This window comes from Nostoc sp., assembly GCF_036917235.1.
Classification (GTDB): Bacteria; Cyanobacteriota; Cyanobacteriia; order Cyanobacteriales; family Nostocaceae; genus Nostoc.
Window position 1 is genome coordinate 1 of the sequence record NZ_JBALDU010000021.1, and the last position, 57,671, is coordinate 57,671.

Genomic DNA, 57,671 nt, shown 5'->3' on the forward strand with positions numbered 1-57,671 from the left:
CGTCGAAATGGTCATCCTTCCATCACAATTGCTCAAAGATTTCTCTCTAATGATATTGACAAACTTCTTGCCCTTGTGGAATGAATCAGCCCTGCTTTAAAAAGGGGGGCAAAAGCTCTTCAAAGTCCCCCTTTTTAAGGGGAGCCACTGCGGTCTTGGGGTCTCCCCAAGTGGAGCAAGTGGCGTGGATTTAGGGGGATCTTCAACGATTTTGGTTTTATACAAAGATGTGTATACACCGTAGCTTTCTTGACAAGAGGCAGAGCCTCTCGGAACTTCGTTCCCAGCCTGGAGGCTGGGAACGAGGATACAATAAGTCTTTGGGCTTTTCTTAGTGCCATTCGACTCAGAACTCGACTCTTTTACCTCTTACTTTATGCCCCATAACAATTTAGGAAAAGTTATCCTGCATAAGGATTACCGATTCTATCCACAGAGACGTTAGAAGAGAATGGCAAACGACCTGGATTTAAGCGTGGTTCGGCTGCATAGCCAACAGGAACTAAAACTGCGATCGCTAAATCTGGATTATCTCCTGCACCAATCACTTCTTTTACCTGATTCTCAATCCAACCATTCATAAAACAAGTGGATAAACCCAGACTTTCAGCTGCTAATACTAAATGGGTAGCAGCGATAATTGCATCTTTGATCGCATACTCCCGTTGTTTGTCTCCGAGTGTCTCTTGAAATTGCGGAATAGCAGTTTTAAAATAATTAGCTGTGCTTTCATTCCATGCCCCAGTTGCAAGAGCCTGTTCAATTATCGGGTTCAAGTTTTTTTCAGATGCACTAGCATCGGCAGCAAACACAAAAGTAACTGGTGCTTGAACAATTTGCTGTTGATTAAAAGATGCTGCTGACAACGCTGCCTTTTGCGCTTCATCTTGCACAAGAATAATTTGCCAGTCCTGGATATTATAGCTGCTGGGTGCAGCCACGGTTAACTCTACTAGTTGCTTAAGCAGTTCCGGGGTGATGGGGTCTGTTTTAAAAGTTTTGATAGAACGACGTTGAGCGATCGCACTGGGTACATCTAAAGGTTGGGTTTGGATGATGGAACTCATGAGATTCTCCTGATAGTTGGATTATGACCAAATAATTCGTAACTAGCATACAAGCGAATTTATTTATTCATGAAACAAAAACAAAAATTATTCGCAAGGGAAAATTACGAATTACGTTAGCGTAGCGGTAGCGAGTCCGCGTTCGCTTTTAGCGTCTGTCTTCGACACGCTGCGCGAACGTAGAGAGCGTCATTACGCATTAACTACTGCTTCACTAGCAGGCGACCAAAATGGATAGTCTGTATATCCCTTTTCATCACCGCCGTAAAAGCTTCCTTGATTTGGTTCATTTAGTGGTGCATTCAAAGCCAAGCGTCGGGGTAAATCGGGATTTGATATAAATAATGTGCCAAAGGCAACTAAATCTGCTGCTTTATTTGCCAGTACTGCATCGCCTTTTTCACGGGTATAACCACCATTGACGATCAGTGTACCTGTAAAGCGATCGCGTATATGGCTAGTGGGTACTATTATCCCGCCATGTCTAATATCTGCCTCTGTTGCCTCATAAATATGCAGATATGCCAAATTAAACTGGTTCAACGCTTGAGCTGCATAACCGAATGTCTCCAGAGGATTGGAGTCACCTATATCGTTAAAAGTCCCACTGGGAGAAAAACGTACCCCAACTCGGTTAGAATCCCACACACTAGTTACCGCCTCTGTCACCTCCAACAGGAATCGGGCGCGATTCTCAATGGAACCCCCATATTTATCTGTACGTTGATTGGTGCGATCGCGCAGAAATTGATCTATTAAATAACCATTAGCCGCGTGAATTTCCACGCCATCAAACCCAGCCGCTAGGGCATTTGCCGCTCCCTGACGGTACTGTTCGACTATCTGTGGTATTTCCGAAGTTTCTAAAGCACGGGGAGTAACAAAGGGTTTTGGCCCCTCATAAGTTGAGGCATCACCTTTAGGAGTAATGGCAGAAGGTGCCACAGGTAAAACTCCATTCGGTTGTAAATCAGGGTGAGAAATCCTGCCTACGTGCCATAGTTGCAGAAAAATTCTACCTCCGTGCTGATGTACGGCATCGGTTACTAACTTCCATCCTTCCACCTGTTCTGGCGAATGAATTCCTGGTGTCGCGGGATAGCCCTGTCCTTCAGGAGTTACCTGTGTTGCTTCAGAAATAATTAGTCCTGCGGAAGCGCGTTGGACGTAGTAGGTAGCATTCAGTTGGTGTGGCACGTTTCCCTCACCTGCCCGGTTTCGGGTTAAGGGTGCCATCACTATCCGGTTAGGTAGTTCCAGATTTCCTAATTGGTAAGGAGAAAATAAGTTGATATCAGTAGTCATGTCGTTTTACTCAAATTCAAAATGACGTTCTCTACGTTCGCGCAGCGTGTCGAAGACAGGCGCTAAAAGCGTAGCTTGCAACTCTTACAGAGTACGCGGACTCGCTTGCCGCTGGCGCTAACAAAATTTGGAACCCTGCATCTGCGAAATCGGGAGAATAAGGAAAGAGTTTTCCCCATACCCAATTTTGCGTGCAGCGCATTACAGCTATTTCAAGTAAATAGACTATGCGGTTGTGGTTCAAATACTAAACAATCGACCGAATAACGCCACCATCTACCCGCAAAGCTGCACCATTAGTTGCCGATGCTACGGGACTAGAAAGATAAACTACGATCGCTGCTACTTCTTCATTACTTGCAAAGCGTTTGATTAGGGAACTTGGACGCACATTTTCAAAAAACTCCGCCTCAACTCGATCGGGACTAATACCACGTTCCTGTGCCAAGTTGGTGATAAACTCTTCAACTCCTTCGGAACGAGTTGGCCCTGGGAGAACGGAGTTTACTGTAACTCCAGTCCCCACAGTCATTTCTGCTAGACCTCTGGCAATAGCTAGCTGCGCCGTCTTAGTTGTGCCATAGTGAATCATTTCCACTGGGATCTGAATAGCAGATTCGCTGGAGATAAAAATTATCCGCCCCCAGTTTTGCTCTAGCTGCTTTTGCAGATATTGCCGACTCAAACGGACTCCACTGAGGACGTTAACCTCAAATATCTTTAACCAGTCTTCATCAGTAATATCAAAAAAGGTTTTTGGCTCATAAATACCCACATTGTTTATGAGTATATCAACGTGAGGAACCTCTTGAATGAGTTTCTTTAACCCTGATGCAGTGCCAGCGTCAGCAACAACACCAGAAACTTTCGCGTCGGGTGTAGAATCCTTAATTTTAGCGATCGCTTGAGCTACTCTTTCTTCAGACCTACCGTTGACAATCACTGATGCACCCTCTTGAGCTAGCCCAAGAGCAACGGCCAAACCAATACCTGCGGTTGAGCCACTCACTAGTGCGGATTTACCATGCAATTTCAAGTCCATTTCGCTCTTTCCCCATTAGTTGAAACAGAATTCAGAATTCAGAATTCAGGAGTCAAGAGTCAGGAGTCTTATGTATTTTGACTCCTGGCTCCCTCTAGAGAAGACTGCAAACTAAATGCATCTCACAATAGTACCTAGATTAAAGGGCGTTGCTGAATTAAGGGATGATTCTTGTAGGGTGGGCATCCTGCCCGCCCGGAAATACAAGGGACGCTCATGTTGCCCATCCCACAAAAATAGTAAAATCATCCCGCAAATATGCAACCCCGATTAAAGATGCTGTGCTAAGGTCTTATTCAAGGTAGTTTTTGGAACCGCTCCTACGACAGTATCGACCTGGCGACCTCCTTTAAAAACCATCAATGTCGGAATGCTGCGAATTCCATAGTGGCTAGCGACAGTAGGATTTTGATCTGTGTTCAACTTCACAAATTTCACCTGTCCTTCGTATTCAGCAGCAACTTCATCGACGACTGGCCCGACCATCCGGCAAGGGCCGCACCACGGGGCCCAAAAGTCCACTAATACCGGAATTTCACTTTCCAAGACTTCTTGCTTGAATGTGGCTTCTGTGACGTTTGTAATGGATGACATAAATTGCCTTCCTAATTAATTCTATAATTCGATAATATCGAATAACAAAAATATATGCCACCTGATGAGATAATGCAACTATGAAATTCCTTTATCATCCAGATAGAAAAAATATTTCTTTACCGGGCGTGTTGTATGCATTGGGCGATCCGGTGCGGCTAGAGATTGTGCGGCTGTTGGCGACTGAAGGGGAACAATGCTGTGCGAGGTTTGATTTTGCGATCGCTAAGTCTACGATGTCCAATCATTTTAAGATTTTGCGGGAGTCGGGGATAGTCTTTACACGCAAAGAAGGCACACACCATATTAATATCCTGCGGCGTGAAGATTTAGAGATGCTGTTTCCAGGGTTGTTGGATGCGGTATTGAAAGCTGCTCAACCATTGCCTGTTGACCCCGCCAGTACTAAACAAACAGCTTCAAGGATTTAGGGGTATTGGGCATGACCTGTTTAAGAATCTTCTCGTTTTTTAATTTGTGTTTCTAAATCAGCAAAGACATCATGTTGTTCTCGAAAAGTCCTTGGAGTGTAAGATAAACCTAAATCCATAGAGAGTAAATCAAAACCGTCAATAATTTTAGGTATCTGAGCTTGATCAACTTGCAGACCCAGAAAGCATTTCTCCCTGTAATCTGGTCTTCCTTGAAAGAGTGCGATCGCTCTTTTCAAAGGGCGCATAACCTCATAGGCTTTCTCAGCCTTTTCAATTGATGGTTGAGGGATTGGAGATTGCAGCCTGAGAATTGCTAAATCAATTAAATCTCTTGCCTCAACGCTGTCATCTGCGTAACGGTCAGAATTTGACAGCAGTTTAGAGGTAAAACAGTCATTGAGGCTTAAGCAAGGAACGAGTGACCAGTTTAGATATCTTGGTGGGTCTAGTTGAAAACGAGTTTCGGCAATAATTTCCGTTTTAATCGGCACATCATCTACAAAAACTATCATCCGAATTCCATATTGGTCAGTTATGCTACGTCCAACTTGGATTTTACTTAAATCGCGAAATAATGCTTCATGCCCACCCTCAAATACCACTGTCCGCAGATATTTGTAACCTTCTGTACCAACAGAAGCGATAAAATCAACGTCCTTACTCCAGCAATATTCTTCAAACTCAAATGCAAGAAGGGTTCCGCCACCGAAGTAAGCAGAACCCTTGCTAAGTATTTCAGAATCTAAGGATTCAAGAACTGTGAGAATTTGATTATGGTGTTCTAACCGAAAGGTCATAAAGAAACTTGTAACCAGGATTTATAGCGTCTGGCAAGTTCCTTAAGGAAATTGAGTTCTTCACCCTCAAGATTATTGAATAGGTCGTGATATTGCCAGCCACGTTCGTAGCGACTCAGCATTTGTTCTGAAGTAAAGCGATATACATCGGCAGTTTGCCAACAAATTGACTCCAGAAAAGGCAGCTTTTTGGGTACAGTAACAGGATTAATTGTTGGTGTTGCGGTTGTCATAACTCTTTTAATCAACCACTTTAGACTTACTTTAATTTTAGATTAGCACTACCGATTTTGAAATTCAATTTTATTCTAACTATAAATTATCTGGGTTGGGATAAACTCTTCCTTTCCAAGCGCCGCCGCGCCCTTGCCAGTGTCGTAGTGCTGAGTCTAAAGTCATTAAAGTATAGAGAAAAGCGATCGCAGGTAAGCTCAATGCGAACCAGGGAGAACATTTATAAAAGCGGATCGTCGGGTAGTAAGCGAAAGTCATCAATAGCCATCCTAATATACCTGTAAGTGCGATCGCCCAATTGCTCCAAACTGCACCCAGAATCACACACACCGGTGGAACTAGATAAATCACAGGCATTCCTACCAAAGTTCCCAATAGTAGTAATGGCGAATAATTCAATTGGGTATAAGCACTACGAGCAACCATATCCCAAATCGTCGCCAGCGAGTCATAAGGGCGCAAACTTCGAGTTAAGCTACTCAATCCTAGCCAGATACGCCCTTGCCTGGGCATTCGGGATGAGGCGTGGTTATTTTCCTTGTATCCCTTGCTCCTCTGCTCCTCTGCTCCTCTGCTCCTCTGCTCCCCTGCTCCCCTGCTCTTCTTAACCGCCATCGCCAAGGCGCAATCGTCAATTAAAGCTTGGCGAATGACTTGAATACCCCCGATTCGTTCTAAAGCTTCTCGGCTAATCAGAATAGATCCCCCAGCTGCGGCGGCTGTGGGATTGTTGGGATTATTCACCCAGCGGAAGGGATAGAGTTTTTGGAAGAAAAAGACGAAAGCTGGAATCAAAAATTTTTCCCAAAAGCTTTCACATCTGAGTCGCACCATTACCGAAACCATATCTAAATCTTCCTGCACAGCTTTCGCAACGAGTCGGCGAAGATTACCAGGATCGTGTTCGATATCTGCGTCAGTCAGCAAAAAATAATCGGGTGCAAATTTACTAGCGCTGTTTATACCTTGCTCAACTGCCCAAAGTTTACCAGACCAACCAGGAGGTAGTGAAACGCCAGAGATAATATGCAATTGTTGGGGTTTACCGACAGCGTGTGCAACCCCTTCAGCAAAATTTGCTGTCCGATCTGTGCTGCGATCGTCTACCAAAAACACGTTGAAAGAACCAGGATAATCTTGGAGTAGGAGCGATCGCAAACTAGTTGGTATTAACTCAGCTTCGTTACGCGCTGGAACGACCGCACAAACCACAGGTAAAGATTCTAGCTGAGTTTCTGTAACCTCTAATTGCTCGTCTGTCCGCCAAAACTGTCCCCAAAAGCACAGTAATCCTAACCAAATTGTCAAGGATAAGAGCATCAATCCTAATACAATTACATCCATGACCTATTGCAAATTTTCAGTGACTCAGACACAATACTATGTCTACTGAATAGAGGAAAAAAAATTTTCACTGTAGTGCCGCGTTCATAACTAGGTTGGGTGTTGAGGTTAAATAGTATTTGATGCAAACACAAGACAGGGTAAAAGTCAATCAAGTCGCAACAGCGATCGCAGCTAGCCAAGAATATCTGCTTTCAATTCAAAACCCAGCAGGTTATTGGTGGGCAGAGTTAGAATCTAATGTCACCATCACTGCTGAAGTTGTTCTCCTGCATAAAATTTTGGGAACAGACCAAACCAGTTTACACAAAGTTGAAGCATATTTGCGTCAAGAGCAACGGCAGCATGGCGGCTGGGAACTTTTCCACGGTGATGGCGGAGAAATTAGCACTTCAGTTGAAGCCTACATGGCTCTAAGATTGCTAGGCGTACCAGCAACCGATCCAGCAATGATTCGGGCGCAAGCTTTTATTCTCCAACGAGGTGGTATCAGCAAAACTCGGATTTTTACCAAGTTGCACTTAGCTTTGATTGGCTGCTACAACTGGCGCGGTATTCCCTCGCTACCACCTTGGATAATGCTGTTGCCAAAAGCTTTCCCTGTCAATATCTACGAGATGTCTAGCTGGGCACGTTCCAGTACAGTGCCGTTGCTGATTGTATGCGATCGCAAACCTGTTTTTCTCACCGACTCAGCTATCAACCTAGATGAGCTATACGCTGAAGGTATCGATCGAGTCCAGTGGGAATTACCCGAAAGTGGCGATTGGACAGATTTATTCCTCACCCTTGATCGCGGTTTCAAGTTGGCAGAAAGCCTAAATTTAGTCCCTTTCCGTGAAGAAGGCATCAAAGTCGCCGAAAAATGGATTTTAGAGCGCCAAGAAGCTACAGGCGACTGGGGCGGCATTATTCCGGCGATGTTAAATTCAATGCTAGCTTTGCGCTGTCTGGATTATGACCGAAACGATCCCATTGTGGAACGAGGTTTGCAAGCAATTAATAACTTTGCCATTGAAACCGAGGATAGCTACCGGATACAGCCTTGTATTTCACCCGTTTGGGATACAGCTTGGGCGATGCGTGCGTTAGTAGAATCTGGCTTTGCACCAGATCGTCCAGCTGTAGTCAAGGCTGGAGAATGGTTGCTGCAAAAACAAATTTTAGATTACGGTGATTGGGCTGTCAAAAATCGCCAGGGAAAACCAGGGGCTTGGGCGTTTGAGTTTGAGAATTGCTTTTATCCCGATGTAGACGATTCGGCGGTGGTGGTGATGGCGCTACATTTGGCGAAACTCCCGAATGAAAAAATTAAGCAAGCTGCGATCGCTCGTGCGTTAAACTGGATTGCATCTATGCAATGTAAACCCGGCGGATGGGCTGCTTTTGATTTAGATAACGATCAAGATTGGCTTAACTCAATTCCCTATGGCGACTTGAAAGCCATGATCGATCCAAACACCGCAGATGTTACGGCTAGAGTACTAGAAATGCTGGGTGCTTGCGATTTGTCAATTGATAGTGATAATTTGGAGCGATCGCTTACTTATCTTTTGCGCGAACAAGAAACCGAAGGCTGTTGGTTTGGTCGTTGGGGTGTAAATTATATCTACGGCACCAGTGGCGTTTTATCAGCCTTGGCGTTAATCGATCCTCAAAGACATAAAAAAAGTATAGAAAGGGGAGCAGCTTGGTTAGTTGGATGCCAAAATCCAGATGGTGGTTGGGGCGAGACTTGCCGCAGCTACGACGATCCTAGTCTCAAAGGCAAAGGAAATAGTACTGCATCTCAAACTGCTTGGGCTTTAATTGGGTTGATAGCAGCAGGTGAAGCAACAGGTAAATTAGTTCTTGGTGCGATTGAGCGGGGAATTGACTATTTGGTGGCAACTCAACAGCCCGATGGTACTTGGTTTGAGGCGGACTTTACAGGTACTGGCTTCCCTTGCCATTTTTATCTCAAGTATCATCTGTATCAACAATACTTTCCTTTAATTGCGCTAGGTCGCTATCAAGCAGCGATTAAAGAAGGTTAATATTAATTTTCAGTAAGGTAGCACACCTATGCTACCTTATCGTGTATTCCATTTATACGAAAACAGCTATTACATAAGCGATCGCATCAATTATATATACTCAAGTAAAGAAAGTTTATTCTCTTAATATTTAACGTCCTGAATAAACGTATTTCTATTCTCTAGCAATGACAATATCGTTAGATTTAATAACTGCATAAGCTTCTTTCCCCTCAGATAATTCCAACTCTTCTGCGGAAGCTCTGGTGATAATCGAAGTTAATTCTACTTTGTGAATAATTTCCAAAGTAACCTCACTATTAACTGCTCCATAAACAACTCGTTTAACCACACCTTTAAGAATATTACGAGAGCTAACTTTTAGTGATTTCTTTTGAATACTACTTTCTATGTCAGGCTTTTGAGTGTAATAGATATCTTCCTGTTTTTCTTGCTGAGTTGCTGGTGATATTGGTGTTGAAGACTGCTGAGTGAGACTACGCACGAGTTCCCGCAGAATCTCAGTCTTGGTGCGTTGAGACTGTTCGCAGAACTCCTCTAGAATCTTCCGCTCGTCCTCTGAAGTTTGAAATGTAACCCATCCTTGTTCTTTTCTTGGCATAATAATATGATCAATTTTGGTTATTTTGGTAAAATTCTACCAAGTGTCAATTCGATACGTCGTTTTAGTAATAACATTTTTTGTCGGTATTTTCGGCATTTTTATCGCAAACTAATCAACTATTCTCATATAGTTAACTACATATATATTTATTTTTTTGTAGATGCGAAATATTTTGTTACTTGAAATTGTCTAAATCGTCACTAAAATGATACCAACTAAGATGGTATAACATTGGTCTATGGTATTTGTTGGGATAGCTACGCTTACGCAAGGATAATCTAACAGAAAATTCCACTGGCGTAGGCGTAGCCCGTCGCAGACATCGCGTGAGTGCCGTAGGATTATTTAACGTGAGTTCACAGCCGGGGGATGAAACACCTAAAATCACGTTCTCAAGACCTGCGGAGTTTATTTGAGAACAATATCACCATTGAATACGTGGCAGAACCCCTGAAAGCTATGCCAGCTGATGCGGAGGCGAAAGAAGTGCTGCATTGGATGCAAGCACAAAATTTTGATGTTATCGGCGTTGAGACGGGAGATATTATTAGTGGTTATGTAGAACGCTCTAGTTTGATCCCAGGCAAAAAAGGTAAATGTAGCGACTATCAACGGGTGTTTCATCCCAAAGAATTAATTGCCATTTCCACCCCACTGATAAAGTTGCTACCCATTTTGCAACAAACTCCGCGATTGTTTGTCTTGGATTGCAATCAAGTAAGTGGTATTGTTACCTGTGGTGATTTGCAGAAAGCACCCGTGCGAATGCTACTGTTTGGCTTAGTAACGCTGCTAGAAATGAATTTGCTGCGGCTGGTGCGGATTTACTATCCTCAAGATTCTTGGCAAAAAATCCTTAAACCTGAGCGCTTAGAAGTTGCTCAAAGACTATGGCGAGAGAGTCAGGAAAGAAACGAAGCCACCGATTTGTTAGATTATCTACAATTCTGTGATAAGCGAGAGTTGATTTTAAATCAACCAGAACTTCTCCAGCAATTAGGACTAAAATCAAAACGTTTTGGCGAACGTTTCCTCAAGTCTGCTGAACAGTTGCGAAACCGATTAGCTCACGCCCAAAGTTTAGTTAGTGGTTCCTCTTGGACAGAGTTGATTTCTCTAGCAGAAGCGATGGAAAAGCTGTTAATTCATTGCGAGGAAGTTGAGTAAGAGTGTTCCAAAAAATAAATGATCCAAAATCCGTCATTGCGTTCGCCCTTGGCGTTCCTGAAGGGTACGAAGCGAAGCAATCGCAAAGACTGGGATTGCTTCGCTTCGCTCTCTACGAGACGCTACGCGAACGCAATGACAATTGGGCATTTTTTTACTTGGAGTACTCTTAGAGGATGTTTGAAAAGTTCTGTTGTCGATATCAAAAGTTTTAGCTCCCTCCACTGTTTAAAAGGGGATATTTGATTCCAGCTAGCCCCTTTTTAAGGCGGGTGAGAGGGGATCTAAAAGTATCTAACGTCACAGCAAAACACTTTTCAAACAACCTCTGAAATCATCTAATTGAGTCAGAGACAATACTTCAATATGCGATGTATACGACGGGCAACTCTTGGAGACACACTTGCGTTTGCCTACATAATTTTACAGCAACTATTGCAAGCTTATTTTTGAGTGAACTTATAACTGTTTTTCTGTCAACTTGTAAATTAGCAAGCACCGCTCTTATTTGACACAACTTTTAAAGTTTTCAAGATGAGACTAATATCATAAACGATAGACCATTTACGTTGGTAGTCTAAGTCCATGTGAACAATATCTTCAAAGTCTTTAATACTGGAGCGACCATGAGCTTGCCATTCACCAGTCATACCCGGCTTGACATTCAACCTTTCCCAGTGATGCTTTGAGTAGTGTGTCACTTCATTAGGAGTGGGAGGGCGGGTACCGACTAGACTCATTTCCCCCAGCAGCACGTTCCAAAACTGAGGAAGTTCATCTAAGCTAGTGCGGCGGAGAAACTTTCCTACACAGGTAATGCGGGGGTCATTCTCATTTTTGAATATCCGATCGCTTTGAGCTTCATTCTTAACTAGATGCTTAAGTTGGTCAGCTCCGACTGACATCGAACGGAATTTCCAAATTCGGAAGTGACGCCCATTCAAACCACAGCGAATTTGACTGTAAAATATAGAACCTGGGCTATCTAACTTAATAGCGATCGCAATAGGAATTGCTAAGAATACTGTAATCAATAGCCCAATAACAGCACCCAAGATGTCAATCATTCGCTTGGCTTTACTGATGACAGAGGGATGAACTGGAACTTTAACTTTAGGAAGAGTATGGGTATTATCTAGAACTTGCATATCAAAACGATGGGGAGTAAAGGTATTAGACATGAGTAATTACAGTTTAATTAGGTAATTTTATGAACTCGATCGTCTGTACATTTACTTATTTTAGTAACCTGTAAAAGCGGGAATGAGACTTTCTAATAGGTTAAGCAAGTAAATATGTCACCAGTCAATCTGTTCTTTAAGATATTTGCAATGACGGTAGCGATCAATACTTCATGTTTAAGCATTCAACATCGTTACAACGGCGTCATAATTCTCATAAATTTCAAACACTGAATCCATCTGAGTCAGTTGCAAGATCGTCCGAACAGGTGCTTGCAAATTGCAAATTAACGAACGACAGGCATTTGAACGTATAGACTAAACCTCCTTAAGTAAAGCGGTTAAGCCTGAACTATCTATAAAATCTACTTTGACTAGATGAATCACCCAAAAAGTAGTGTTACAAGCAACTTCTAATCAGTCTTGGTGATGAATTAAAAGTTCAAATCGTTTTCAAATCCAGACTTATTTCGTGCAGCTAATGTGATTTGGCTACTTTGTTCTTCACTTTGGCGTCGAGCAAAGGCGTAGGTTAGTACTAAACGTAAAAAGATAAAGTTGCCTAGAAGATAGCGCTGCCAAAGTCGAGTCGGTTCCATTGCCAGTCGCCACAGCCACTCCATACCAACAGAGCGAATTGGATAGGGGGCACGGGCCACACGTTCAGCCATAAAATCGAACAGACCACCCACACCCATACAAGTGATACGAGGCAATTGGCTAGCGTATTGGTTAATCCAAATTTCCTGTAGGGGTACGCCCATCGCCACTAACAGCAGGTGCGGGCGGGCTATCCGAATAGCCTCTAATACTTGCTGCGTTTGCGATTCAGGAAAATAGCCGTCCTGAGTTCCGGCAATTATCAATCCAGAATATGCTTTCTTGAGATTAGCTGCCGCTTCTTCAGCGACACCCGGCTTACCACCTAGAAAATAGACTGATAAACCTTTTGCTGCCCCTTCTTTGCACAAAGCCGGAACTAAATCAGTGCCATTGAGATTATGCACCAATGGCGTACCCAATAAAGCACTACCCCAACGAACTCCGCTCCCATCTGCCAACAACAAATCACTCTGCTCTAACGCCTTTGCCAATGCTGGGTTTTTGGCAGCAGTTACCATAGTGTGGGCGTTAGCATAATATACTCGACCACCCTGCCGCTTCAGCAACTGCGCCATTAATAGTTCAATTGCCTCGTATAAAGGCATACGATCAAAATCAGTATCGAGAAAAGTAACTCGGTCTGCCATATAATTTAATGCTCGCCATCTGGAGTTGCAAAATAGTAGAATTCAGAGCATTGCCCATATTTTCTGCTCACCGGAAATTTACTGACAGTGTTATAAATTAATCGACACAAAAAATTATGGCTGCTGGTAAGTGAGCATTACCTGCAACAAAACTGAAATCTTTGATCTGTCAGGGCTTTTGAGATACTTAACTTTTTAATGTGTAAGTACCAATAAAAGATTTGATTCAAATTGAGAATTTATTCACAAGGTTGAGTAAAAACCTAGTGAAGCCTACGTATACTTTCGTACGCAAATACCGATATAAAATACTATCTGATGGCTACTTAAATTATTTTTTATACAGTATCCTAATGAGGAATAAAATTATCCAGCTAACTATCCGTTTGGCTGTAGCGTACAGATAGTCTAAATTTCATAATAAAGTAATTAAGCACGATAAAACAAACGTATGTTTAATTTTTTCAAACCTGTACAATAAGCAATCTATAAGCTATTCAGTAAATTTACATTTCTTCACATAGCTTTGTTTTTCAACGCCGATTGACTGACTACACCACATAAAAAACCAAAAAAAATCAGAGATTTTGACAACTACGGAAATTCAGATAACAAACAATTATTGCCACGCAGAATTGGTGTTGAACAGATGATATGTTGAGTGAAAATATTTCAATTAAGTAGCGAGTGAGAAGTTTTGTTTATCTCGTCATTTCTCTAGTCAGATAATAATGCCTGTCTGTGGACTTGTCAGATTGCAATTTAATTGGTTATGCTCTTTATCTGTCAATGACTTGAGCCTGCCTGGGAAAAAATCAATCTTTATTCTTTCTATCTTTCCGCTCTTAACTGATGAATTAGCTCAACTTATTCGCCCAAAGCCTTATTGTTACGTACATTCAAGGCGGTTACGCCATCGCACTTCCTTTGCGATCGCTAAAACCATTTTCTAGTAGGAATTTCCCATTTGGAGATAAGTCTAAAGATATGAAAAGACTATGAAAAGACACCGAATTATGGTTGTTGGTAGCAATGTTATGACCGTGCAGCGCGTCAGCAGTCATTGCCTAAAACAAAATGCAGAAGTTTTTCCATATTATTCTATTCCTACGCCAGAAGAGATCGCTTTGTTTGAACCTCATATATTGGTGCTATGTCTACCCATACCTGAGCAATTCCAGCATCAACTACTTCAGCCTTACATTTTGTGGTCAGAACAACTTGTCAATGACATCTCACCACTGGCTAGCACTTTGACAGAATTATCTGACTGTTTACATAAATTCCTATAAGCTTAAATCAATCCTTGGCGTACGGCTAAAGCTGCTGCTTGAACGCGATCGTCAACGCTAAGTTTGTTGAGAACCATACGTACATAAGACTTGACGGTTCCAAGTGAGAGGTAGAGTTGGTTTGCAATCTGCTGGTTTGAGCGTCCTTGTGCAATAAGTTTAAGAATCTCGCGTTCGCGATTACTGAGAATAGGTTGCGCTATTACCTGAGATACAGGAACATCGGGAGCGACAGCGGTTGACCTAAGCATCCGAGCAACTTTTTGAGCGATTAGAGGATCTAAGTAAGCACCACCTTGAAGTATCAATTGAATAACAGCGATGAGCTGTTCCCATTCAATGGTTTTAAGACAGTAACCATCAGCACCAGCTGCAAGCATCCCCATGACCTGGATATCGTCGTCGAAGGCACTTAAGGCTAGAACACAAGTAGTCAAGCAGTTACTTTTTATGTGCTGGGTGGCTGTAATCCCATCCATAACTGGTAGATCGATATCCATTAAAACTACATCTGGTTGGAGTTGACTAGCTAATTCAACAGCCTCTCCACCGTCCAATGCCTCTCCAACTATACTAAAACCAGGTTCTAGGCTAAATTGCCCTTTCATCCCTCGGCGGATTAAAGCGTGATCGTCAACTAATAGAACCCGCACAGTTTTCTCTTTGTCAATATTAGGTATCATTATTACTACATCTGGTTATATTCTGTTCATCGTTGCAATCAAGTGTATTTATGGCACTTGGGAGAGTAAACCAGAAAGTACTTCCCTTTCCAAGAGAACTTTCTACACCAATGTTTCCTCCGTGAGCCTCAATAATTTGACGACATAAGTACAGACCAAGCCCACTTCTGCCACGATGCCCCCGTCCTTGAATAAAGCGGTGGAATAGCTTATCCTGAGCTTGCGGTGCAATTCCTGGACCGTAATCACGCACCGAAATCCGCACTTGCTCTTCTCCATCAGGCGTTATCTCAATCAGAATTTCCCCGTTAGGCTTACTTACCCGCACAGCGTTATCAAGTAAGTTTTGTAGAACCCTTTGAATTTCTAGTTCATCACCATAGACACTTGGCAGCAATTGAGAAGTTTTACAAATGAAGGCTAACTCACGTGTAGATGTTGCTTTTATCTGACTAATTACTTTAATTAAAATTTTTTCCCAATTCAGGCGATCGCACATTAAACTAGCGTTGCGGGCTTCATAACGGGAGATATCTAAGAGAAGTTCCACAAGCTTAAGCAGATCATCATTAGCTTCATGGTACTCTTGAAAAACTTCCTTCCAAGTGTCATTTACTGAACCAAAAGCTCCTTTGAGCATACAATCTAAAGTGTTACGAGTGGCAAGTAAAGGAATACGTAGGTCGTGGGAAAGTGCAGATATCATGTCTTCAAGTTGTTGGTTACGCACCTCAATACTTTGTTGACGGTGACGAGTCTTATCAGCGATCGCATTAAGAACTCCAGCTAGTTGCCCGATCTCATCTTTAGAAGAATGGGAGAGTTGCACTTCCATTTGTCCCGCTTGCCAAAGTTTACAAACTTGTGTCAATTTGCTTAATGGAAGTTTGACTCGCCAATGCAATAACTGGAGATTTAAGATTGCTCCTAACAAAATGATTAATGTGCTAAAAATATTGATCGCAGTGTTAATATTATTTAAATGCTGTACACGATCTTTGCGAACCCTCAAAAGCATCTCTTCGTGCTGAATGAGTTTCCCAATCTCGTTGTGCAAGGAATCAAATAAAGTGCTTTTTGCCAGAGCAGAGTTGCTCACAGAACCAGAAAGCGTTTTTTGCTTCAACTCCCTTTGCCACTGGTTATAGATATATCTAATTTTATCGAGTTGTTTTATTTGATCGGGGTTGTCTTGTACGAGATTGTACAGATGGTTGAAGCTGTTGTGGAAGCTGGGCCTCTTATGACGATAATTTATAGGATTAGTTTGTCCCTGAGTGGAATTTTCTAGAAAACCTTTTTCTTGATTATCTATCACAGCATTGAGTAAACGTTCTCCTTCTCGCCCTACGATTAAAGCATGAGTTACGCGCTCACATACTTCATGATTTAGGTGTGCTATCAAAAGGTTGAAGACTTGCTGTCCGAATAAACACAACACTAGTAGTAAAATACTAGTATGCAGAGGGTTCAAAAAATTACCTTTCCTAGATGAATGAATTAAGAAAGGTATCAAGCTAATAGCTATCACTATTTAATATCTCTACCACCTTAATTAAAGTTACCTAGAATACTACTTAAAACCCGTATACTACAGCATTACAAAAGCTTTGCTGATGTTAAGCTGTCATTTGATAAGCGTTAACTATACATATACTACATATCAATATACCTCGTATTAACAATCTAATTGTATTAAATAACGTTGCAAAAATCATACTACTATGTTTTTTACAAAAATTAACATAGAGTACAAAAATTAATAATCTTTTAGCTTTGTGGTTTTCATACAACTGATGTCAGTTGTACAAATAATGGTGATTTTTTTTAGGGACTACCTCGATATATTCCTCTACCGTTAGTCCCAATAAAGACTAGTCCGAATTTCTGCCAGCTAGCCTCCATTACATTAGGCTCATTGCCCATAGGTTGGTGTAAAAAGGCGATATTTATCCATGTTTTTCCTTTGTCGAGAGAGCGAAATACTCCTTCGCCTATGCCAGCAATTTCCCCATACAAATACAGTGCAGGAATTTTGCTTCCCTTTTGTGCCTTACCAAGAGCGAATAAATAAGCTTTCTTCACTTTAGGAATCTGAGCAAAGTTCACACCGCCATTTGTTGAGCGATAAAGTCCGTGAGAATTAAGACTGAGCCAGACTTCGCCTTTAACCCCCGGAACTGTTTTGAGCATAGACCAACTTTCTGAAGGCAATAATGAGTTTACAATCCTAAAGGATGCGCCTCCATTCTTACTGCGGTATAACTTGCCACCACTGTAATAGTAAAAAGTGTTGCCATCTAATTTGTCAGCTACTAATGGTTGACCCCAGTACCACGGGCCTTTGGGGCCTTTGGGTAATCCTGATACTTTGCTCCAAGAACATCCGCCATTGGTTGTGCGAATAGGCTGTCCTTGATTAATAATTGCGACAAATAGATTTGGATTTGTAGCTGACATGGCTACACGCAACGGTATTATGTTCTTTGGAAACGAGGAAAATTTTTTCCATGTCAGTCCCCCATCTCCCGAAGTTGCTCCCGTATAAGTATTGTTCCATCGATTACCACCAACACGTACCATTCGTGAAGGATTGCTTTCGCTATAAGCAAGGCCATAGGTATCCTGAAAGCGAGGACTATTTTTGCCGCCAATTTGCGTAGATGGGTAGACATCTAGCCCATTGCTGTGGTTAAACCCATCCGTATCAGCAACACCGCTCAACAATTTAGAGCCACTTCGAGGCGAGGCTAGGGCGAAGCTAACTATCTGCTCATGTCCTTTTTCATAGTTCGACCAAACAGATGACTCTGCGTTGATGTTGTCTGTCCGCCATGTTCCATACCAATCTGTTAACCATAACCGTCCAGGAGTTTTTGGGTCAAACTCAATAGCTGAGGTTGAGGAGGCAAAATACCACTCAGGCCACCAGGGCACTTGAGGTTTCAAGGTACGCTGTTTCTGTTGCCATGTAGCTCCACCATCAGTAGATTGAAATATTACACGATCGTTTGTTGTGGAAACATACTGGTCATAAACAATTAAAAGGTGATTGGGATTGTTTGGATCTACAGCAATGGCATTAAATGTAGTTTTCGCGTTACTTGGTGTGATATCGCTCCAAATACTGTTTGCATATTTGCTGACACCTGACGTATGCGTGACATACAGAACTTTGTCCTTTGCCAGAGCCATTCGATTCACGTGTGATGGGCTTCCTGGTATTTTGCTCCAGGTAACACCTGCATCAGTGGATTTATATATGCCATCTCCATAGGCATTGGCATAGACTAGTCCAGATACATTTTTGCTAAATACAATACCTGCAATTCCAATCTTTGCTTCCGACTTTTCGGGAAAGGAGCTAACCTTGCCCCATGTTGTACCACCATCTGAAGACTTCCATAGCCCATTCAATCGCGAGGCAAATAAAATAACATTGGAATTAAAGGGATTCACGGCTAGCCTCTCTCCTAGCCAACGTTTAGTTTCATTGCCGCCCATTGGCAAGTCTATTTTCAGCTTATTCCAGGTTTGACCGCGATCGCTCGATTTAAAAATTGTTCCTAATCCACCCCAACCAGTAGTATATTTACCTGCTGCGATGTATACAATATCTGGGTTATTTGGGTCAAGTGCTAAGGCTTCTCCCCCGTAGTAATTGCTGTGTTGCAAGCTAAATATATCTGTTAGCGGAATCCATTTGTAGTCTTTTGAATTCCAACGATAAAAGCCACCCATATCAGTTCTGATGTAGGCTAAATTTCGCTCTTGTGGATGCAAATAAATGCCTGTAACATAACCACCTCCTCCGATAGATACATTAGCCCAGTGATAGCCTGATGTAGTACTCCAACTAGATTTAAGAGGTGTAAATGTGACGACAATAGCCAACGCAAGTATAGCAATACAAATTGTTTGCGCTAGCAGCCTCCAGAAACGGCGATCGCTCATTGCTATTTTCATAAGATTTGCAAGTATTTAGTTTAAGTTACTTTACAAGAAGTAAATTAAACTAAAGTAAATCAGGTACAGCTAGCTGGATATCTAGGTGGATAATTTTATTGAACCCTAGAGGATGCTGTCTGCATTAAGACAATATTGACCATCAGGCAGTTTTCTCATTACTGTTTAAGAAGGAAAATTTAATAAGAATTATTAATAAATTTTGAAGCAACCATGTAGTACGATCCTGTAAGTTTACTTAGGCGAATCGCAAAACCCCACCTAGATTTTGTAATTCCGCAGCCAGTTCCCGACTTTAGAGGATTTTTAATGGCCAATCATACAGAAATCTCTGCGGGTTACCCTAGCAGTTTGAGAAAATTAGTAACGAAACAAAGATATTGGCAGCGTTACTTACTTATAGGTCTAGCTACTAACATAGCATTTTGGACTTCAACTTTTCTTTATTTAAAGCTTACACCACCGACCTATACTAGTTCTTCAGCTATTAATCTGCCAGGAGCATGGTCAAATGCCAATATTAATTTACCAGACATTGGCTATGCTAATTATGAAAATGTGTCTCCATACGCTGCTCTTTCTTCTCAAGATCCCAGAGAAATTTATAAATTTATTGCTGAAAGCGACCCTATATTAAAAGCGGCAGCAGATCAACTTAATATGTCTTTAGAAGAGTTTGGCAAACCTCGGCTCAAGCTAATAATTAATACTTCCATGATGAGCGTTGACTTTGAAGGCGCGAGTCCCCAGGAAGCTCGAAATAAATCTTTAGCTTTTTACAAAGCCTTGCAAGCAAGACTCAATATGCTACGAAATCAAGAAGCTGTTCAAAGAGATATAGGTTATCAAACGTCCCTGATTTCTTCGCAAAAAAAATTAGCAGATGCTCATAAGCGGCTTTCCGATTACAAAGCACGTTCCGGTTTGAACTCTGAAGATCAAATTAAGGATCTGACAACCAACATTGAACAGCTACGTAGACAACGAGCTGAAATAATCGGTCAACAGCAACAGGCTACTACTCGTCTAGCAGAATTATCGAATAATTTAAAACTATCTGCTGGACAAGCTACAGATGCTTTTACCCTTCAAACAGACCAGATATTTCAACAGAACTTAAAAAATTATAGTGATGCTAGCGCTTCTGTGATTGTTTTAGAATCAAAATTTCTGCCTAGCCATCCGACATTAATTGCAGAGCAAGCGAAAAGAGACGCTGCTGAACAGGCCCTGCTAGTTCGAGGTCAGTCTCTTTTAGGGCGAAAATTCACTTTAGCAGTTTTAAAGCAGTTAAGCCTTAGTAGCAATAACTCTGGTAACAACGCTCCTCGAGACGCTCTTTCCCAAGAACTAGTTATAGTTCAATCAAACCAAAAGGGATTCACTGCTCAAGCTCAAGCAATAGAACAACAGATTAACCAGCTTGAGAGTAGGCTCAAGAATTTAACACAGTTGGAAAGCACCTTGGATTCGCTGAAGCGAAATGCGCAAATTGCTGGAGCGGTATTTTCCTCCAATTTGACCAGACTGGATATTGGCAAGTCCAATACTTTTGGATCTTATCCACTGATTCAACTTGTTATACAGCCTACATTACCTGAGAAACCGACTTCACCAAAAGATAAATTGGTTTTACTAGGTTCAACTTTAGGCTCCGTTTTCGTATCCCTTGGACTGGTGTTACTTTGGTGGCGCGAACGTAAAAATTTAATATCTGATAAGACTGGAAGTACAGAGAGGAAGAGAATGGAACAATGAAACCTCAAAACTTTGAAGAAAGTCTTGTTTGGTATTGGATAATTAGTACCTATATATTTTATTTTATTGGTATTTTATATCCTGTAAATTTCGTATTAGCCTGGATACTGTTTTTTTACCTATGTAAGCGGCTTTGGAACCAAACAGCGCATACTAGGATTGAAAAAAGAATCAAAGTTTATTGGATACATTGGGTTTGGATTGTCTCTATTCTGGTCATAGCGATCGCTACAATTGTAGGCTGTATAAATTATAATGTAGGTACAAATCAAACTCTTAGGTCGTTAATTAACTGGTTTACAGATTGGGCTTTGCTAGCACTATTTCCATTAAGCGGCTGTCTCAATATTCGACCACAATTAATCTATAGAGCCGTCTGTATATTATGCCTTCAAAGTTTGATTTTAATTCCCTTCTTTTATCTAGCTTGGATATTAAAGTTGCCTGCACTACTATATTCTTCTCCAATTGAAAGATTAATACAGAATGGTGAGCTTTTTTACAATGTAAATTTCTATGGTAGTGATTATGGTACGAATAATGTCCGTCTATTTCTATTTGCACCTTGGGCACCTGCGCTAGGTCTTATTGGAAACATCTACTTCTTCCTTGCTCTTGAAGAACGTAATAATAAGTGGCGCTTCATTGGTATAGTCGGCTCTTTAGCAATGAGTGTAGTATCTGTTTCTCGCTTATCTTTTATAGCTTTACCGATAGTTTTCATATTAGTTTTATTGCTGACAAAGATTACTAAACCTACTACGCAAATTGCGATCGGGTTTATTAGCTTTTTAGCAGGTATTTTTAGCACGACACTTCTTAGTACTATTAAGGATGCTAAAGAAGCATTTGATAATGCTAGACCAGACTCTTCACGAGTGCATGAAGCTTTAGGTGTAATTGCCTTAGATAAATGGAAAGAAGCTCCTATCTGGGGTCATGGTTTTCGAGAAGCACCAGGGCCTAAAGCATTAGCAGAGATGCCTATCGGCTCTCACCATACTTGGTTTGGTCTCTTGTTTGTTAAAGGGATAGTTGGCTTCATTGCTTTTTTAGTACCAATTTTATTGAGTTTTATAGTTTTGCTGATTAAAGCACAGAAAAGTACAACTGCCAGGGTAGCATTGTATTTTCTTGTCACTCTATTACTTTTTACATTTAATGATAGCCAAGAGGCTTTAGGTTACTTATACTATCCCGGTTTAATCATCATGGGAATTGCATTCAAAGAAGAAGTGCAGCTTCCTAAAGCTTCTCTTAATAAGAAGCCTGAAGCTGCTTATACTTAAATTTTAAATTGATAAAAAATATCTAGTTGTCTCTTAAGGATGCCCTCATGTTAATCAAAAAGCTAAGGCAAAAAGTATCTAGTCAATATGTGCGTAATATTGGTTGGATGGGGGGGGCGGAGTTAGTAAATCGTGTTTTCAGATTAGGAACAACAATTACTTTATCTCATCTGTTAAATCCCTACGATTATGGATTGATAGCAATCGTTTTGACTACCAATGAATTTGCAACTGTTTTTACCTTAAGAGCTGGAATTGGCTCTAAGATTATTCAGGCATCAGAGAAGGATCTGAAAATTATTTGTCAGACATCTTACTGGCTTAATTGGATACTATGTGGAGTAATGTTTATTCTTCAGTGTTTTGCCGCTTTACCGATTGCTTTGTTTTATAGTAATAACCAAGTTATCTTACCTATCTGCATTATGGCATTAGTCTACTTAATGCTGCCCATCTTTGCAGTTCAGTCTGCCTTAATCCAGCGAGAGAACCGTCTGAAAATTACAGCATTATGCAATGCCACGCAGTCGATCCTAATCAATATTCTCACTATAGCTTTAGCTCTATTAGGGATGGGAATGTGGGCTGTTGTTATACCTATTGTTATTACGACTCCAGTATGGATTGTTATCAATCTGATGAATCATCCTTGGCGTCCTACCATGTCGTTTAGTTTTAATAAGTGGCAGGAAGTTGTTAGTTATGCTAGAAATATTCTTGGAGTTGAGTTACTAAATAAGCTAAGAGGTAATCTTGATTACCTGATCATTGGACGTTTTTTAGGAGTCCAGGTACTAGGAATTTACTATTTCGCTTTCAATGCTGGGTTAGGAATCAGCATGAATGTCATAAATACAATGACTTGGTCTTTATACCCTCATCTTTGTGCCGCTAGGGGAAACGTTAAGGAGTTTCAAGAACGTTATTTTAGTAGCCTAAAAACATTTGCCTTAATTGTATTTCCATTAGTTTTGCTACAGTCAAGTCTAGCTCCATTTTATGTCCCAATTGTTTTTGGGCAAAAGTGGGTAACAGCAATTCCAATATTGATAGTTATCTGTTTGTCAGCGCTACCACGCCCATTTGCTGATGGCGCTTCTATGTTACTTAACTCTGTAGATAAAAGTCACGTTAATCTTTACTGGAACCTAATTTTTACTGTGATTTTTACAATTTCATTACTAGTAGCTGTAAAGTGGGGAATTTTTTGGGTGGCTGTTGCAGTGCTCATTACTCATCTATTAGCATTACCTCTTTACAGCATTTGGGCTAGCAAATATGTTTTAGATAAAACGCAATCTTTATCAATTGCAAAATAAAAATTAAATAGCTCTCAGGATTTAATTAAAGCTAAGTAAGAATTTGGCTTTTTATAGAAATAGCTTCTTCTAGCTACACTCATTCATTGAGAAATAACGAATAACAACGAGGAACTAAAATTCATGGCTACCTCCCAACCGGAACAGCTGAAAGAAGTTCTGCATAAATCACTAGGAAAATTAGAGACATTTCAAGAGTGTGCATTACTAGACTATCCCGACTATCCTAATATTGGCGATCACCTGATCGGGTTAGGTACTGTACTTTATTTAATCAATGTGCAAAAAACAAAAATTAAATATACTGCCAGTCCTAATAACTTTTCTAGCAAAGTAATGGAAGAAAAAATTGGAAAATCTACTATTTTCCTGCAAGGAGGAGGGAATTTAGGCGATCTTTGGACTGCTCATCAAAAATTTCGCGAACAAATTATTTCCAAATACCGGGATCGACCAATAATTATCCTACCACAAAGTATTTATTTTGTTGAACAAACCAATTTAATGGAAGCAGCAAATGTATTCAACTCACATCCTAATTTGACTTTATTTGTCCGTGATGACTACAGCTATGAACTTGCTCTAAAATATTTCTACAATTGTCAGGTAATTAAAGCACCTGATATGGCTTTTCAAATGGTCAACTTACATGGTTTTTTATCGAGAGATAACGGCAGCAACTCTATTTTGTATCATTATAGAAATGACAAAGAGTTGAATCAAAGTAATTCTCAGACTTCTATCGATCTCCCTAATTTAGTTGTAGAAGATTGGACTTCTTTCAAATATGACACAGCTGAACGCATGGAACGAATTCGGGAAGGTTTGCAAAAAGGTACAGTGATTCCTGGTGAGTGGATATACCGACATCTCTGGAAATACTTCCATCATTATTCTTTTGGATTCAATAGCTTATATAACTCCTCAATGCATCTTAAATCCTTAAGTTATATGCATCATGGAATGTATCAATTCAAGCAGCATCGTCTAATTATTACAAACCGCTTGCATGGACATATTCTCTGCATTCTTATGGGTATTCCTCATGTCTTTCTACCTAATGCTTACCATAAAAATGAGGCATTTTATCAAGCTTGGACTTACTCAATTCCCTTTTGCAGATTTGTAAAAGAACCTTCACAAATTCAGGTGGCTGCACAAGAACTCTTGGAACTATTCCCAAACTAACTAGTTTATGCTCTCCCTACACTAGGACTTACAAAAATCCTTCTATTTTCCATCTGGTTAAACTCTATGACAACTATATCCGTTATTATTCCCGCTTACAATGCTGAACGCACTATTTTAGAAACGATAAAATCCGTTCTTCAACAAACCTTTTCTGATTTTGAGCTAATTGTTATTAATGATGGCTCAACCGATCGGACTTTAGAACTATTGAAGACTATTGAAGATTCTCGTCTCAATATTTTTTCATACAGCAATGCTGGTCTATCAGTAGCTCGTAATCGTGGTATTTCTCATGCCACTGGAGAGTTTATGGCATTTCTCGATGCCGATGACTTATGGACACCTGATAAATTAGAGCTACAACTAGCAGCATTGCAAAAACATCCAGAGGCAGGACTTGCTTATAGCTGGACTCTGAACATGAGTGAAACAGCAGAGATTTTTCACCCTGGTCATAATGTAGTCTATGAAGGTAATGTGTATGACAAATTATTACTCAGTAACTTTATTTCCAATGGTTCTAATCCTTTAATTCGTAAACAAGCAATTGAATCTGCTGGAGAATTCGACCCAACACTTTCTTCTGTGGAAGATTGGGATTATTGGTTTCGTGTAGCACAGCGCTGGGATTTTGCAGTAGTTCCCAAACCTCAAATTCTCTATCGTCACTCTTCAAAATCTATGTCAACTAAAGTTGAGAAGATGGAGAAATATTTGCTTATTGTCTTAGAGAGAGGCTTTCAAGCAGCACCGCCAGAGTTACAAAATCTTAAAAATCAAAGCCTAGCAAATATCTATCAATATTTAACGGGCATGGAACTGGCTCATGTGACTAATAGAGAACAAGTCAACCAAGCTGGTCGTAAATTGTGGAAGACAGTTTCTTTATATCCTCAGATTTTGCGAGAAAGAGTAACTCAGCGTTATTTAATGAAATGGCTGGTAATGCAAGTCCTTTCTCCTCGAATTGCTAAGTACTTGACTCGACCTTTTTCTTTGGCTAGGTCTGTTGCGGTTCCAAAGCTGCAATAGAGTCTTTTATTAGAAAGCAACCTTTTGATACTAATTAGCTAGTAGAATTTAGCAACTTATTGAAATCACATGCCAACTATATCTGTCATTATTCCCGCTTATAATTCTGAGCGCACAATTGTCGATACAATTGTCTCAGTACAACAACAAACTTTTTCTGATTTTGAGATAATCGTTATCAATGATGGTTCAACAGACGGAACTCTGAAGCTACTGGATGAGTTGAAAGATAGTCGTATAAAAGTCTTTTCCTATGAAAATGGGGGTTTATCAGTAGCTCGTAACCGTGGTATTTCTCATGCCAAAGGAGATTTTATAGCCTTTCTTGATGCTGACGATTTATGGACAGCCGATAAGCTACAACTTCAGTTAGAAGCTTTGCAGAAAAATCCAGAGGCAGGTTTAGCTTATAGCTGGACTTATTTTATGGATGAACAAACTGGAAATTGCCATATGGATCGGCCGATCTTTTTCCAAGGTAAGGTTTTGGCGAATTTATTAACCTGGAACTTTATTGCTAGTGGTTCAAATCCCTTAATCCGTAAGCAAGCGATTGAATCTGTCGGAGAGTTTGAACCTTCAGTATCAGGAGCAGCAGATTGGGATTATTGGCTACGTTTAGCTGCAAAATGGTCGTTTGTTGTAGTTACTAAACCGCAGATTTTTTATCGTCAATCTTCAAATTCAATGTCATCTAAAGTTGAATTTATGGAAGACTGTCAGTTCCAAGTATTAGAGCGAGCTTTTCAATCAGGAGCGCCAGAAATTCAAATCTTGAAAAATCATAGTTTAGCTTATGTTTACCGATATTCTTGTAGGCTGTGCCTAACAAGAATTACAGGTGATGAAGGAGTTGAAAAAGCAAGTAAAAAATTGGGGAAGGCAATTCAGCTATATCCAAAAATTCTCCTGGAAAAGGAAACTCAAAAGCTAATTATTAAATTGTTGTTGAAAAAAATACTTGTAGAAAATATTTCTGCATACTTACTCAAGATTATTAGTAAAATTCGCGTTACTCATGTTCAAAAATTAAATATTCATGAAAAAAGAATCGGTTGAGGTAAGTTGTAGTACTTGCCGCTTGGTAACTCAATGGGATAGTTACTCAGTCTTATTCTGGATAATGGTAATGGTGGAGCGATCGCTTGCTAAGAATTTCAATCAGACTATCCACACGCAGTATGGAATGTACTATTAAATACAGTATTTGTTTGAACAACTAATACTAGAAGTAAATATCTTAGATTATCCAGTGAAAAGTTAGGAAGTGGGATTCGTCCTCTGACTAGATGGATAGCCAGGTGGATAAATATCTCACTTTTTTAGATGCTATCACTAGAAGGTGCGATCGTATCCATCAGATAGTATTCTAATTGCCATATCAAAGATTACTGTACTACCAGTAAAACCTGAGAGCAAACTGAAACTAAAATTCGGTCTGGAAAATGAAAAAAGTTTCTGTAATTATTCCGGTTTATGGAGTCGAGAAATATATAGCTGCTACTGTACAATCCGTTCTTGAGCAAACCTATACAAATTTCGAGCTGCTAATTATCGATGATGCTTCTTTGGACAGAAGTATAAATATCTGTCAGCAATTTACTGACCCCAGAATTAAAATTATTCGTCAGGCAAACCGAGGAGTATCTGGAGCTAGGAATACTGGTATTCGCCATGCTCAAGGAGAATATTTAGCTTTTTTAGATGGAGATGACCTTTGGTTGCCAGAAAAGTTAGAAAAACAAATTGCTCACTTAGAAAATTCACCAGCAGTCGGTGTTAGCTTCAGTCGTTCTGCTTTTATTGATGAAGCTGGACAAGCTTTAGGTACGTATCAGATGCCCAAGCTTAAAGAAATCACGCCATCCTATTTACTCAGTTGTAATCCGGTTGGTAATGGCTCGGCTGCGGTAATGCGCAGAGAAGTTCTGGAAGCGATTAAATTTCAAGATAATCTTTACGGTACTAATGAAAATTGTTATTTTGATGAACGCTTACTCCAATCAGAAGATAACGAATTTTGGATTCGTATTTCCATTAAAAGCAATTGGCAAATAGAGGGCATTCCAGAACCCTTGACCTTGTATCGGGTTAATTCAAAAGGGCTTTCAGCAAATATGCTCAAGCAGTTAGATTTTTGGGAAAAGCTAATTGAAAAGACACGCTCCTACGCTCCAGAAATATTTACTCAAGGGGAAACACTAGCTAGAGCTTACCAGTTGCAGTATTTAGCTCGTAATGCCGTAAGACTACGAGAAGGTTCAATGGCTGTAAAATTAATTAATCGAGCCTTAATAACTGACTGGCATATTCTTCTTGAAAATCCCAGAAGTACACTTTTGACAATGGTAGCAGCCTATTTACTTTTAGTGTTACCTCAAAATGTTTACAATAAATTTGAAGCTCTGGTTTCAAATAATATAGTAGGAGCTAACCAAAAACGTCGTATTCTTCAAGAAGATATCTAGAAATAATTAAGAACTTTCTATGCCTAAAACGTAATTATAATTCTTGCATAGTGCATAGTAAATTTAATTAGATATTAATTAAATAAAATCAATAGGAATAGTTAACAATGAAGAAAGTTTCTATCATTATTCCGGTTTACAAAGCAGAAAAATATATAGCTGCTACACTGCAATCGGCTCTTGAACAAACTTACGAAAACTTCGAGATTTTAATTATTGATGATGGTACTCCTGATAGGAGTATAGAAATTTGTCAGCAATTTACAGACCCTAGAATTAAAATTATTCGTCAAAAGAATCGGGGTCTACCTGGGGCAAGAAACACTGGTATTCGTCATTCACAAGGAGAATATTTAACTCTTTTAGATGCTGATGACTTATGGTTGCCAGAAAAATTAGAAAAACACGTTAAGCATTTAGATAATTCGCCTAATGTCGGGGTAAGCTTTAGCCGCTCTGCTTTTATTGATGATAATGGCAACCCTTTAGGTATTTATCAAATGCCTCAGATGCAGGGAATAACTCCAGCGATTATTCTTTGCCGCAATCCAGTTAGCAATGGTTCGGTAGCAGTAATTAAAAGAGAAGTTTTTGAAGCTATTGAATTTCAAGACGATCTTTACGGTACAGTTGAAAATTTTTATTTCGATGAGCGATCGCGTCATACTAATGGTGACTCAACAGATGTTGAATGTTGGTTTCGGATGTCTGTTAAGAGCGATCTGGAAATAGAGGGTATTCCTGAAGCTTTGACCTTATATAGGGTAAATTCAGGGGGACTATCAGCAAACTTGCTCAAGCAGTTAGATTCGTGGGAATTGGCAATCTCTAGGGCACGTTTATACGCCCCAGAAATAGTTAATCAATGGGAAACATTGGCTAGAGCTTACCAGTTGCGGTACTTAGCGCGTAGGGCAGTCAGTCTGCAAGACGGTGCAATGGCTGTGAAGTTGGTGAATCGAGCATTAGCAACCAACTGGCATATTCTTTCTAAAGAACCACGCCGTACACTTTTGACTCTGGGAGCTGCCTATTTCCTTCGGCTTTTGCCCCAGTTCCTTTACAGTCGAATTGAGACTGTTGCTTTAAAGACTACAGGATATACTCAAAGACAGCGTATTTCACAAGGCTTAGGGGGGAGCAACGCGATTTCGTGACCTCGGTCAAAGGACGTGCATAAATGAGCTTTAACGCGGCTTTTGGATCGAATCACTCACTTTAGTCCCTGTATAATTGGGAACCCAACCTTCTGCAATTGCAAAATAGCGTACTCCTTTGAAATTCAACGATGCAGTTGGGGCGCACCAATGCTCGACGCCGGCGGGGATATAAAGATAGTCTTGTGCCTGAACTAAAAGCTGTACCTGACTGCCATCAAGTCGCACGAAACCATAAATCATTTCTCCTGACAACACATAGAGGGGTTCAGGCGCAGGATGAGTATGGTAACGACCGTAGGTGGCGATCAGGTGGTGAAGATTGAACGAACCTGGATGCACATTTAATAAGTCACACCAGAGAGCGCCATTTTCTTGCTGAACAAATTCAAAGACGCTGTTATGGAGTTCTACGCAATAACGTTTCTCGGACTCAGTTAAAACATCCTGGTCTAGCAGATTAGGGAAGAGTAGCGATGTTCCTGGGTCGTAGTGTTTGAGTTGAATGCCAAGAGGCGCAAGTTCGCGAGCTATTTCGTCTAAATCGCTCTCAATCGTACCGTCGTCAAGTAGTAGGCTAGCCATGACAAAAAGACTAATTAACTGTTAAGAAGAGTATACTCAATTTTGAGATGAAAAGCCACTATCCCGATTGAGAAACCGGGGTTTAGTTTACTGTTGATATCCTGCGATCGCAATTTTCATGTAAATTCGTAAGGATCGCAAAAGAATAAATTTATCGCCAGAATGATGCTTATTGGTACCACTAACATCTAAGCTAGTACGGGTGAACTATATCCAGCATGGAATGTCTGACTTAATTCTGTTTTGGCATCGGCGCGATTTACGCATTTCTGACAATACGGGACTGGCTGCGGCAAAACGGCAAAGTCCGAAGGTAGTGGGCGTGTTTTGCCTCGATCCGCATATTCTGGAACGGGATGATGTTGCTCCTGTGAGAGTAACTTATATGATTGGCTGTTTGCAGAAACTCCAAGAGCGATATGCTGAAGTTGGTAGCCAGTTGTTAATACTACACGCCGATCCTGTACAAGCGATACCAGCTTTAGCCGAAGCAATAAATGCCAAAGCTGTTTTTTGGAATTGGGATGTAGAACCTTATTCGCAAGAACGCGATCGCACCATTATAAATACCCTCAAAGAAAAAGGCATTGAGTTTGTTAACCAAAACTGGGATCAAATCCTCAACTCTCCAGAGGAGTTACGCACGGGTAGTAACAATCCTTACACGGTTTACACACCCTTCTGGAAAAATTGGATTACCAAACCGAAGGCTCAACCAGTAGAAACACTGCAAAATGTTGAGGGATTAACAGAAGCTGAACAGAAAATCGCCAAACTTGCAGGAGCGATCGCACTACCTTCAGCAAAAGATTTAGGATTCATCTGGGATGAACAATTGATTCTTTCACCAGGAGAGGCGGCGGCACAAGAACGATTAGAAGAATTTACTAATAAAGCTATTACTGAATATCAAGAACAGCGCAATTTCCCCGCAGTAGATGGTACATCACAACTGAGTGCAGCTTTAAAATTTGGGGTAATTGGCATTCGCACCGTTTGGCAAGCCACCATAGAAGCAATGGAAAACAGCCGCAGTGAAGAAACAGCAGTTAATATCCGCACATGGCAACAGGAATTAGCTTGGCGGGAGTTTTATCAACACGCAATGTATAACTTCCCCGAATTAGCTGATGGTGCTTTCCGTGACACCTTTAAGAACTTTCCTTGGGAAACTAACGAAGAACACTTCCAAGCTTGGTGTGAGGGAAGAACAGGCTACCCCATTGTGGATGCAGCAATGCGCCAGTTAAACGAAAGCGGCTGGATGCATAACCGCTGTCGGATGATTGTTGCTAGTTTTCTCACCAAAGACTTGCTAATTAATCCCCAATTGGGAGAAAAATACTTTATGCAGAAGTTGATTGATGGAGATTTGTCTGCTAATAATGGCGGTTGGCAATGGAGTGCTTCTAGCGGTATGGACCCCAAACCTGTGCGGATTTTCAACCCAGCTAGTCAAACACAAAAATTCGATCCAGATGGGGAATATATTCGGCAATGGGTATCAGAATTGCGGTCTGTAGATACAGAATATTTAGTTACTGGGAAAATTCCACCTTTAGAACGTCATGCTGTTGGCTATCCCGATCCAATCGTGGATCATAAAATACAGCAACAGCAATTTAAACTGCGTTATCAACAGCAAAAAATTCTTAGTAGTGGTCAGTAAAATTGTGAATTTTTTAATGTTAATTTAGAGTTGATATTGTATTATAGGCGTTGCTGAATTCAGGTATAAAAATGATTTTGCGTGATTTCAAAACCCTTGTAGAGACGTTGCATTGCAACGTCTCTACACCAAGATTCATACATCTAATCAGCAACGCCGTATCATAATAAGAATCTTGCTATAGAGCGATCGCATATAAATAAGTAGTCAGACAGAATTAATTACACAATGTCATTGCGATCGCTCGCAATGACTGTAAATATTTTTGTCCGACTACTTATTGACGAGAGACGTAACACTGCTACGTCTCTCTTACGCATTGACAAATGAGATAATAAATGAATTAGTAAAACAACTGGAATCAAACAGATAAGGAACACCAATTTATGACCTCAACCACAACTTACACTTACGATGTCGATGGCAAAGTGATATCTGAGAGGACAGACAACAACAGTGATGGGATAATAGACTCAGTTATTACCTACCGCTATGACCTGACATCCGAGAGCTATGACAACAACGGCGACGGCAAAGTTGATTCTGTCAAAACCTATACTTATGATGCTAAGGGCAAGTTGACATCCGATAGCGATGACATCATCAACGGCGACGGCAAAATTGATTATGTCCTAACCGATATTTATGATGCCAAGGGCAACCGGACATACTTTAGCCGTGACGACAACGGCGACGGCAAACTTGATTATGTCCTAACCTATACTTATGATGCCAAGGGCAAGTTGACATCCGAGAGCGATGACAACAACGGCGACGGCAAACTTAATTCTGTCCTAACCTATATTTATGATGCCAAGGGTAAGTTGACATACTTTAGCCGTGACGACAACGGCGACGGCAAACTTGATTCTGTCGAAACCTCTACTTATGATGCCAAGGGCAAGTTGACATCCACCAGCGATGACGACAACGGCGACGGCAAACTTGATTCTGTCGAAACCTCTACTTATGATGCCAAGGGCAACCTGACATCCACCAGCGATGACAACAACGGCGACGGCAAAGTTGATTCTGTCGTAACCTATACTTATGATGCCAAGAGCAAGTTGGCATCCACCAGCTATGACAACAACGGCGACGGCAAACTTGATTCTGTCGTAACTTATACTTATGATGCCAAGAGCAAGTTGACATCCACCAGCTATGACTTCAACGGCGACGGCAAAGTTGATTCTGTCCAAATCTCTACTTATGATGCCAAGGGCAACCTGACATCCACCAGCGATGACAACAACGGCGACGGCAAAGTTGATTCTGTCGTAACTTATACTTATGATGCCAAGAGCAACCTGACATCCACCAGCGATGACTCCAACGGCGACGGCAAAGTTGATTCTGTCGAAACCTCTACTTATGATGCCAAGGGCAAGTTGACATCCACCAGCGATGACTTCAACGGCGACGGCAAACTTGATTCTGTCAAAATCTATGATGCCAAGGGCAACCTGACATTCACCAGCGATGACATCAACGGCGACGGCAAACTTGATTATGTCCAAATCTCTACTTATGATGCCAAAGGCAACCTGACATCCACCAGCACTGACCTCAAGGGCGACGGTAAAGTTGATGATGTCGAAACCTATACTTATGATGCCAAGGGCAACCAGATATCTTATAGCCGTGACCTCAAGGGCGACGGCAAAGTTGATGATGTCATAATCTCTACTTATGGACGCGCATCCGCCAGCTATGACTTCAACAATGATGGTGTAATTGATGCAGTTGGCATCTACAGCTACGATTTGAGTGGCAACTTGAAATCACAAAAAATTGACAATAATAATGATGGCATCTTTGATGAAGTCACCGCTTATAGTTACGACGCTAACGGCAAACTCGCTGCACAGGTAGCTGACAAAAATAATGATGGCATCCCTGATGAGATTACCACTTTCAACTACGATCGCAATGGCAAACTAATTTCCGCAGATATTGACAAGAACAGTGATGGCATTACTGATGCAGTTGCCACTTATGTGTATGATACCAGTGGTCAATTAATTAGCAAAACCACCACAGACCCAAATGTGCCAAAGATTACTTTAAACGGTGGTAAGGGTGCAGATCAACTCAGTGGTGGGGCTGGTAACGATCAAATTTCCGGCAAAAACGGCAACGATCAACTCTTTGGATTAGCCGGAAATGACAAACTAGTTGGTGGTAATGGTAATGACATCCTCAATGGTGGCGCTGGGCGTGATATCCTCACAGGCGGTTGTAGCGCTGATAAATTTGTGTTCAGTAGTCTGAGTGATTCGCTGCTGTCTAGCTTTGATAAAATAACTGACTTGAACATTTCTCAAGATAAAATTGATGGGCTGTATGCAGTTAGCGCTGCTAATTTAGTTCAACTTGGCACTGTTGCGAGTCTAAATCTTTTCGATGTACAACAGATATTGACTGCAACTGCTTTTGTAGCTAAAGGTGCAGCAACTTTTACCCTTGGTACAGGCAATAAGGGGCAGACTTTTCTGGCACTCAATGATAACACTAATGGATTCTCTGCCCTCACGGATGCTGTAATTGAGATTAGTGGCTACAAAGGCAGCTTGAATAATTTAGCAGTTGTCTAACTTCATGCTGCTGACCAAAACTAGAGCGTCGGTTCGTACCCTTTGCCTAAATTTGAATTTATTATCCCCGTGCGTAAGTCCTAATCATATTACTTACGTCTTGACAGGTAAATGAGTAATTGTCCATAAGATGAGCAGGAAAATTAAGTAAATTGTGCCAACTAATCCAAACTCAATCAGAGGAATATAAGTTACTTCGTAAATTCTGCCCAAGCCGCGTTCAGTCAGGGCATAAACGGCCAGGACACTCACTAAAAAGGCTCCGTAGATAGTACGTTTAGTCCAGATACTCACAGGTAAACCGTGAAGTTGAGTAAGTACAAAAATGCCAAAAAAACCAAAGAGAAATGTGGGCCACTTGCTTTGTCCTAGTATTAATGACACGATTACACTATGTAAAAGCACTGAAGCCTCCAAAGTAAATGTCCACCAACGGTTTACATGGGTGCGGTTAAAAATCAAGGAAGATTGGAGCAGAAGCAAGAACATATAGAGAAAACCAATTAAGTGCCCCCAAGTGGCTTCCATTGGGTGATACCAGAAGGTGTAGATAGCGGCGAAGGAGAAAAAATGGCCGTGGTACAGCTTGATAATTTGCAAAAACTGTTGATGGAATGGAACAGAATTGCCAAAAAATAAACCGCGTCGAGGTGTTTCTAAAATTAGTACGAACACTAATAAAAGGACAACTGCACCTTGAGAAGCCCAAATTGAAGTATCTTGAGCTAGAGCATCGTACCAAATATATGTTTGCAGAAAGTGTAAAGCAATGAATACACCATTAATGGCAAGCATGAGGTAATTTATCGGATGCAACGCCGATTTGTATTTCAACTGCGATCGCTGCGCCCACAAGATACACGCCCAGATGCTAAACTGATGCCCAAGGTACATACCCCAAGCCGTTGCTCGACTCCAAAAGGTTGGTTGGGGAAGCTTCCAGTAGTACCAGTTTAATCCTTGATCGGGAAGTTTGATGATGCTTGCAGGAATGCTCCCACCGAGCCAAATTGCGTAGGTGAGGAGGATGCTTACAAAGATGCCTAAAAATAATACTCGGCGACCTGTCATAATACTCTCGATTAGTTGGCGTGGTAATATCTGCTATGTACGCGTGAGCAGTGGCAATATTCCCTGACATAATCCCGGCAAGACTACGAGCAATAAACAAAATCCATTCAAGGAATGCTTGATTCTAAAGAGCTATTGATTACAAATAGGAATCAGTACAAACAAAATGTTTGAATTTCAGTGTGGTTGAGCAAAATAGCATGGAACAAACCCATGATAAAAATCAAGCCAATAATACTACTAATTAAAGCAACTATAATTTCGTGCTTCCGTATGGCTTTTTGTATCTTAGCGTCTATGATATTTTCTAATTCTTTGTATAACATTGACTTAAATTTGGTTAAAGACAAGAATTGTCTGGAACTTACGTTACGTACTTACATAAGTTAGAGGATGTCCGAAATCTCTAACTTATTAAATGAAAACTATTTCAATGCAGTGCGAGTGTCAAGAACTTTTACGTCGTTTCAAAATACCACCTGAAATACCAAAAGCTAATATCGCTAAGGTATAAGTTGGTTCGGGGGTTGCAAGAATGCTTACCTGATTAATAGCCAAGCCGTATTGTGGAGCAGAACTGCTAAAAACAAGCCGTGAGATGTTTGGAGTGTCACTACGAATCCCTAAGAATACCGCCGAATTATCTAATGCTAAGGACGAAATATTTGGAACTGAGAAAGTACCCAATAGGTTATTGGCGTTATCAAAAGCGGCGATCGAATTTTCAATTTTCAATTTACTAGTGTCTACAGCTATCTGAGTTCCAGCGCCAAAAACTGGCTGGGCAAAACTAATCGAAAAAGGCCCGCCGTTCCCCTTAGTTCCAGGATCGGGAGTACCAGGAGGAAGAGGGATAAAACCTGTTGGATCTATACCTCCGAAGAGAATAAAATCACCTAGACCGAAGTTACTCCGAATGCCGGGTGAAGGTAAAGTTTGAAAGACAAATGGTGGAGTAATTTGAGGCTTATTAGTTGGAGTTATATTTATATCCAAACCTAAACCACGTTGCGATGTCGCTGAAAAAGAGTTAGGTAGAAAAGCAGAGAAATCAGGAGCGGACGGATTAAAGACTTTACCTAAACTTTCCCAATTAACTTGATCGTTGCCTCCTAAACCAGCGCGCTCAGTTACTAAAAATGTAGCGGCTTTAACTGGTAATGGGAGAGCCATAATAATGGCTGTGATTGCTGAAAAATATTTTACAGATGACTTAAATAATTGATTGATCGTAACTCCCACAAGGTTTTCTCCTTAATTTTTTAAGATAATATCATCAAAATGCAACAATTAAATATTCACGATGAGACAATGCCTTGCTCAGATCGAAAGAGTTAAAGAAACTGCTGCGATCGCACCAACTCACCTGAGATTTTTCATTACCGCCATTATCAGCCTGTCTTCTCCACCATCAATTAGGTTATTCCAGACTGGCGGAGATATTGTTATTGCCTCCACAAGCACAAATCCGGTCGTCATTACTAGTACCCAGCAATAAGTTGTTGTTAGGAGTACCAACAATAATAGATGTAAAATATTTATTGATAGTTTTATATGTCAAATGTAGTTAACATTCGTAATGCGCACCCGAACTCAACTCTTAGCGCACTGTGTTAGGCAGGCAATGCCCGACTGGTTCGCTCTTAGCGTTCCCGCAATGAAAGCAAGTGGCGTAATATCATGTCCGCTTAATTACTTATTAAACCCGAAGAACCCCACCCCGCCAAAGCTATGCTTTGTCTCCGCTCCCGAAGAGCGGGGAGGGGTTGGGCGTGGGGTGCAATGACTGTGGGAATCATAACTATTTATCCGGACATGATATAAGGGTTGAGTTCAGGTATACTTCCAACAAATAGATTATGCAATATTGTGGGGTATTTTTTTTATTTGTCAGTCCCTATGGCAATTTATAGCTACCAACACGTAGATTTAACTGACCTTGGCGCGGGTTATGGCTGAATATAAATGCGCCTTCTTCGCTTTCCCCACTAGATAAAAAGTCAATCTGTTGCTCTCCTGTTTCTGTAACTTTGCCGTCAATCAGTAACTCAGCCATAATCTGAACTGACTCAGCTGTATCTCCTCCACTATTCACAACTTCAAAAGGAACATAAAACTGGCCATTAATTTCTCGAATTGTTTGTTTTTTAGTGACAGAAAGGATGGGAGGTTGATTTTTTTCGTTCAGCCAAGTGTAGCCTACTAGACTCACAATGATTGCTAAGATGAATGAGGCGATGCTGAATGTTATCCACTCAGCTATTGAGCGCTTTGGTTGTTGTTCTGTTTTAGTCATATTGCTAACCTTCCGGCTGCACCACCAATAGTTGCAGGTAAACCCAGTATCAATGTGCAATCTAACCACATTGTCCAGGGGTCGCTAAAAGTTAATTTTTGAAAGAACCACAGCATAAAAGCGCCAGCTAGCAATGATACTAGATAGGACATAATGGTTTCGCTCGATGGTCGTTGAAAAATTCCCTTTTGCTCTTTACGTTTTTGCTGGTTAGAAAAACCTGCCTGAAATACAATGGCATAAGAAATCAGCAAAGATGCGGCGATCATTGCCAACTCCCAAGGTGGAGAGGTTGCGGCTGCAAGCATAGGAATTTCATCTGTGGGAGCGATGTTAAATGCAATTATGGTTGCACCAATCAGGGTTCCACCCACATCAGTAAAGGTAGCGTGTAACTCATCACCTTTGTTCTTGGTTGTGTTATTTTCCCTAACGCTTCCTTGTCCTTTACCATTGCTGTTTTCAGTATCTCCCAACAACTGATTCGCTAATGCTACACCAAGAGCAAAAGGCACACTTTCAAAGATGATTTTACCTAAAGATTCCTTTAGGGAGGTTTCTGGTGTCAATTCTCGCAATAGTAACAGCACAAAGGTAGAACAAGCTATGCCGATCGCGATCGCTTCGACGGTATCGATTGCGGCTTGAGCAGCTAGCCAGCTATATCTGCGTTTCCGAAAACCTTCTATCTGATTGAGCAAGTAAACCACAATAAACATTAATGCGATCGCCATCATGATAAATTGCGCTTTTGCCAGCGATCCAATCCACCAAACCTCCATTGTGTACAGTAAAGGTATGCCAAATAAAAAACCTCCACAAGCACCTCGAATGATGTCATTAATCTCATTCTTCCAGACATTTTTTTGACGTTTTGTTGTCACTCCTTTACTTTCCTTTTGTTGAAAATTTGCTTTGACTTATACTAATTCTCTATGAAGGTGCATATAGCAGCCCTAAATTCTTCGTGAAAAGTTAGATCCCCGGCTGCTTTGAGAAGTCGGGAATCTGGAAACCGCAAATTTATAATATTTTCAGATTTTTCAAGGAGGGTGTTTTGTCGCACCCCGTATCTATCTTAAGATACATAATCTAAAAAATTCTTCTCTCGGTTGATGGAAGTCACAAATAATACACTATTGTTAGTTTATGTAATAGGTCAATCAACTACAAGCTGGAAATAAAAACCATGAGTGCCGAAAAAAGAGTAGAAGCTACTGCAAAAAATATTGAAGGGAAAATTCAAGAGGTTGTGGGTGAAATAACCGGTAATCCACAAGATAAAGCTGAAGGACAAGCGAAGCAAGCTGAAGCCCAAGTTACTCACACTGTAGAAAACATTAAAGATGAACTTAAGAAAGCTTTAGATTAATTTACGTTTTTAGGCTGAAAAGAAAAATACTAGATTAGCGATGATTCGTTAATCATAGTTTAACATTAACTACTCCACTTACTTTGAGAAAGTGGAGTTTTTGTATTGTTAGTGTAATATTTGAAAGGGGAAATTACTAAAAAATTAGTTTTAGATTGGAAGTCTTGGCTATACGGGTACATACGCGCTAGCGGGTTCCTTTGAAATACGTTTAAGATGGGAAAATATCAATAATCATTGGGAGGAATCAATCGTCATGACTGTTATTGTTGCTAAATGGACGATTGACGAGTATCACCGGATGATTGATGCTGGCATTTTGAGCGATCGCAAAGTTGAACTACTTAAGGGGGAAATTGTCGAAATGTCGCCGGAAGGGGAACCCTATGCTTATTGTAGTCATGAATCGGCAGAGTATCTAGCGGATTTGTTAGGTAAGGGTGCCACAATTCGCCAAGCCAAGCCTATCACCTTACCCAACGACTCGGAACCAGAACCAGATATTGCCATTGTCCAACGTTTAGGACGCAAGTATCGAGAGCATCATCCCTATCCAGAAAATATTTTTTGGTTGATTGAGTATGCTAACTCCAGTTTAGAAAAAGATTTAGAGAGAAAAAGCAAAATTTACGCAGAAGCAGGTATTTTAGAGTATTGGGTTGTCAATCTCAAAAAGCTTCATTTAGTGGTGTTTAGAGAAATATTAGATGGAGAGTATGCCACGAAACTGACATTGACTGCGGGAACAATTCAACCTCCGGCGTTTCCAGATATTTCTGTTGTTGTGGAACGGATTATTAACAGTTAATACCAATTTTTTATGAAGCTGCATAGAATTCGATCCCCCCTAGCCCCCCTTAATAAGGGGGGAACTGAAAAAACATATATCAAAGTCCCCCTTTTTAAGGGGGATTTAGGGGGATCAAGATATGTGCAACTTCACATTAAATTGGTATTACTTAATTGTGCATGAATTAGCTCATCTTTTAGAAAGTAATCACACCCCTAGATTTTGGAATATAGTCGCCGTTCAAGTTCCTAACTATCAAGTCGCAAAAAACTGGTTACGCTATAACGGAAATACCTTAGAAGTAGATTTTGTAGATAAAAACTTAAATTAAGCCTTGGCGAATGGAATTCGCAGCTACACAGGCAAAGTCCGCCTCCGCAGACTAAGGTTAAATCAAAGTTTTGAAACCCACGGAAGTGGGTTTTGTTTGTGTAGACGCGGTTTCTAACCGCCCATTTCGAGTTAAGTTGACTGAAAACATCAAATTCCATGACTTTTGCCAATTACCCAATTACGCCGGAAAAATCGGGCTAAAGCTGATTCTTCTAAAGATAGATAAATTGGCCGTCCGTGGGGACAGGTGCGAGGGTTGCGAGTGCGTTGCCAATTATCTAAAAGCGTCTGCATTTCTTGTTGGTTCATGGGTGTACCATTACGAATGGCACTACGACAGGCGACAGCTACTTGAGCAGTTTGTAAATCGCCTCCCCAACTAAGCTCTAAAATTGCTTCTGCACAGTCGTCTCGCTGTTGCAAAGGTGCAGGGATGTTTCGCACTGCCCAAAGTTGTTCGCCAAAGGGTTCTATGTCTAAACCGATGCGTTGTAATTGCAATACTTGCGCTGGCGATAATTGATAAAGAATGATTGGCGGTTCAACGGGGACAAGTTGCCAATCATCACACAATTGCTCATATAAAACTCGCTCATGGGCAATGTGCTGTTCCACTAACCACATTCCACTTGGATGTTCCGCCACAATATAGGTGTTACTAACTTGAGCGACAGCTTTTAAAGAGTTAGGAGTTTTGGGATTTTCGTTGGTATTTTGAGGATTGAAATTGTAGCCGCCTTTGGCTTCTGCGGCTTTGAGTAATTTACTAACTCGTGTTGTATGGACAGCTTCTTTGAGATTGTTAGAAGAAATGCTGAGTGCTTGGTTAATTGCTTGGGTAATTTGTTCTTGCCAATAAATGATTTCGTTGAGGTAAATTTCTGTTTTTGCTGGATTACGATTCCAGTTAATTTGGTCGGGAGAAATTGCCAGATGTAAGAAACAAATTGGATAACGATCGCGTGGTAATGTTCTATGAAATGCTGATAATATCGTTTGCTCTAGTTCCGGTGTCTTAACCATCCGTCCATTAATGGCTACACGTACCCAATCTGGACGATGACGATGAGTGCGATCGGGTAATCCTACCACTAAATTTAGTAAGGAGTGAGGAGAGACGCGATTAATCGCGTCTGTACAAGAGTCTGTAGAGACGCGATTCATCGCGTCTTCTGTATAGGAGTTTAATGGGTTGGGTATTTCCAGTTTCACTTCTTGCAAGTCACCTTGTCGCACTTGCGGTAAAATCTGCGGTAATAGTTGCCCCGTTGTGGCGGCGGGAGAGATGGTGAACCATTGACGATCATTTTGCCAAATCTGCCAAGTAACATGGGGATGACACAGGGCGATTTGGTAAATTGTCGCTTGCACGGCTTTCATTTGCTGTGCAACTGGGGGTAATCCCTGACGACGAGATGAGCAATTACCGAAAAGATGGGAAACTATCACCACTGTACCAGGTGCGATCGCAGTTGCTTCAACTTGTACAACTTTCCCGCCATCGCCATAAATTATCCGCCATCCTAAATTTCCCCCCAGAGGACGACTCAAAATTTCCAAATCTGCCAGAGTCGTCAAACTGTGCAACGCCTCACCACGAAACCCTAAACTGTTAATTTTCCACAAATCGGCACTAGAGCGAATTTTACTAGTGCTGTGGGCTGTGGCTGCTTGTTGCAAATCATCTAAGTTCATTCCACAACCATTATCTGCCACCCGAATTCGCCATTGCTGCGGCCACAGAGAAACCACAATTCGCGTTGCACCTGCGTCTAGGGAATTTTCTACCAATTCCCGCACCACAGAAGCTAAAGAGTCGATTACCTCACCAGCTGTAATGAGATATACGACTTCTGTTGGTAGAGCTTGAATAGTAGATGCCATAAATTATAGTTTATAGCTTCTGGGTGCTGGTACTATAACTATCACCGGTGGTACAGGCAGGTTCAGCGGTGCTACAGGCATATTAAACTTTAATGAAATTGAGTCACTCGATCAAGCTCCAACTGCTCCCTTGAAAGGTCAAGCTTTTTTGAGTGGTTCCTTCCAGACACCGCAGAAAACTCCAGAACCAAGAACTAACACAACACTATTCGGGATGTGTGTAATTGGGATTGGTTGGAGCTTACGTCGGCGTTACCTTTAAGCTACTGGGTGAATTATGGCATTCACAAAAAATATTAACAAAATATTATGCGTGGGATAGATTCAGCAAAAATCAGAATCAGCGAAAAGCAAACCACAGATAAACACTGATAAATTATCTGCGTATATCTGTGGTTTAATCCCTAAAAAATTGGCTTTTTCAAGATATCTACTGTGCATTACAGCTTTCTCTTGAGCATGAAAAAAACACACTGATTGCAACATTAATTAACATTAAATCATCTTACTTTCTGCTTACCTCTAGATGGTGGTTAATTACTATCCCTTGTTGCCAAAACTTTAGGTGGTTCAGGTTTCAGTAACCCGTTCAACAGAGATGCGGGACGTTGACTGTAAGGCCAAGCAAAAGCATGGCGGAAAGCTGCATCCTGACAAGCTTGTAGTTGTGCAAAACTGATAATGTTGTAAGTCAAGAGATTCTCATACTCAAACGGTAGACGCACATTGTGCAATCCAGCATTATCAGTACAGATAGCGATATCGACCCCAGCTTCAAAACAACGGTCAAAAACTAATTTGAGTTGACGTATATCTTGCAAAGTACCAGTTTTCAGGTAAGTTGTCGGACAAACCTCTAAACACTGTCCGCGTTTAGCTACATCATTAAGTAGCTCTGGATATAGTAGGGGAATTTGAATGCCGTGACCAATCCGCATCAGATATGGTAATAGTTCTGGGTAACAACCAGCAGTGGTTTCATATAAATGTCCGGTGGTCTTAACGCCCTGCGATCGCGCATAATCATATAAGCTAATCCATTCTTCTAAGCGATCGGCGTAATAACTATCACCTCCTGCTACATCGACTGCACAGACATACTGTTTATTTTGCGCCGCCAAATCCACAATCGCCTTGTTCACCTCATAAGGTAGGCGTGTGTGCATACAAAGAATTTGGCTAGTAACAATCGGATATTCTGGCTGATGGCTGGCAAGTCCTACTACTCTCACAATTTCTGCCATCTTGTCAATTCTTTCCGATTGACTCAGATGTTCAGGTGTCCGCAAATAAGGAGTGTAACGCAGTTCCAGATAAGCCAAATTTTCAAATATGTAAGCACCACGCACCAAGCGATAGATAAAGTAAGGCAAAGTTTCCACAGTTTGCACGCTTTCTACCAAGGTGTGTAATTCTAGATACTCATCTAGAGTGTTACGTGGGCGGGTATAAAAATCTTCAAAATCTGAATAGTCAGCAAAGCGGGAAATTAACTCCGAAGAATGCCGCTCGAAATATCGCCATAAAACTCGTGGTACGACCGAGCCGCCTAGATGTCTATGTAATTCAGCATATAAAGCCATAGTGGTATTTTTAGGTAAAAATTTCAATGATTGTAACAAAAACATTGAGAGAAAAATCTTCCATCAAAAAAATTTAGCTCCAATTTCTTTAAAGGAGAGGTTTCCCTCCATCTAAATTTCAACAAATACTCCGACCGAGAAACGGCGCAAACGATTTGGTGGCTTGGAATTAGATAGGGTTGAGAGCAACAGATAAATTTCTGCCTCCTACCTCCTGCACTAGTATTTGCAGTATGAATAAACTTGACATTACCAAGATTAAATTGATAGCATTGATATCCTTAATTTTTGTGCTACACTAAAATAACATTGCTAATTGTCAAACGAGTGAGATATAGCAATATATTTTTCCTTTAACAAAGCAAATTCCTGGCAAGGTTGGTATTAATTGAAAATTCAAGCGTTGGAAGTCAAGGCTGGCGATCGGATTATTGCTTACTGCAACAATAAAATGCAAACCTGCAAGGTAAAACGCATTTTAGATCCAGGTCAAGCTAATATCACACTATCAGTATTCACCTCTGAGAATTATCGCGGTTGCTCAGTTTCATCTATAGTTCGCTTTCAAAGCAACGCCTTAGTTGATTTGGTAAGTTAAAAACCAAGTAAATATTCAAACTCAAAAATATTTCTAGCTATTGTCCAGCCTCAAACTGGACAAAATTTTTGTCAAAGGTGTGATGCCTACGCACATACAAATCTGTTAATTATGGCTGGATGATTTTCGCAACCTTATACTACCTAGTGGCTTGTCCCATTAAATATAATGAGTTTCTAGTCAGCAGAGCAGTTCAGTGCTTAAAAATCCAGGACTAAGAGGATGTTTTAAAAGTAGTTAGCTGTGACTTTAACCGAATTATTACCCCCCTTATAAAGGTGGGAAACAAGAAAATCCGGTTCTCTCCCCTTTATAAAGATGGGAAACAAGAAAATCCGGTTCCCTCCCCTTTATAAGGGGAGGGTTAGGGTGGGGTAAAGAAATATTTGATACATCAATCATGACTTTTAAAACATCCTCTAAAGTCCTTACTACAAAGTCATTCACCCATCATAACTAATAGAACAGACCACTAGCATAGAGAACAGTAATTGATAAAATTCTGAGATAAAAATCTTGCTTTATGGCTTTTGTTAGTTCTTTTTCACATCACGAGCCATGTTTAGGTAGTAGTCGTCAAGTTTGGCATTAGAACGACGGCGGTTAGTGGCAGGAATTTTAGCAATGTTATCCCGATTCGTTTCAATTGGCTGTTTAGCTGAAGCTTGTTTTACGTCTTGCGCCCGATCGGATTCCAAGAAATAACCAGACTGAGAGAATCCGAAAAGCTTGCCAAAAAAACCAAATAAATTTCCGAAAAAATTAGAAATACTTTGGAATAAAACACCAAACAAGCCTTCAAAACGAAGGAACAAGTTCCGAATAATTTGGGTTAGACGAAGCATAACAGCACCTTTAATGATTGCCTATTATTATTGTGACGCAATTCAGATTCGGGAATTGAGGATATGGCAAAAATCTACCAGTGGGTAGGTATAATTCCCACAGCCCTACTTTTCCTGAACCAGCAAAACTGACTTCACAGGACGCTTGATAGAATTTCCCTCCAAATCAACCTTCCCGTAAAAGGTTTTCCCATTGTAATAAAGCGAAGATGAACTTCCCCCATCCAGATTCATCGCTTGATCGGCACCAAGAGTTTTCATAAAATTGGCTAATGCTGGCAACGACACCCCAGAGTTTGCGGGAGCCGAGGGTTTTTGAGCCACCATAACTAAAATAACGCTGCCATCACGAGTGATACCTACAGCAGTTCTGGCATTGGGTTGATTGCTGCCAAGGGCATCTCGTTTATTAGCCTTGTCCACAAAACCCTCTTTTTCCAAGGTGAGTTCTGGTAATAGGCGTGGGCCAGCACCTATAGCATCAACTAACTGACAACCTGCTGGTGGTGACTGACTGTGTAGGGCAATGGAATAGCGGATAGTTTGCCCGCATAAGTAGCGGCGGAATTCTGTGCGATTGAATATTTGACCCAAATAAGATTTTAAGTTGGGATTGTTCACCAGCCGCTCGTTTTCCTTGGGATCGGCTATTAACTTTCCTTGTCGGACAACATAAGATGTAGTTTTTTGGTTGGCTGGGTCAAAAAAACCTGCGTTCAAAATAGCTACGGCTTGATGCTTTTGGGCAAATTCCTCTACAGTGGCTACCTTCTGTGATAGTGCAGGAGTCACCAAAAACTTGCTATTAACTGGAATCGACACGACGTGAGCGATGCTTTGGGGCAAAGTGCGATGGAAGTAGCGGATAGTTTTTGGTGGTGAAGCCGCAATAGTGGGTATTGACGGTATTGAAAAACGCAAATTAAACCACAACACCATTGCCAAACTAATTAATATCAAGGCCAGTAGTTTGATTTTTCTCACTTTTAAACTCACTTGCAGTTAGCTCAAAAAAGTTGATTTAATTAAAATACTTTAAGCTGAAAAATAAGCAATTAACTTTAATTATTCCCGGTTCGCCCATTTTTTAGAGATTTAGGAAAAGTAGATAGTCAAAAGTATACCAAATGGCATATTCCCAAAAAGACTAAATTAGGTATATGTTCGCAATTATGCAACGCTTAAAATCGCTTTTTACGCCAATTTAACTTTAAAATAACTAAATTATCTAGATTCAACAGAATATGAGTACAGTTATTTTCAAAAAACATCAAGGAATAAAATATGTGCGCTATTTAATTGCAAATTAGCAAACCAGTATCTTGCAATTGTCCACAGAGGTATCTGCGGCTTTGATAGTTGCTTAAGTTCGGATAAATTGAAATTGTTAACTACTTATGCGTCCTCGTCAAAAAATTATCGAGATGTTCTCAACCTTCGTTGAGTTGGAAGGAGATAGATTCAGCAAATGGTTGATTGATATCAAACTGCATCGAAATATTCAAAATTGCTTGGAGTCTTCACCATTCGTCCCTAACTCAGAAAATTTTTGGGCATTACATTGGCACAAGTGCTGGCGAGAGAAATCTAATAGCCTTGCTAGAATGCATTTATCTGCTTATTTACAGGAACCAAATTATTGGGCTGCTAAAAAAACAATTGCCAAATTTACAAATAGTCAACATAGCCTAGCAGATTATTTTCAAATGGCGAATGCTGAAATTGAAACAATTCTCAAAAATTTTAATCTAGAAAAATGCTCTAGTTTAAAAGCCTATGCTACTATGGCAGTTCCCAGTCGGCTAAAAGATATTTTACGCCAACGCAAAGAAGCTGATATTTGCACAAATTGGGCATTGTTACGCAAAGTAAGCAAAAAGCAGTTATTAGAAGCTCTTGCTCAAGCTGGATTATCACCTATTCTAATTGCCCAATATCGACTAGCTTGGACTTGTTTCAAAGAACTGTATGTTCAAAACCAATCAGGTGGCACAAAGTCGCTACCAGAACCAGAACCTCAACTTTGGGAAGCTATTGTCAACCTCTACAACCGCGAACGCCAAAATCAGTTAACTCAACCTACTCCAGAATCCACGAGAGAGAAAATTGAACAGTGGCTAACCCAAGCAGCTATCTACGTGCGTGGTTATCTATATCCACCTGTTAGTTCTTTAAATTTAGCAATATCAGAAGATGATTCCACAACAACTTTTGATTTGCCAGATCGATCTTCTGACTCATTAATCACTGAGATGATAGCCGAAGAGGATGCCCAAAACCAACAAAAACAACAATTTCAGATTCAAGATGTCTTGTTAAAAGCTTTACAAAATCTTGAGGTGAAAACCCAAGAAATACTTAAACTTTACTACCAACAGGGGTTGACTCAGCCACAGATTGTACAACGCCTACAAATGAGTCAGCCTACCGTTTCTCGTCGGCTATTCAAAGCTAGAGAATCAATGCTGGCAGCGTTGATCCAATGGAGCCAAGACACACTTAATATTTCTGTGACTTCCAACCTAGTTAATGATATGAGTACCGCTTTGGAAGAATGGTTGAAAATTAAGTATGGGGAATCTAGCTGACGTTATGAAAAATGAGGTAGTAAAAATGACTTCGGCTTTTACGGAACCGCAGGAACTATTGTTAGAAATACCGCCATCATTACAGACAAGTTCTTGGCAAGAAAGCCAAGTTTACGCCACACCTAGCAGTCGCTGGCGTGCTTACATGAATCAAATCTGCCTTCATGGGTTTTTGAATTGGGTAAAAGCTGAATATGTTCCAGAAGCAAGTATCTGGTACAGTTCCCCTGGTATTCCGGCTTTTTGGGAATTTGTCAATGGCACAGCAATTTTGTTAAAGGAAAAGCGAGTCGTTTTAATTCCTAGCGAGGCAATTGATGATAGTGAGTTAGAAGTTCCTCAAGAATGGGTAGACATTCCCACTTGGGCAGCAGACTATTATTTAGCAGTGCAATTTACAGCAGATGGTGAGTGGGTAAGAATTTGGGGCTACATAACCCATCAAGAACTTAAATCATTATCACACTATGACCAAGTAGATAGAACTTATTGTATAGATGCACAGCACTTAATTAAAGACCTTAATGCTTTTTGGATGACCTACCAATTTTGTGGAACAGAGGAGATGAAAGGTGCGATCGCTCCACTACCAGAATTATCGAATATTCAAGCAGAAAATCTTGTGCAACGGTTAGGTAATTCCTCTGTAACATTTCCGAGACTTGCAGTGCCATTTACAACCTGGGGAGTGCTACTAGAAAATGAGCAGTGGCGGCAGCGTTTGTACCAAGAAAGACTGCAATCTGCGCCTACACAATTTTCACAAGTACAAGTGAGTCTCAGTCGTTGGCTGGAGCAGATTTACGATGCTTCTTGGCAAGCTATAGAGACTTTTTTTGAGCCAAACTCCAGTAGCCTAGCTTTTAATTTCCGCACTTCTTCCGGGTTAAATGCTGCCGCGATCAAACGCGCCAAGCTGATTGACTTAGGAATGCAAATTGAGGCTCAAAAAGTTGTTTTATTAGTTGCCTTAATACCAGAATCTAACCAACAAGTTAGTATTCGGGTGCAGCTACATCCAGCTTGTAATCAACCTTACCTACCTGCTAATATCAAGCTAATTTTACTTTCAGATCGAGGGGAAATACTTCAACAAGTACAAGCAAGAATTCAAGATAGTTATGTGCAGTTGAAACTCTTTGATGGGGAAGTAAGAGAATGTTTCAGCATCCAGGTTGGTCTTGATAATTATCAAATAACAGAAAATTTCATAATTTAGTTATTAGGAGCCAGCAGTGTCAAATTGGTGTTGATTGTGAGCATCCTACTTATACAAAAATATCAAATAGTGAGTTGACCATTGAGATATACACAATGTAATTGTAGCATGGAAGTAACATTGAATGGATGCCACTGCAAGGCGAATACATCTTGTCAATAAAAGCAACTCATTATCAATAAATTAATACCTTTGGTGATGTATTTTTATACAAGATTGATGCGATCTCTTTTGCGGCGGCTTGTAAATGTTGTTTTTGCTCGAAGGTCATAGGTTTAGCCCAAATTTGTCTTGTGTAGTCCTTATACTGCACTTTTATTTGGTATTTTTGCATAAGTAGAATGCTTCCTGTTGATTAGTCATTAGTTAATCACGAATGGCAAAGTCTACCTAACTTATGAGTAAGCTAGTTGTCTTCAGCTTCTTGGGAGGGGATTTAAATCAAGGATTTCCTGTTGTCACGGCTCAACTTTGGTGTGATAACCAATTTGTACCCGTGAAATTAACAGGGAGTCTACCGCCAGCACCAGAACTAAGCGAACTCTATCGCAGATGGCAGTTACTCTACGCAGCAGTTCATCAACGCCTGGGTAAGAATCAACGGATAAAAGTACATTCGCAAGACATAACCAATATTTCTGTCAATGACTTCGATGAAATGTGTCAACAGCTACAAGCCAATATCAATGCTTGGTTAAAATTTGAGTCATTTCAGAATATTGATCGGCAGTTGCGAACTCTACTTAGTCGTAATGATGAAATTAGAGTCATTATTGAAACAAATATAGTTCTACTGCATCGCTTGCCTTGGCATCTATGGCATTTTTTTGAAGATTACCCGAAAGCGGAATTAGCTTTAAGCAATCATGAGTATGAATCTCCTCAGCTATTACAAAAATCTCCTACAGGTAAAGTCAAAATTTTGGCAATTCTAGGCAATAGAGTTGGTATTGATATTGATAAAGACGCCTCTTTGTTACAAAAATTAACAGATACCAAAACCACCTTTCTTATAGAACCAACACGCCAAACACTTGACGAGTATCTATGGAATCATGATTGGGATATTCTATTTTTCGCTGGACATAGCACTAGTCTTGCTGACGGAGAAATTGGAGAAATTTGCATCAATCAAACAGAAAGTTTAACAATTTCGCAGTTGAAAAATGGACTTAAGGCAGCAATTAGACGCGGTTTGCAACTGGCAATTTTCAATTCTTGTGACGGAATTGGTTTAGGACGAAATTTAGCTGATTTAAACATTCCCCAAATGATTGTAATGCGGGAAGGAGTGCCAGATTTAATAGCACAAGAATTTTTAAAAAACTTTCTTACCGCCTTTGCAAATAGCAAACCATTTTACTTGGCTGTGCGAGAAGCGCGAGAAAGACTTCAAGGGCTGGAAAATGAATTTCCTTGTGCCAGTTGGTTGCCAGTTATCTGTCAAAATCCCACAACTGTTCCTACTACGTGGCAAGAAATGTGCGGTAATTTTGCTGATAGTAAATTTGTAGGTGAAGTTTCGACAAAAGGTAAAATTGCGACACCAAAACTCAAACTTTGGACTGTACTACTTAGTACTTTGATTGTGGCTTTTTCAACATTAGGTTTGAGATACTTGGGAATCTTTGAGAAAATCGAACTGCAAAGTTTCGATCGAATGCTACGGTTGCGACCTCAAGAAGAGCCAGATCCAAGGTTGATAATTGTAGAAATTACTGAAAAAGATATTCAATCACGACAAGAGATGACCAAAGGACTGAAATCCATTTCGGATAGGACGTTAGCTAAATTGCTCAACAAATTACAAAAGTATCAACCGCGAGTTCTTGGACTGGATATTTATAGAGACTTCGCTGACCCCCTAAATAAATCAAATATAATACAACTTCCGACTGAACTTAATAAAGATAATGTTGTTGTTGTCTGCAAAAGCAGCGATAGTAAATATGACCCCCAAGGTGTTAAACCTCCGAAAGACGTACCTGTAGGACGTCAGGGTTTTACTGATGCAATTCAAGACTCAGATGGTATCGTCCGTCGGCAAATTTTGATGATGGCACAAGAGGCTTCTTCGACTTGTACAACGCCTTATTCGCTCTCGTTGCAATTAGTTGCTCGTTACTTATCTTACGAAAATATTAAACCTAAATTTAATGAAGATTATGTACAGTTTGGCTCTAAAGTATTTAAACGCTTAAAACCTAGTCGCAGTGGTGCCTATCAACAAGGAGTTGATTTAGGCGGAAATCAAATACTTGTCAATTACCGTAATACAGATTATCAGAGAGTTTCCCTTGATGATGTATTGAGTAATAAATTCGATCGTAAATCATTTAAAGATAAGGTAGTTATCATTGGAGTGACAGCTAATACAGTCAGCGATACTTGGTCAACTCCCTACAGTACTGCACAACAAGATTACCAAGAAATATCAGGGGTATTTATACAAGCACAAATGGTTAGCCAAGTTTTGAGTGCAGTTTTAGACCAACGTCCAATTCTTTGGGTTTTGCCTTACTGGGGCGATATTCTCTGGATATGCGGTTGGTCTGTAGTTGGGAGTCTGATTATTTGGCGGGTGCGATCGCTCTCGCATAAGGGATGCACAATCTTTGCAACAGTTGTCACTTTATATGGAGTTTGTGCGATCGCTCTTTTAAAACAAGGGTTATGGTTGCCATTTATTCCTTCTGCCTTTGCCGTGGTTGCAAACGGTGTTGTTGTAGTGTTGATTCAACGCCGTCAGGAATTTTTCACGATTTCACAACCCTTAGTTGAATAAAATTTTCCTTTATAACTGAAAAATAACGTCAATTTGGCGATTGACGATCTCAAAAATCCGTCATTAATTTTGCTTTGCGGAGCACAAATTGCAATACAGTTTCTTCGCGGGTAATAATATCAACTCTGCCATCCATACCCAATTGAACTTGACATTTCTTTGTACTGCGACCTAAAGCAAGTTTCTCTGGTTCAATTGTGACTTCGTAAAAAGCACCTACAGCAGTTGCTTTTGGGGTAGAGTTCGTATTAGCATCTGCATCGTTTTTTTGCGAACTAACAGCATCTGGGGAAATCGCTTTGACAACGCCATTGAGAGTACCGTAATCAGGATAAGGACAAGCACTAACTCGCATTTGCACCTTTTGACCGACTTTTATCTTACCTTTTTCCTCAGAACCAACAGCTGCTTTGATAACTAAAGGTGCATGACTAGGAACAATTTGGACAACTTCCTCCCCAGCCCGGAGAGTTTGACCGGGGTTTCTCAAATTGAGCTTGGAAATAATCCCGTCTGCTGTAGCGGTAATAGTAGTTTGCTTCAGGTCAATTTCAGCTTGCTTGAATTCGCTAGTATCGCGCTCTAATTGTTTTTCCGTTTCAATTTTCTGCTTAAGAAGTACTTGAAGTTCTCTTTCTAAGGATGCTTTATTTACTTCCCCAGAGGCTTTTTCTTGAGCAATGCGTTCAGTCGCCATTGCTACCTCTGCATTGCTTGGGTTGAGGCCAACTTGAGTGCGATCGCGTTTAGCAATAGCCCCATTCACAGCTTGTTTTAGCCGTTCATTTGTTTTTTCTTGGGCTTTATAAGTGGCTTTTTGTGCCTGTACAGCTTGTTCCTGCTGTTTCACAGCCAGTTGTACTTCTTCTAATTGATCGCGAGATAATGCCCCTTGTTTAGCAACACTTTCATATCGGTTCTGTTTTGATGTCGCTGCTCCTAAAGCCGCCTCAGTTGCGTGGAGATTAGCTAATGCTGATTGTAACTGTGCTTGCCCTGCATATAATTCTTCTTGAGCCATTTTGACATTGGCTGATGCTTCTTGAAGTTCAGTGATACTGGTAATTTTTTTGTCTTGATAATCGCGATCGCGTCCTTGCAATTCAGCTTTAGCAGAGGCGATAGTCCGATTAGTGCGATCGCTTTCGGCTCGAATTTGACTATCGATTGCATTTATTTGGGGAACGGTTTGAATTAGTTGTAACCTAGCTTGTTGAATATTGGTTTGCAGCTGGTTTTTTTTGGTTTGCAATCGAGAGTCATCAATAGTAGCAATTTTATCTCCTTTTTGCAGCGTTTGATTTTCTTTGACGTAAATCTGCATTACCTGTCCTTCTGTCGCCGCCTGCACAATTGGCAATTCACCCGCAGGACGGACAACCGCTTGCCCAATGACCGTAACTTTATATTTAACAACCGCAGCCACAGGAACAGCTAACGACAAGGCAAACACGATAAATAGTCCGCCAAATGTAGTCCAACGACTAATTGGTGGGAGAAACTCATTGTCTTGAACTAAGGGTAAAAAACTTTTTTGAGAGTTACTAACCATAAGTGCTGAGTATATCTAAAATGCCTAATAATTATTAACTAATTCCGAATAACTAAAGAAGATTTAAAACCATTTCTTGAAGGGTTAATTTCATCAATAAAGCTTAAATGCTCTCCAGCAATATGACGTAATTCTTCAGGAGTGCCTTGAGTTTTTAAGCGCCCATCTTCAAGCAACACAATCCAATCAGCCCGTTTGATAACTTGAGGACGGTGGCTAATCATAATTGTAGTTTTGCCTTGACGTTGATTAAGTAATCTATCCAAAACTTGAGTTTCACTTACTGGGTCAAGAGCGCCTGTAGATTCATCTAGAATTAACACAGTTGGGTCAGTCACAATTGCTCTAGCTATAGCTAATCTCTGCCTTTGTCCACCAGAAATATTTGCACCAAATTCGCCTAAAACAGTTTGATATTTATCGGGTAATTTACTAATAAATTCATCTGCACCAGCAATTTGACAAGCAAGGACTATCTCCTCAAAACTAATGTTGGGATAACTGAAGCGAAAATTTTCCACAATCGAACGACTCCAAAAATGAGGTTCTTGGGGAACTAATACTACTTGCTGTCGCAAACATTCTAAAGATAAGTCTTGCTGGTTGTATATGCCATAGCGAATGTTACCAGATTGGACTTGATATAAGCCAGTAATTAATTTGCCAAGGGAACTTTTACCACAGCCCGATTGACCGATTAAAGCTATTACTTTACCACCAGGAATAGTTAAAGAAAAATTTTCTAACAGGTCAGTTCTACCAGGATGGTGGAAGTTAACTTGAGAACAACTAATATCTGCATTCCCAGGAATTTCTGCCCAAGGCTTTTTAAAGTCATTTTCATCTTCTGGGGTAGAATCTATCACTTCTGTCAAGCGTTGAACGACAATTTGAGCAGTGATAAATTCATCAATTAGCCCGACTGCTGACTCTAAAAAGCCAAGAAAGCTACCACTCATACCACTGTATGCCAGCAGTTGACCGATAGATAATGTCTGATTAATCACCAAGCTAGAACCTAACCAGAGTATGCCAATACTCGTCAACTTGGAAAGAATACTAGTGACTGTGCCACTGTAAAGCTCCAACTTCATCGTAGTCCAGTCTAAGTTAGCAAGGCGACCAAAATTTGTCTGATATTCTTGCCAAGCTTGCTCTGTAGCTTGGGTGGTTTTGAGGACTTGAACACCGCGAAAGGTTTCGACTAAAAAGCCTTGATTTTCTGTACCTTTAACGATGAGGCTGCGGGTTTTCTGGCGCAAGGCGGGAAGAAAAAGCAGGTTAACAAAAGTGACGATCGCAAAGGCGGCAACGGAAGCTAGAGTCAGTTGCCAACTATAGAAGAGCATGAAACCCAAGGAAACCAGAGCCACAAAAAATTGACTAGGTAAACCAAGGACAATTTGGGAAACTAGATTATTGATGGTATGAACATCAGCAATCCGGCTAACGACTTCCCCACTGCGACGTGCTTCAAAATATGATAGGGGTAAGCGCAACAGTTTTCGGCCGTATTCTAGAATTAGCCCGTATTGCAACCTTTGAGCAAAATGACCAATCAGGTGAGATTGTACCAAACCAATAGCACTTTGAATTAGGTTCATGGCAATGACGCCAATTGCCACCGTTGTTAGCAGTTGGGTATCTCCCCGCACTAGCACGTCATCGGTGAGGAGTTGCATCATTAGAGGGGAAGCAAGGGACAATAGCCCGATCGCAAAGTTGATAGCGATCGCCTGAACCAAAAGATTGCGATATGGCAAGACGCGGGCAATAAAGCGCCCAAAACCGCCAATTTTATCTTCCCCTTGCTCATAGAAGCGGCTATCGTCTGGCATCAGCAGCAGCATAACACCATCACTCCAACCCGCGATTAACTCCTTGGACGTGAGGTACAAGATACCAAAGGCAGGGTCAGAGATAACATATTTTTTCCCCTTTTTCCCGTATAATACTACCCAGTGGTAGCCTTTCCAGTGAACGATCGCTGGTAAAGGTACTTCATTTAATTTCTCAAGCAGTTCTGGGGTAGCTTGAACTTGACGGGCATGGAATCCCAGGGTTTCTGCTCCCCGCCTTAAACCTAATAGTGTAGTTCCTCGCTCTCCCGTGCCCACTGCTTCTCGCACGCGATTGAGGGCAAAGGTGCGTCCGTAGTATTTAGCGATCGTGGCTAGGCTTGCTGCACCACAATCTTCTTCACTGTGTTGCAATATACTGTGGTATTTCATTGTTTAAAAAATCAGTACGAGCCGTAGCGAACAGTACCAGCCGCAGCGAACAAGGGGTGGAGGAGTCCGTTTCCTACCTGATAACTGATAACTGTTTACAGCGTTGACGTTTATTTGTGCTATTTTGATATGAATAAAAAAGTAGGAACGAAAACGACCTCGCCCCTACGAACTGCAAGAGAAGAATGTTACTCAGCTAAAAGCTTATGTGAGAGCATTCTTTTCTCTTTGAGGTTTTGAAGGATTCGAGTACACGGTATGAAATAGACCAGAGTTAATTATGCAGGTTTGACAGACGCGATGTCGTTGTTAAGTAGGACTAGGCACGGGCATGGCAGACGCGATGTTGTTGTCAAAAGGACCAGTTAAGTTACCTTTTGTACCTGCTTTCAGACGCCTTATTCTACCTGTGAAATTCACACCAGTGTAGACAATCCAATCTGTTTTACCCGTCACCTCGTACCAAGATGCTCTATTGTTAAATCTGCTGCCTAAACTCCTAAAACTGCCTCTAAGATTATTTAGCCGCGCTCCTTTACCATCCTTCTTGTCGGAAAAGTCTAAGGCACCACCACTAATAGTGGCAGCGGCTTCATGGGAAAGGTCTTGCACATCGATGCTGTAGAGGTCTTTGATTTGCTTGTTGTTCATATTTACTCCGTGCTTATTGATGTTAGACATTGTTTTCTTCCTGAGTTTTAGATTGGTGTTTGAACTGAAGGTAAGCTTGTTTTCTTCCTTCTGATTGTTAATTGGTAGCAGTGATATTGATTTATTCACGGCTGGGAATCAGAGTTTTTTTTAGCTTTGCCTTCTGATTGTTAATCGGATGATGGGTGCAAAAACTCTTACTCCACCTGTGGCATCTCTGTTGCAAATTGGAGAGGGTATGAGGGAAGTTTTAACAGAGGCATGAAATAGTAAAATAGCCTCAGAAATGGATAAATATTCCGAGGCTATTTTACTATTTAAGCAAAGTTCCTAAAACGGACGCACAGAAGTCAAATCTATGATATGCGTTTGATAGAAGTAATTGAATCGTTTACTCCTTGAGCAACACTACGGTATCGTCCTGGTCCTAAAGTTACAGACGGACCTTTAAAGTTTGCATTTTTATAAAACCTCCATCTTTGATTCCCTGTAATAATAATAGATGAGGTTGCGTCGTTGAAATTGTTATTAGCTAGGTTGGCATCACTGCCAGATAACGTTATACCTCCTCCTTTAAAATTCTTATCCCGGAATAGACTTACATTACCTCCACTACAAGTAGCAGCAACCTCATCGCTAAGTTCCTTCACTGCGCTGAAGCTCAATTCTGCTAAAGTTTTATCGTTCATATCTACTCCGTAGTTGTTGATGCTAGACATTGTTTCTCTCCGAAATTTAAAATTTGAGTTGAACTGAAGGCGATCGCTGGTTTGGCTTTACCTTCTGATTCTTAATTGGTAGCAGTGACATGATTCTATTCACTGTTGAGAATCAGAGGTTTTGGCTTTACCTTCTGATTCTTAATTGGTAGCAGTGACATGATTATATTCACTGTTGAGAATCAGAAGTTTTTTAGCTTTGCCTTCTGATTCTTAATTGGTAGCAGTGACAGGATTTTATTCACTGTTGGGAATCAGAAGTTTTTTAGCTTTGCCTTCTGATTCTTAATTGGTAGCAGTGACAGGATTCTATTCACCAGGGCAAACGCACGTAATTTGTAAAACCCTTGTTGCATAAGGATATTGATGAAAAAATCACCTCAATTATTAAACGCTCAAACCCCTGCTCTGGTTTATTCACTTGATTCAGCAGTGTCAATTTGCTAATATCCTCTGTTGTGTACAAGTTCATTGTCCTGACACTTACAGGACTAGCCTTTCAAAGTGACTCGTTAAATATCTTGTTTTTCTTTAGCGCTCTCTGTGCCTCTGTGGTTTATAAGTAATTTATTTAACTACTATAGATACAGAAAACACAGAGTAAAGAGCTTAAAAAGTAATTTCTTGATTAAACTTTTTACCTACCTTGAAAGAGCTAGTCCTAACACTTTCTATTCAAGATTGAGGCTGACAACCTAAATTTCCTTTTCTATAAGAGAGTGCAATGTCTTTTAAAACTGCGCCAAACTGGTTACAAGGTCTACTAGGAGTTGCCATTGTCAGTGCAGTTACCTTATATGCAAATATCTCAGTTGCCCAAATCACCCCAGACGGCACTCTGCCCTCTAATTCCAATGTGAAATTAGAGGGAAATACCAGGATTATTGAGGGTGGAACCATCAGAGGGGGTAATCTGTTCCACAGCTTTGAGGAGTTCTCTGTTCTCAATGGCAGTACTGCTTTGTTCAATAATTCACTGGATATTCAGAACATCCTGACACGAGTAACAGGTAAGTCAATTTCTAATATAGATGGCTTAATTCGTGCTAACGGTAAAGTAAACTTATTCCTGCTCAATCCTAATGGGATTATT

The 57,671-nt window shown here is 40.6% G+C and carries 50 protein-coding genes (1 of these 50 running past the window's edge); 24 read left to right on the forward strand and 26 right to left on the reverse strand.

The features are described from left to right. Positions 1-401 precede the first annotated feature (401 nt). From V7K44_RS06225 to trxA, 4 genes are all read right to left on the reverse strand, one after another. Entirely contained in the window at positions 402-1,067 is a 666-nt protein-coding gene (locus tag V7K44_RS06225) for a nitroreductase family protein (RefSeq protein WP_334929652.1), read from the reverse strand. A 192-nt stretch (positions 1,068-1,259) separates the two neighbouring features. Then, entirely contained in the window at positions 1,260-2,372 is a 1,113-nt protein-coding gene (locus V7K44_RS06230; RefSeq protein WP_334929654.1) for an alkene reductase, read from the reverse strand. A gap of 247 nt (positions 2,373-2,619) precedes the next feature. Continuing rightward, positions 2,620-3,414: an SDR family NAD(P)-dependent oxidoreductase gene (locus tag V7K44_RS06235; RefSeq protein WP_334929656.1), complete on the reverse strand. Its 795-nt coding sequence runs from the start codon at positions 3,412-3,414 to the stop codon at positions 2,620-2,622. A 270-nt stretch (positions 3,415-3,684) separates the two neighbouring features. Further along, positions 3,685-4,008 (reverse strand): thioredoxin, encoded by a 324-nt coding sequence (trxA, locus tag V7K44_RS06240; RefSeq protein WP_012412473.1) that lies wholly within the window; start codon positions 4,006-4,008, stop codon positions 3,685-3,687. Between the two features lie 80 nt (positions 4,009-4,088). Here trxA and V7K44_RS06245 point away from each other — a divergent pair, with 80 nt between their 5' ends. Further along, on the forward strand, positions 4,089-4,439 hold the full coding sequence (locus V7K44_RS06245) for an ArsR/SmtB family transcription factor (RefSeq protein ID WP_334929658.1): 351 nt from the start codon (positions 4,089-4,091) through the stop codon (positions 4,437-4,439). A gap of 20 nt (positions 4,440-4,459) precedes the next feature. Here V7K44_RS06245 and V7K44_RS06250 read toward each other — a convergent pair whose 3' ends face one another. The 3 genes from V7K44_RS06250 to V7K44_RS06260 all read right to left on the reverse strand — a co-directional run bounded on the left by V7K44_RS06250 (position 4,460) and on the right by V7K44_RS06260 (position 6,817). Further along, positions 4,460-5,239: a nucleotidyl transferase AbiEii/AbiGii toxin family protein gene (locus V7K44_RS06250; protein ID WP_334929660.1), complete on the reverse strand. Its 780-nt coding sequence runs from the start codon at positions 5,237-5,239 to the stop codon at positions 4,460-4,462. Then, positions 5,236-5,472 carry a hypothetical protein gene (locus V7K44_RS06255; protein ID WP_334929661.1) on the reverse strand — a complete coding sequence of 79 codons (237 nt, stop codon included), beginning with the start codon at positions 5,470-5,472 and terminating at the stop codon, positions 5,236-5,238. The genes V7K44_RS06250 and V7K44_RS06255 overlap by 4 nt, the downstream gene beginning before the upstream one ends. A gap of 79 nt (positions 5,473-5,551) precedes the next feature. After that, positions 5,552-6,817: a glycosyltransferase gene (locus tag V7K44_RS06260; RefSeq protein WP_334929663.1), complete on the reverse strand. Its 1,266-nt coding sequence runs from the start codon at positions 6,815-6,817 to the stop codon at positions 5,552-5,554. 122 nt (positions 6,818-6,939) lie between these two features. Between V7K44_RS06260 and shc the strand changes: the two genes are divergently transcribed. Beyond that, complete coding sequence (shc, locus tag V7K44_RS06265; RefSeq protein ID WP_334929665.1) at positions 6,940-8,853, forward strand: squalene--hopene cyclase; 1,914 nt, start codon at positions 6,940-6,942, stop codon at positions 8,851-8,853. A 154-nt stretch (positions 8,854-9,007) separates the two neighbouring features. Here shc and V7K44_RS06270 read toward each other — a convergent pair whose 3' ends face one another. Continuing rightward, positions 9,008-9,454, reverse strand: a complete 447-nt coding sequence (locus V7K44_RS06270; protein ID WP_292731254.1) for a TOBE domain-containing protein — start codon at positions 9,452-9,454, stop codon at positions 9,008-9,010. 372 nt (positions 9,455-9,826) lie between these two features. Between V7K44_RS06270 and V7K44_RS06275 the strand changes: the two genes are divergently transcribed. Then, a complete protein-coding gene (locus tag V7K44_RS06275) occupies positions 9,827-10,624 on the forward strand; it encodes a hypothetical protein (protein ID WP_334929667.1) in 798 nt (265 codons plus the stop codon). Positions 10,625-11,112: 488 nt separating this feature from the next. Here the strand turns inward: V7K44_RS06275 and V7K44_RS06280 are convergent, their stop codons facing one another. Together V7K44_RS06280 and V7K44_RS06285 are read right to left on the reverse strand one after the other, a co-directional pair. Next, complete coding sequence (locus tag V7K44_RS06280; RefSeq protein ID WP_334930039.1) at positions 11,113-11,772, reverse strand: sugar transferase; 660 nt, start codon at positions 11,770-11,772, stop codon at positions 11,113-11,115. Positions 11,773-12,239: 467 nt separating this feature from the next. Further along, positions 12,240-13,055 (reverse strand): WecB/TagA/CpsF family glycosyltransferase, encoded by an 816-nt coding sequence (locus V7K44_RS06285; RefSeq protein ID WP_334929669.1) that lies wholly within the window; start codon positions 13,053-13,055, stop codon positions 12,240-12,242. A 998-nt stretch (positions 13,056-14,053) separates the two neighbouring features. Between V7K44_RS06285 and V7K44_RS06290 the strand changes: the two genes are divergently transcribed. Beyond that, entirely contained in the window at positions 14,054-14,347 is a 294-nt protein-coding gene (locus V7K44_RS06290) for a hypothetical protein (RefSeq protein WP_334929671.1), read from the forward strand. 2 nt (positions 14,348-14,349) lie between these two features. Here V7K44_RS06290 and V7K44_RS06295 read toward each other — a convergent pair whose 3' ends face one another. The 3 genes from V7K44_RS06295 to V7K44_RS06305 form a co-directional block, all read right to left on the reverse strand. Beyond that, complete coding sequence (locus tag V7K44_RS06295; RefSeq protein ID WP_099099167.1) at positions 14,350-15,030, reverse strand: response regulator; 681 nt, start codon at positions 15,028-15,030, stop codon at positions 14,350-14,352. Further along, positions 15,020-16,504 (reverse strand): ATP-binding protein, encoded by a 1,485-nt coding sequence (locus V7K44_RS06300; protein WP_334929673.1) that lies wholly within the window; start codon positions 16,502-16,504, stop codon positions 15,020-15,022. The genes V7K44_RS06295 and V7K44_RS06300 overlap by 11 nt, the downstream gene beginning before the upstream one ends. Positions 16,505-16,857: 353 nt before the next feature. After that, entirely contained in the window at positions 16,858-18,996 is a 2,139-nt protein-coding gene (locus V7K44_RS06305; RefSeq protein WP_334929675.1) for a hypothetical protein, read from the reverse strand. Positions 18,997-19,305: 309 nt separating this feature from the next. On the opposite strand from V7K44_RS06305, the gene V7K44_RS06310 reads away from it, so the two are divergent. The 9 genes from V7K44_RS06310 to V7K44_RS06350 all read left to right on the forward strand — a co-directional run bounded on the left by V7K44_RS06310 (position 19,306) and on the right by V7K44_RS06350 (position 29,210). After that, positions 19,306-20,754 carry a GumC family protein gene (locus V7K44_RS06310; protein ID WP_334929677.1) on the forward strand — a complete coding sequence of 483 codons (1,449 nt, stop codon included), beginning with the start codon at positions 19,306-19,308 and terminating at the stop codon, positions 20,752-20,754. Continuing rightward, positions 20,751-22,043: an O-antigen ligase family protein gene (locus tag V7K44_RS06315; protein WP_334929679.1), complete on the forward strand. Its 1,293-nt coding sequence runs from the start codon at positions 20,751-20,753 to the stop codon at positions 22,041-22,043. The genes V7K44_RS06310 and V7K44_RS06315 overlap by 4 nt, the downstream gene beginning before the upstream one ends. 47 nt (positions 22,044-22,090) lie before the next feature. After that, the gene (locus tag V7K44_RS06320) at positions 22,091-23,362 is read left to right on the forward strand and encodes a lipopolysaccharide biosynthesis protein (protein ID WP_334929681.1); all 1,272 of its coding nucleotides are present in this window, start codon (positions 22,091-22,093) and stop codon (positions 23,360-23,362) included. A 123-nt stretch (positions 23,363-23,485) separates the two neighbouring features. Beyond that, on the forward strand, positions 23,486-24,550 hold the full coding sequence (locus tag V7K44_RS06325) for a polysaccharide pyruvyl transferase family protein (RefSeq protein WP_334929683.1): 1,065 nt from the start codon (positions 23,486-23,488) through the stop codon (positions 24,548-24,550). Positions 24,551-24,616: 66 nt separating this feature from the next. Continuing rightward, positions 24,617-25,585, forward strand: coding sequence for a glycosyltransferase family 2 protein (locus tag V7K44_RS06330; RefSeq protein WP_334929685.1), 969 nt, complete (start codon positions 24,617-24,619; stop codon positions 25,583-25,585). A gap of 69 nt (positions 25,586-25,654) precedes the next feature. Then, on the forward strand, positions 25,655-26,644 hold the full coding sequence (locus V7K44_RS06335; RefSeq protein WP_334929687.1) for a glycosyltransferase family 2 protein: 990 nt from the start codon (positions 25,655-25,657) through the stop codon (positions 26,642-26,644). Continuing rightward, positions 26,625-26,783 (forward strand): hypothetical protein, encoded by a 159-nt coding sequence (locus V7K44_RS06340; RefSeq protein ID WP_334929690.1) that lies wholly within the window; start codon positions 26,625-26,627, stop codon positions 26,781-26,783. Before V7K44_RS06335 ends, V7K44_RS06340 begins: the two co-directional genes overlap by 20 nt. A gap of 247 nt (positions 26,784-27,030) precedes the next feature. Next, positions 27,031-28,053, forward strand: a complete 1,023-nt coding sequence (locus V7K44_RS06345; RefSeq protein ID WP_334929692.1) for a glycosyltransferase family 2 protein — start codon at positions 27,031-27,033, stop codon at positions 28,051-28,053. Between the two features lie 107 nt (positions 28,054-28,160). Next, entirely contained in the window at positions 28,161-29,210 is a 1,050-nt protein-coding gene (locus V7K44_RS06350) for a glycosyltransferase family 2 protein (RefSeq protein WP_334929694.1), read from the forward strand. Between the two features lie 30 nt (positions 29,211-29,240). On the opposite strand, the gene V7K44_RS06355 is transcribed toward V7K44_RS06350, so the two are convergent. Then, positions 29,241-29,795 (reverse strand): acireductone dioxygenase, encoded by a 555-nt coding sequence (locus tag V7K44_RS06355; RefSeq protein WP_334929696.1) that lies wholly within the window; start codon positions 29,793-29,795, stop codon positions 29,241-29,243. Positions 29,796-30,018: 223 nt separating this feature from the next. On the opposite strand from V7K44_RS06355, the gene V7K44_RS06360 reads away from it, so the two are divergent. Then, the gene (locus V7K44_RS06360) at positions 30,019-31,464 is read left to right on the forward strand and encodes a deoxyribodipyrimidine photo-lyase, 8-HDF type (RefSeq protein ID WP_334929698.1); all 1,446 of its coding nucleotides are present in this window, start codon (positions 30,019-30,021) and stop codon (positions 31,462-31,464) included. Positions 31,465-31,850: 386 nt separating this feature from the next. Beyond that, positions 31,851-34,061 (forward strand): bluetail domain-containing putative surface protein, encoded by a 2,211-nt coding sequence (locus V7K44_RS06365; protein WP_334929700.1) that lies wholly within the window; start codon positions 31,851-31,853, stop codon positions 34,059-34,061. Between the two features lie 93 nt (positions 34,062-34,154). Here the strand turns inward: V7K44_RS06365 and V7K44_RS06370 are convergent, their stop codons facing one another. Both V7K44_RS06370 and V7K44_RS06375 read right to left on the reverse strand, forming a co-directional pair. Continuing rightward, positions 34,155-35,132: a hypothetical protein gene (locus V7K44_RS06370; RefSeq protein ID WP_334929702.1), complete on the reverse strand. Its 978-nt coding sequence runs from the start codon at positions 35,130-35,132 to the stop codon at positions 34,155-34,157. 447 nt (positions 35,133-35,579) lie between these two features. Next, the gene (locus V7K44_RS06375) at positions 35,580-36,374 is read right to left on the reverse strand and encodes a hypothetical protein (protein WP_334929704.1); all 795 of its coding nucleotides are present in this window, start codon (positions 36,372-36,374) and stop codon (positions 35,580-35,582) included. A 61-nt stretch (positions 36,375-36,435) separates the two neighbouring features. Here V7K44_RS06375 and V7K44_RS06380 point away from each other — a divergent pair, with 61 nt between their 5' ends. Further along, on the forward strand, positions 36,436-36,630 hold the full coding sequence (locus V7K44_RS06380) for a hypothetical protein (protein ID WP_334929706.1): 195 nt from the start codon (positions 36,436-36,438) through the stop codon (positions 36,628-36,630). A 399-nt stretch (positions 36,631-37,029) separates the two neighbouring features. On the opposite strand, the gene V7K44_RS06385 is transcribed toward V7K44_RS06380, so the two are convergent. Both V7K44_RS06385 and V7K44_RS06390 read right to left on the reverse strand, forming a co-directional pair. Next, the gene (locus V7K44_RS06385) at positions 37,030-37,428 is read right to left on the reverse strand and encodes a TIGR02588 family protein (RefSeq protein WP_334929708.1); all 399 of its coding nucleotides are present in this window, start codon (positions 37,426-37,428) and stop codon (positions 37,030-37,032) included. Further along, complete coding sequence (locus V7K44_RS06390; RefSeq protein WP_334929710.1) at positions 37,425-38,312, reverse strand: TIGR02587 family membrane protein; 888 nt, start codon at positions 38,310-38,312, stop codon at positions 37,425-37,427. Before V7K44_RS06390 ends, V7K44_RS06385 begins: the two co-directional genes overlap by 4 nt. A 305-nt stretch (positions 38,313-38,617) precedes the next feature. Here V7K44_RS06390 and V7K44_RS06395 point away from each other — a divergent pair, with 305 nt between their 5' ends. The 3 genes from V7K44_RS06395 (at position 38,618) to V7K44_RS06405 (ending at position 39,921) form a co-directional block, all read left to right on the forward strand. Then, positions 38,618-38,800 (forward strand): CsbD family protein, encoded by a 183-nt coding sequence (locus tag V7K44_RS06395; protein WP_292731310.1) that lies wholly within the window; start codon positions 38,618-38,620, stop codon positions 38,798-38,800. Positions 38,801-39,056: 256 nt separating this feature from the next. Next, positions 39,057-39,608, forward strand: coding sequence for a Uma2 family endonuclease (locus V7K44_RS06400; protein WP_334929712.1), 552 nt, complete (start codon positions 39,057-39,059; stop codon positions 39,606-39,608). Between the two features lie 121 nt (positions 39,609-39,729). Further along, complete coding sequence (locus V7K44_RS06405; protein WP_334929714.1) at positions 39,730-39,921, forward strand: M48 family metallopeptidase; 192 nt, start codon at positions 39,730-39,732, stop codon at positions 39,919-39,921. 149 nt (positions 39,922-40,070) lie between these two features. Here V7K44_RS06405 and mutL read toward each other — a convergent pair whose 3' ends face one another. Then, a complete protein-coding gene (gene mutL / locus V7K44_RS06410) occupies positions 40,071-41,807 on the reverse strand; it encodes a DNA mismatch repair endonuclease MutL (protein ID WP_334929716.1) in 1,737 nt (578 codons plus the stop codon). A gap of 533 nt (positions 41,808-42,340) precedes the next feature. Then, on the reverse strand, positions 42,341-43,390 hold the full coding sequence (locus V7K44_RS06415) for an adenosine deaminase (RefSeq protein WP_334929719.1): 1,050 nt from the start codon (positions 43,388-43,390) through the stop codon (positions 42,341-42,343). Positions 43,391-43,778: 388 nt separating this feature from the next. Here V7K44_RS06415 and V7K44_RS06420 point away from each other — a divergent pair, with 388 nt between their 5' ends. Then, positions 43,779-43,988 carry a hypothetical protein gene (locus tag V7K44_RS06420; RefSeq protein WP_094352741.1) on the forward strand — a complete coding sequence of 70 codons (210 nt, stop codon included), beginning with the start codon at positions 43,779-43,781 and terminating at the stop codon, positions 43,986-43,988. A gap of 533 nt (positions 43,989-44,521) precedes the next feature. Here V7K44_RS06420 and V7K44_RS06425 read toward each other — a convergent pair. Continuing rightward, positions 44,522-44,833, reverse strand: a complete 312-nt coding sequence (locus tag V7K44_RS06425; protein WP_334929721.1) for a threonine dehydratase — start codon at positions 44,831-44,833, stop codon at positions 44,522-44,524. A gap of 105 nt (positions 44,834-44,938) precedes the next feature. Beyond that, a complete protein-coding gene (locus tag V7K44_RS06430) occupies positions 44,939-45,817 on the reverse strand; it encodes a phosphodiester glycosidase family protein (RefSeq protein ID WP_334929723.1) in 879 nt (292 codons plus the stop codon). A gap of 413 nt (positions 45,818-46,230) precedes the next feature. On the opposite strand from V7K44_RS06430, the gene V7K44_RS06435 reads away from it, so the two are divergent. The 3 genes from V7K44_RS06435 to V7K44_RS06445 all read left to right on the forward strand — a co-directional run bounded on the left by V7K44_RS06435 (position 46,231) and on the right by V7K44_RS06445 (position 51,425). Then, positions 46,231-47,421, forward strand: coding sequence for a sigma-70 family RNA polymerase sigma factor (locus tag V7K44_RS06435; protein WP_334929725.1), 1,191 nt, complete (start codon positions 46,231-46,233; stop codon positions 47,419-47,421). Positions 47,422-47,446: 25 nt separating this feature from the next. Next, positions 47,447-48,640 carry a DUF1822 family protein gene (locus tag V7K44_RS06440; protein WP_334929727.1) on the forward strand — a complete coding sequence of 398 codons (1,194 nt, stop codon included), beginning with the start codon at positions 47,447-47,449 and terminating at the stop codon, positions 48,638-48,640. A 397-nt stretch (positions 48,641-49,037) separates the two neighbouring features. Then, positions 49,038-51,425 carry a CHASE2 domain-containing protein gene (locus V7K44_RS06445; RefSeq protein ID WP_334929729.1) on the forward strand — a complete coding sequence of 796 codons (2,388 nt, stop codon included), beginning with the start codon at positions 49,038-49,040 and terminating at the stop codon, positions 51,423-51,425. A gap of 49 nt (positions 51,426-51,474) precedes the next feature. On the opposite strand, the gene V7K44_RS06450 is transcribed toward V7K44_RS06445, so the two are convergent. The 4 genes from V7K44_RS06450 to V7K44_RS06465 all read right to left on the reverse strand — a co-directional run bounded on the left by V7K44_RS06450 (position 51,475) and on the right by V7K44_RS06465 (position 56,578). Further along, the gene (locus tag V7K44_RS06450) at positions 51,475-52,977 is read right to left on the reverse strand and encodes an HlyD family efflux transporter periplasmic adaptor subunit (RefSeq protein ID WP_334929731.1); all 1,503 of its coding nucleotides are present in this window, start codon (positions 52,975-52,977) and stop codon (positions 51,475-51,477) included. A 38-nt stretch (positions 52,978-53,015) separates the two neighbouring features. Beyond that, a complete protein-coding gene (locus V7K44_RS06455; RefSeq protein ID WP_334929733.1) occupies positions 53,016-55,208 on the reverse strand; it encodes a peptidase domain-containing ABC transporter in 2,193 nt (730 codons plus the stop codon). A 309-nt stretch (positions 55,209-55,517) separates the two neighbouring features. Then, entirely contained in the window at positions 55,518-55,889 is a 372-nt protein-coding gene (locus tag V7K44_RS06460) for a hypothetical protein (protein WP_334929736.1), read from the reverse strand. A 326-nt stretch (positions 55,890-56,215) separates the two neighbouring features. Continuing rightward, on the reverse strand, positions 56,216-56,578 hold the full coding sequence (locus V7K44_RS06465) for a beta/gamma crystallin-related protein (RefSeq protein ID WP_334929738.1): 363 nt from the start codon (positions 56,576-56,578) through the stop codon (positions 56,216-56,218). Between the two features lie 724 nt (positions 56,579-57,302). Between V7K44_RS06465 and V7K44_RS06470 the strand changes: the two genes are divergently transcribed. After that, positions 57,303-57,671 carry the beginning of a two-partner secretion domain-containing protein gene (locus tag V7K44_RS06470; RefSeq protein WP_334929740.1) on the forward strand. 2,370 nt of this gene lie beyond the right edge of the window, so 369 of the gene's 2,739 nt are visible here — the first part of the coding sequence; its start codon is at positions 57,303-57,305; the stop codon falls past the right edge of the window.

What these genes read in the sequence shown, in the direction of transcription:
- V7K44_RS06325 (WP_334929683.1), top strand. Translation starts at nt 23,486, where the DNA reads ATGGCTACCTCCCAACCGGAACAGCTGAAAGAAGTTCTGCATAAATCA.
- V7K44_RS06250 (WP_334929660.1), bottom strand. Translation starts at nt 5,239, where the DNA reads ATGACCTTTCGGTTAGAACACCATAATCAAATTCTCACAGTTCTTGAA.
- V7K44_RS06385 (WP_334929708.1), bottom strand. Translation starts at nt 37,428, where the DNA reads ATGACTAAAACAGAACAACAACCAAAGCGCTCAATAGCTGAGTGGATA.
- V7K44_RS06400 (WP_334929712.1), top strand. Translation starts at nt 39,057, where the DNA reads ATGACTGTTATTGTTGCTAAATGGACGATTGACGAGTATCACCGGATG.
- V7K44_RS06295 (WP_099099167.1), bottom strand. Translation starts at nt 15,030, where the DNA reads ATGATACCTAATATTGACAAAGAGAAAACTGTGCGGGTTCTATTAGTT.
- V7K44_RS06355 (WP_334929696.1), bottom strand. Translation starts at nt 29,795, where the DNA reads ATGGCTAGCCTACTACTTGACGACGGTACGATTGAGAGCGATTTAGAC.
- V7K44_RS06260 (WP_334929663.1), bottom strand. Translation starts at nt 6,817, where the DNA reads ATGGATGTAATTGTATTAGGATTGATGCTCTTATCCTTGACAATTTGG.
- V7K44_RS06395 (WP_292731310.1), top strand. Translation starts at nt 38,618, where the DNA reads ATGAGTGCCGAAAAAAGAGTAGAAGCTACTGCAAAAAATATTGAAGGG.
- mutL (WP_334929716.1), bottom strand. Translation starts at nt 41,807, where the DNA reads ATGGCATCTACTATTCAAGCTCTACCAACAGAAGTCGTATATCTCATT.
- V7K44_RS06310 (WP_334929677.1), top strand. Translation starts at nt 19,306, where the DNA reads ATGGCCAATCATACAGAAATCTCTGCGGGTTACCCTAGCAGTTTGAGA.
- V7K44_RS06435 (WP_334929725.1), top strand. Translation starts at nt 46,231, where the DNA reads ATGCGTCCTCGTCAAAAAATTATCGAGATGTTCTCAACCTTCGTTGAG.
- V7K44_RS06405 (WP_334929714.1), top strand. Translation starts at nt 39,730, where the DNA reads ATGTGCAACTTCACATTAAATTGGTATTACTTAATTGTGCATGAATTA.
- V7K44_RS06440 (WP_334929727.1), top strand. Translation starts at nt 47,447, where the DNA reads ATGACTTCGGCTTTTACGGAACCGCAGGAACTATTGTTAGAAATACCG.
- V7K44_RS06235 (WP_334929656.1), bottom strand. Translation starts at nt 3,414, where the DNA reads ATGGACTTGAAATTGCATGGTAAATCCGCACTAGTGAGTGGCTCAACC.
- V7K44_RS06445 (WP_334929729.1), top strand. Translation starts at nt 49,038, where the DNA reads ATGAGTAAGCTAGTTGTCTTCAGCTTCTTGGGAGGGGATTTAAATCAA.
- V7K44_RS06465 (WP_334929738.1), bottom strand. Translation starts at nt 56,578, where the DNA reads ATGTCTAGCATCAACAACTACGGAGTAGATATGAACGATAAAACTTTA.
- V7K44_RS06415 (WP_334929719.1), bottom strand. Translation starts at nt 43,390, where the DNA reads ATGGCTTTATATGCTGAATTACATAGACATCTAGGCGGCTCGGTCGTA.
- V7K44_RS06450 (WP_334929731.1), bottom strand. Translation starts at nt 52,977, where the DNA reads ATGGTTAGTAACTCTCAAAAAAGTTTTTTACCCTTAGTTCAAGACAAT.
- V7K44_RS06305 (WP_334929675.1), bottom strand. Translation starts at nt 18,996, where the DNA reads ATGAAAATAGCAATGAGCGATCGCCGTTTCTGGAGGCTGCTAGCGCAA.
- V7K44_RS06370 (WP_334929702.1), bottom strand. Translation starts at nt 35,132, where the DNA reads ATGACAGGTCGCCGAGTATTATTTTTAGGCATCTTTGTAAGCATCCTC.
- V7K44_RS06380 (WP_334929706.1), top strand. Translation starts at nt 36,436, where the DNA reads ATGAGACAATGCCTTGCTCAGATCGAAAGAGTTAAAGAAACTGCTGCG.
- V7K44_RS06345 (WP_334929692.1), top strand. Translation starts at nt 27,031, where the DNA reads ATGAAAAAAGTTTCTGTAATTATTCCGGTTTATGGAGTCGAGAAATAT.
- V7K44_RS06320 (WP_334929681.1), top strand. Translation starts at nt 22,091, where the DNA reads ATGTTAATCAAAAAGCTAAGGCAAAAAGTATCTAGTCAATATGTGCGT.
- V7K44_RS06255 (WP_334929661.1), bottom strand. Translation starts at nt 5,472, where the DNA reads ATGACAACCGCAACACCAACAATTAATCCTGTTACTGTACCCAAAAAG.
- V7K44_RS06425 (WP_334929721.1), bottom strand. Translation starts at nt 44,833, where the DNA reads ATGCTTCGTCTAACCCAAATTATTCGGAACTTGTTCCTTCGTTTTGAA.
- V7K44_RS06270 (WP_292731254.1), bottom strand. Translation starts at nt 9,454, where the DNA reads ATGCCAAGAAAAGAACAAGGATGGGTTACATTTCAAACTTCAGAGGAC.
- V7K44_RS06365 (WP_334929700.1), top strand. Translation starts at nt 31,851, where the DNA reads ATGACCTCAACCACAACTTACACTTACGATGTCGATGGCAAAGTGATA.
- V7K44_RS06455 (WP_334929733.1), bottom strand. Translation starts at nt 55,208, where the DNA reads ATGAAATACCACAGTATATTGCAACACAGTGAAGAAGATTGTGGTGCA.
- V7K44_RS06460 (WP_334929736.1), bottom strand. Translation starts at nt 55,889, where the DNA reads ATGTCTAACATCAATAAGCACGGAGTAAATATGAACAACAAGCAAATC.
- V7K44_RS06350 (WP_334929694.1), top strand. Translation starts at nt 28,161, where the DNA reads ATGAAGAAAGTTTCTATCATTATTCCGGTTTACAAAGCAGAAAAATAT.
- V7K44_RS06285 (WP_334929669.1), bottom strand. Translation starts at nt 13,055, where the DNA reads ATGGCAGACCGAGTTACTTTTCTCGATACTGATTTTGATCGTATGCCT.
- trxA (WP_012412473.1), bottom strand. Translation starts at nt 4,008, where the DNA reads ATGTCATCCATTACAAACGTCACAGAAGCCACATTCAAGCAAGAAGTC.
- V7K44_RS06280 (WP_334930039.1), bottom strand. Translation starts at nt 11,772, where the DNA reads ATGCAAGTTCTAGATAATACCCATACTCTTCCTAAAGTTAAAGTTCCA.
- V7K44_RS06275 (WP_334929667.1), top strand. Translation starts at nt 9,827, where the DNA reads ATGAAACACCTAAAATCACGTTCTCAAGACCTGCGGAGTTTATTTGAG.
- V7K44_RS06330 (WP_334929685.1), top strand. Translation starts at nt 24,617, where the DNA reads ATGACAACTATATCCGTTATTATTCCCGCTTACAATGCTGAACGCACT.
- V7K44_RS06335 (WP_334929687.1), top strand. Translation starts at nt 25,655, where the DNA reads ATGCCAACTATATCTGTCATTATTCCCGCTTATAATTCTGAGCGCACA.
- V7K44_RS06315 (WP_334929679.1), top strand. Translation starts at nt 20,751, where the DNA reads ATGAAACCTCAAAACTTTGAAGAAAGTCTTGTTTGGTATTGGATAATT.
- V7K44_RS06230 (WP_334929654.1), bottom strand. Translation starts at nt 2,372, where the DNA reads ATGACTACTGATATCAACTTATTTTCTCCTTACCAATTAGGAAATCTG.
- V7K44_RS06360 (WP_334929698.1), top strand. Translation starts at nt 30,019, where the DNA reads ATGTCTGACTTAATTCTGTTTTGGCATCGGCGCGATTTACGCATTTCT.
- V7K44_RS06225 (WP_334929652.1), bottom strand. Translation starts at nt 1,067, where the DNA reads ATGAGTTCCATCATCCAAACCCAACCTTTAGATGTACCCAGTGCGATC.
- shc (WP_334929665.1), top strand. Translation starts at nt 6,940, where the DNA reads ATGCAAACACAAGACAGGGTAAAAGTCAATCAAGTCGCAACAGCGATC.
- V7K44_RS06290 (WP_334929671.1), top strand. Translation starts at nt 14,054, where the DNA reads ATGAAAAGACACCGAATTATGGTTGTTGGTAGCAATGTTATGACCGTG.
- V7K44_RS06245 (WP_334929658.1), top strand. Translation starts at nt 4,089, where the DNA reads ATGAAATTCCTTTATCATCCAGATAGAAAAAATATTTCTTTACCGGGC.
- V7K44_RS06340 (WP_334929690.1), top strand. Translation starts at nt 26,625, where the DNA reads ATGAAAAAAGAATCGGTTGAGGTAAGTTGTAGTACTTGCCGCTTGGTA.